The sequence below is a fragment of the Enterobacter sp. MGH 37 genome (genome assembly GCF_000534515.1).
GTDB lineage: Bacteria > Pseudomonadota > Gammaproteobacteria > Enterobacterales > Enterobacteriaceae > Enterobacter > Enterobacter kobei.
Genome location: NZ_KI973205.1, coordinates 1284144 through 1339258 on the forward strand (window position 1 = coordinate 1284144; position 55115 = coordinate 1339258).

At 56.2% G+C, this 55115-nt stretch carries 62 protein-coding genes and 1 pseudogene (1 of these 63 only partly in view); 40 read left to right on the plus strand and 23 right to left on the minus strand.

Annotated features, from left to right (window positions below; all coding sequences use genetic code 11):
* The first annotated feature begins 101 nt into the window (after positions 1-101).
* The 14 genes from paaA (at position 102) to L383_RS17470 (ending at position 12530) form a co-directional block, all read left to right on the plus strand.
* Positions 102-1031: a 1,2-phenylacetyl-CoA epoxidase subunit PaaA gene (gene paaA, locus L383_RS17535; RefSeq protein ID WP_014883698.1), complete on the plus strand. Its 930-nt coding sequence runs from the start codon at positions 102-104 to the stop codon at positions 1029-1031.
* 12 nt (positions 1032-1043) lie between these two features.
* On the plus strand, positions 1044-1331 hold the full coding sequence (gene paaB / locus L383_RS17530) for a 1,2-phenylacetyl-CoA epoxidase subunit PaaB (protein ID WP_006175064.1): 288 nt from the start codon (positions 1044-1046) through the stop codon (positions 1329-1331).
* Between the two features lie 8 nt (positions 1332-1339).
* Entirely contained in the window at positions 1340-2086 is a 747-nt protein-coding gene (gene paaC, locus L383_RS17525; RefSeq protein ID WP_023330320.1) for a 1,2-phenylacetyl-CoA epoxidase subunit PaaC, read from the plus strand.
* 11 nt (positions 2087-2097) lie between these two features.
* Positions 2098-2595, plus strand: a complete 498-nt coding sequence (gene paaD / locus L383_RS17520; RefSeq protein ID WP_014883700.1) for a 1,2-phenylacetyl-CoA epoxidase subunit PaaD — start codon at positions 2098-2100, stop codon at positions 2593-2595.
* Between the two features lie 7 nt (positions 2596-2602).
* Positions 2603-3673 carry a 1,2-phenylacetyl-CoA epoxidase subunit PaaE gene (paaE, locus tag L383_RS17515; protein WP_023330321.1) on the plus strand — a complete coding sequence of 357 codons (1071 nt, stop codon included), beginning with the start codon at positions 2603-2605 and terminating at the stop codon, positions 3671-3673.
* Positions 3670-4437: a 2,3-dehydroadipyl-CoA hydratase PaaF gene (paaF, locus tag L383_RS17510; RefSeq protein ID WP_014883702.1), complete on the plus strand. Its 768-nt coding sequence runs from the start codon at positions 3670-3672 to the stop codon at positions 4435-4437. The genes paaE and paaF overlap by 4 nt, the downstream gene beginning before the upstream one ends.
* Complete coding sequence (gene paaG, locus L383_RS17505) at positions 4437-5225, plus strand: 2-(1,2-epoxy-1,2-dihydrophenyl)acetyl-CoA isomerase PaaG (RefSeq protein ID WP_094166814.1); 789 nt, start codon at positions 4437-4439, stop codon at positions 5223-5225. Before paaF ends, paaG begins: the two co-directional genes overlap by 1 nt.
* Position 5226: 1 nt before the next feature.
* On the plus strand, positions 5227-6651 hold the full coding sequence (gene paaH, locus L383_RS17500; protein ID WP_023330323.1) for a 3-hydroxyacyl-CoA dehydrogenase PaaH: 1425 nt from the start codon (positions 5227-5229) through the stop codon (positions 6649-6651).
* Positions 6641-7063 carry a hydroxyphenylacetyl-CoA thioesterase PaaI gene (gene paaI, locus L383_RS17495; RefSeq protein ID WP_014883705.1) on the plus strand — a complete coding sequence of 141 codons (423 nt, stop codon included), beginning with the start codon at positions 6641-6643 and terminating at the stop codon, positions 7061-7063. The genes paaH and paaI overlap by 11 nt, the downstream gene beginning before the upstream one ends.
* A complete protein-coding gene (gene pcaF, locus L383_RS17490) occupies positions 7063-8268 on the plus strand; it encodes a 3-oxoadipyl-CoA thiolase (protein WP_014883706.1) in 1206 nt (401 codons plus the stop codon). The genes paaI and pcaF overlap by 1 nt, the downstream gene beginning before the upstream one ends.
* Positions 8269-8294: 26 nt before the next feature.
* Entirely contained in the window at positions 8295-9611 is a 1317-nt protein-coding gene (gene paaK / locus L383_RS17485) for a phenylacetate--CoA ligase PaaK (protein ID WP_014883707.1), read from the plus strand.
* Between the two features lie 501 nt (positions 9612-10112).
* Positions 10113-11048 (plus strand): phenylacetic acid degradation operon negative regulatory protein PaaX, encoded by a 936-nt coding sequence (gene paaX / locus L383_RS17480; protein WP_014883708.1) that lies wholly within the window; start codon positions 10113-10115, stop codon positions 11046-11048.
* Between the two features lie 9 nt (positions 11049-11057).
* The gene (gene paaY, locus L383_RS17475; RefSeq protein WP_023330325.1) at positions 11058-11654 is read left to right on the plus strand and encodes a phenylacetic acid degradation protein PaaY; all 597 of its coding nucleotides are present in this window, start codon (positions 11058-11060) and stop codon (positions 11652-11654) included.
* Between the two features lie 219 nt (positions 11655-11873).
* Entirely contained in the window at positions 11874-12530 is a 657-nt protein-coding gene (locus tag L383_RS17470) for an acrylate utilization transcriptional regulator AcuR (protein WP_023330326.1), read from the plus strand.
* Between the two features lie 68 nt (positions 12531-12598).
* On the opposite strand, the gene L383_RS17465 is transcribed toward L383_RS17470, so the two are convergent.
* The 5 genes from L383_RS17465 to L383_RS17445 all read right to left on the minus strand — a co-directional run bounded on the left by L383_RS17465 (position 12599) and on the right by L383_RS17445 (position 17287).
* Positions 12599-13582 carry an acrylyl-CoA reductase (NADPH) gene (locus L383_RS17465; RefSeq protein ID WP_032629228.1) on the minus strand — a complete coding sequence of 328 codons (984 nt, stop codon included), beginning with the start codon at positions 13580-13582 and terminating at the stop codon, positions 12599-12601.
* Positions 13583-13977: 395 nt separating this feature from the next.
* Entirely contained in the window at positions 13978-15072 is a 1095-nt protein-coding gene (locus L383_RS17460) for a flavin monoamine oxidase family protein (RefSeq protein WP_023330328.1), read from the minus strand.
* A complete protein-coding gene (locus tag L383_RS17455) occupies positions 15069-15752 on the minus strand; it encodes a cupin domain-containing protein (protein ID WP_080350636.1) in 684 nt (227 codons plus the stop codon). Before L383_RS17455 ends, L383_RS17460 begins: the two co-directional genes overlap by 4 nt.
* A gap of 39 nt (positions 15753-15791) precedes the next feature.
* Positions 15792-16136, minus strand: coding sequence for a carboxymuconolactone decarboxylase family protein (locus L383_RS17450; protein ID WP_023330330.1), 345 nt, complete (start codon positions 16134-16136; stop codon positions 15792-15794).
* A gap of 236 nt (positions 16137-16372) precedes the next feature.
* Positions 16373-17287, minus strand: a complete 915-nt coding sequence (locus L383_RS17445) for a LysR substrate-binding domain-containing protein (protein WP_023330331.1) — start codon at positions 17285-17287, stop codon at positions 16373-16375.
* Positions 17288-17463: 176 nt separating this feature from the next.
* On the opposite strand from L383_RS17445, the gene L383_RS17440 reads away from it, so the two are divergent.
* From L383_RS17440 to L383_RS17410, 8 genes and pseudogenes are all read left to right on the plus strand, one after another.
* Entirely contained in the window at positions 17464-18240 is a 777-nt protein-coding gene (locus L383_RS17440; RefSeq protein WP_014882906.1) for an SDR family NAD(P)-dependent oxidoreductase, read from the plus strand.
* Positions 18241-18285: 45 nt separating this feature from the next.
* Entirely contained in the window at positions 18286-18768 is a 483-nt protein-coding gene (locus tag L383_RS17435) for an OsmC family protein (RefSeq protein ID WP_023330332.1), read from the plus strand.
* A gap of 39 nt (positions 18769-18807) precedes the next feature.
* Positions 18808-18891, plus strand: a pseudogene (locus tag L383_RS26485) (carboxymuconolactone decarboxylase family protein); the annotation flags it as partial.
* Positions 18892-18919: 28 nt separating this feature from the next.
* Positions 18920-19948 (plus strand): alcohol dehydrogenase catalytic domain-containing protein, encoded by a 1029-nt coding sequence (locus L383_RS17430; protein WP_032628936.1) that lies wholly within the window; start codon positions 18920-18922, stop codon positions 19946-19948.
* Positions 19949-19952: 4 nt separating this feature from the next.
* On the plus strand, positions 19953-21158 hold the full coding sequence (locus L383_RS17425; protein WP_023330334.1) for an MFS transporter: 1206 nt from the start codon (positions 19953-19955) through the stop codon (positions 21156-21158).
* 223 nt (positions 21159-21381) lie between these two features.
* On the plus strand, positions 21382-21873 hold the full coding sequence (locus L383_RS17420; protein ID WP_023330335.1) for a DinB family protein: 492 nt from the start codon (positions 21382-21384) through the stop codon (positions 21871-21873).
* A 59-nt stretch (positions 21874-21932) separates the two neighbouring features.
* Positions 21933-22415 carry a glutathione peroxidase gene (locus L383_RS17415; RefSeq protein ID WP_023330336.1) on the plus strand — a complete coding sequence of 161 codons (483 nt, stop codon included), beginning with the start codon at positions 21933-21935 and terminating at the stop codon, positions 22413-22415.
* Between the two features lie 215 nt (positions 22416-22630).
* Positions 22631-23005, plus strand: a complete 375-nt coding sequence (locus tag L383_RS17410) for a cell envelope integrity TolA C-terminal domain-containing protein (protein ID WP_032628939.1) — start codon at positions 22631-22633, stop codon at positions 23003-23005.
* Between the two features lie 115 nt (positions 23006-23120).
* Here the strand turns inward: L383_RS17410 and L383_RS17405 are convergent, their stop codons facing one another.
* Complete coding sequence (locus tag L383_RS17405; protein WP_023330338.1) at positions 23121-23522, minus strand: RidA family protein; 402 nt, start codon at positions 23520-23522, stop codon at positions 23121-23123.
* 139 nt (positions 23523-23661) lie between these two features.
* Between L383_RS17405 and L383_RS17400 the strand changes: the two genes are divergently transcribed.
* Positions 23662-24276, plus strand: a complete 615-nt coding sequence (locus tag L383_RS17400) for a TetR/AcrR family transcriptional regulator (RefSeq protein WP_023330339.1) — start codon at positions 23662-23664, stop codon at positions 24274-24276.
* Here L383_RS17400 and L383_RS17395 read toward each other — a convergent pair.
* Positions 24251-24691 (minus strand): VOC family protein, encoded by a 441-nt coding sequence (locus L383_RS17395; RefSeq protein ID WP_023330340.1) that lies wholly within the window; start codon positions 24689-24691, stop codon positions 24251-24253. The two genes, L383_RS17400 and L383_RS17395, sit on opposite strands and share 26 nt — an antisense overlap.
* Before the next feature lie 465 nt (positions 24692-25156).
* On the opposite strand from L383_RS17395, the gene L383_RS17390 reads away from it, so the two are divergent.
* Positions 25157-25633, plus strand: a complete 477-nt coding sequence (locus L383_RS17390; RefSeq protein ID WP_023330341.1) for a WbuC family cupin fold metalloprotein — start codon at positions 25157-25159, stop codon at positions 25631-25633.
* On the opposite strand, the gene L383_RS17385 is transcribed toward L383_RS17390, so the two are convergent.
* The 6 genes from L383_RS17385 to L383_RS17360 form a co-directional block, all read right to left on the minus strand.
* Positions 25623-26228, minus strand: coding sequence for an NAD(P)H-dependent oxidoreductase (locus tag L383_RS17385; RefSeq protein WP_023330342.1), 606 nt, complete (start codon positions 26226-26228; stop codon positions 25623-25625). The two genes, L383_RS17390 and L383_RS17385, sit on opposite strands and share 11 nt — an antisense overlap.
* Before the next feature lie 73 nt (positions 26229-26301).
* The gene (locus L383_RS17380; RefSeq protein WP_023330343.1) at positions 26302-26895 is read right to left on the minus strand and encodes a TetR/AcrR family transcriptional regulator; all 594 of its coding nucleotides are present in this window, start codon (positions 26893-26895) and stop codon (positions 26302-26304) included.
* A gap of 34 nt (positions 26896-26929) precedes the next feature.
* The gene (locus L383_RS17375; protein WP_023330344.1) at positions 26930-30019 is read right to left on the minus strand and encodes an efflux RND transporter permease subunit; all 3090 of its coding nucleotides are present in this window, start codon (positions 30017-30019) and stop codon (positions 26930-26932) included.
* Positions 30016-31125, minus strand: a complete 1110-nt coding sequence (locus L383_RS17370) for an efflux RND transporter periplasmic adaptor subunit (RefSeq protein ID WP_014883732.1) — start codon at positions 31123-31125, stop codon at positions 30016-30018. Before L383_RS17370 ends, L383_RS17375 begins: the two co-directional genes overlap by 4 nt.
* 75 nt (positions 31126-31200) lie before the next feature.
* Complete coding sequence (locus L383_RS17365) at positions 31201-31815, minus strand: TetR/AcrR family transcriptional regulator (protein WP_032628942.1); 615 nt, start codon at positions 31813-31815, stop codon at positions 31201-31203.
* Between the two features lie 184 nt (positions 31816-31999).
* Complete coding sequence (locus L383_RS17360) at positions 32000-32911, minus strand: LysR family transcriptional regulator (RefSeq protein WP_023330346.1); 912 nt, start codon at positions 32909-32911, stop codon at positions 32000-32002.
* Positions 32912-33010: 99 nt separating this feature from the next.
* On the opposite strand from L383_RS17360, the gene L383_RS17355 reads away from it, so the two are divergent.
* On the plus strand, positions 33011-34114 hold the full coding sequence (locus L383_RS17355; RefSeq protein ID WP_023330347.1) for an alkene reductase: 1104 nt from the start codon (positions 33011-33013) through the stop codon (positions 34112-34114).
* Between the two features lie 20 nt (positions 34115-34134).
* Positions 34135-34674 (plus strand): ester cyclase, encoded by a 540-nt coding sequence (locus tag L383_RS17350; RefSeq protein WP_032628944.1) that lies wholly within the window; start codon positions 34135-34137, stop codon positions 34672-34674.
* A 40-nt stretch (positions 34675-34714) separates the two neighbouring features.
* Here L383_RS17350 and L383_RS17345 read toward each other — a convergent pair whose 3' ends face one another.
* Positions 34715-35182 carry a nuclear transport factor 2 family protein gene (locus tag L383_RS17345; protein WP_014883739.1) on the minus strand — a complete coding sequence of 156 codons (468 nt, stop codon included), beginning with the start codon at positions 35180-35182 and terminating at the stop codon, positions 34715-34717.
* Between the two features lie 104 nt (positions 35183-35286).
* On the opposite strand from L383_RS17345, the gene L383_RS17340 reads away from it, so the two are divergent.
* Positions 35287-35865 (plus strand): TetR/AcrR family transcriptional regulator, encoded by a 579-nt coding sequence (locus tag L383_RS17340; protein ID WP_023330349.1) that lies wholly within the window; start codon positions 35287-35289, stop codon positions 35863-35865.
* Here L383_RS17340 and L383_RS26315 read toward each other — a convergent pair.
* A complete protein-coding gene (locus L383_RS26315) occupies positions 35851-36168 on the minus strand; it encodes a hypothetical protein (RefSeq protein WP_226882690.1) in 318 nt (105 codons plus the stop codon). The genes L383_RS17340 and L383_RS26315 overlap by 15 nt on opposite strands.
* On the opposite strand from L383_RS26315, the gene L383_RS17335 reads away from it, so the two are divergent.
* Entirely contained in the window at positions 36159-36560 is a 402-nt protein-coding gene (locus tag L383_RS17335; protein ID WP_023330350.1) for a VOC family protein, read from the plus strand. The genes L383_RS26315 and L383_RS17335 overlap by 10 nt on opposite strands.
* An 18-nt stretch (positions 36561-36578) precedes the next feature.
* Here the strand turns inward: L383_RS17335 and L383_RS17330 are convergent, their stop codons facing one another.
* Entirely contained in the window at positions 36579-37337 is a 759-nt protein-coding gene (locus L383_RS17330; protein ID WP_023330351.1) for a hypothetical protein, read from the minus strand.
* Between the two features lies 1 nt (position 37338).
* Entirely contained in the window at positions 37339-37536 is a 198-nt protein-coding gene (locus tag L383_RS17325; RefSeq protein WP_014883742.1) for a hypothetical protein, read from the minus strand.
* Positions 37537-37795: 259 nt separating this feature from the next.
* Here L383_RS17325 and L383_RS17320 point away from each other — a divergent pair, with 259 nt between their 5' ends.
* Genes L383_RS17320 through L383_RS17285 form a run of 8 tightly spaced genes read left to right on the plus strand, consistent with a single transcriptional unit; the run spans position 37796 to position 43670 of the window.
* Entirely contained in the window at positions 37796-38230 is a 435-nt protein-coding gene (locus L383_RS17320; RefSeq protein WP_014883743.1) for a nuclear transport factor 2 family protein, read from the plus strand.
* On the plus strand, positions 38227-38946 hold the full coding sequence (locus L383_RS17315; protein ID WP_023330352.1) for an SDR family NAD(P)-dependent oxidoreductase: 720 nt from the start codon (positions 38227-38229) through the stop codon (positions 38944-38946). Before L383_RS17320 ends, L383_RS17315 begins: the two co-directional genes overlap by 4 nt.
* Complete coding sequence (locus L383_RS17310; RefSeq protein ID WP_023330353.1) at positions 38943-40202, plus strand: NAD(P)/FAD-dependent oxidoreductase; 1260 nt, start codon at positions 38943-38945, stop codon at positions 40200-40202. Before L383_RS17315 ends, L383_RS17310 begins: the two co-directional genes overlap by 4 nt.
* A gap of 1 nt (position 40203) precedes the next feature.
* Positions 40204-40926, plus strand: a complete 723-nt coding sequence (locus L383_RS17305) for a DUF1365 domain-containing protein (protein ID WP_023330354.1) — start codon at positions 40204-40206, stop codon at positions 40924-40926.
* A complete protein-coding gene (locus L383_RS17300) occupies positions 40923-42143 on the plus strand; it encodes an SAM-dependent methyltransferase (protein WP_023330355.1) in 1221 nt (406 codons plus the stop codon). The genes L383_RS17305 and L383_RS17300 overlap by 4 nt, the downstream gene beginning before the upstream one ends.
* Positions 42140-42625, plus strand: coding sequence for a DUF2878 domain-containing protein (locus L383_RS17295; protein WP_014883748.1), 486 nt, complete (start codon positions 42140-42142; stop codon positions 42623-42625). Before L383_RS17300 ends, L383_RS17295 begins: the two co-directional genes overlap by 4 nt.
* Positions 42622-43146 (plus strand): hypothetical protein, encoded by a 525-nt coding sequence (locus L383_RS17290; RefSeq protein ID WP_023330356.1) that lies wholly within the window; start codon positions 42622-42624, stop codon positions 43144-43146. Before L383_RS17295 ends, L383_RS17290 begins: the two co-directional genes overlap by 4 nt.
* Positions 43143-43670, plus strand: a complete 528-nt coding sequence (locus L383_RS17285) for a DUF3833 domain-containing protein (RefSeq protein WP_023330357.1) — start codon at positions 43143-43145, stop codon at positions 43668-43670. Before L383_RS17290 ends, L383_RS17285 begins: the two co-directional genes overlap by 4 nt.
* A 2-nt stretch (positions 43671-43672) precedes the next feature.
* On the opposite strand, the gene L383_RS17280 is transcribed toward L383_RS17285, so the two are convergent.
* Both L383_RS17280 and L383_RS17275 read right to left on the minus strand, forming a co-directional pair.
* The gene (locus tag L383_RS17280; RefSeq protein WP_023330358.1) at positions 43673-44131 is read right to left on the minus strand and encodes a DMT family transporter; all 459 of its coding nucleotides are present in this window, start codon (positions 44129-44131) and stop codon (positions 43673-43675) included.
* 3 nt (positions 44132-44134) lie between these two features.
* On the minus strand, positions 44135-44569 hold the full coding sequence (locus L383_RS17275; RefSeq protein WP_014883752.1) for a DMT family transporter: 435 nt from the start codon (positions 44567-44569) through the stop codon (positions 44135-44137).
* A gap of 95 nt (positions 44570-44664) precedes the next feature.
* On the opposite strand from L383_RS17275, the gene L383_RS17270 reads away from it, so the two are divergent.
* On the plus strand, positions 44665-45597 hold the full coding sequence (locus L383_RS17270; protein WP_023330359.1) for a LysR family transcriptional regulator: 933 nt from the start codon (positions 44665-44667) through the stop codon (positions 45595-45597).
* Between the two features lie 4 nt (positions 45598-45601).
* Here the strand turns inward: L383_RS17270 and L383_RS17265 are convergent, their stop codons facing one another.
* Positions 45602-46630, minus strand: a complete 1029-nt coding sequence (locus L383_RS17265) for a methionine synthase (protein ID WP_014883754.1) — start codon at positions 46628-46630, stop codon at positions 45602-45604.
* Between the two features lie 23 nt (positions 46631-46653).
* Complete coding sequence (locus L383_RS17260; protein ID WP_014883755.1) at positions 46654-47628, minus strand: DUF1852 domain-containing protein; 975 nt, start codon at positions 47626-47628, stop codon at positions 46654-46656.
* 244 nt (positions 47629-47872) lie between these two features.
* Between L383_RS17260 and L383_RS17255 the strand changes: the two genes are divergently transcribed.
* Positions 47873-49030 carry a DDE-type integrase/transposase/recombinase gene (locus L383_RS17255; RefSeq protein ID WP_023330360.1) on the plus strand — a complete coding sequence of 386 codons (1158 nt, stop codon included), beginning with the start codon at positions 47873-47875 and terminating at the stop codon, positions 49028-49030.
* 259 nt (positions 49031-49289) lie between these two features.
* Positions 49290-49829: a DUF2058 domain-containing protein gene (locus tag L383_RS17250; RefSeq protein WP_023330361.1), complete on the plus strand. Its 540-nt coding sequence runs from the start codon at positions 49290-49292 to the stop codon at positions 49827-49829.
* A gap of 7 nt (positions 49830-49836) precedes the next feature.
* Here the strand turns inward: L383_RS17250 and L383_RS17245 are convergent, their stop codons facing one another.
* Together L383_RS17245 and azoR are read right to left on the minus strand one after the other, a co-directional pair.
* Positions 49837-50523 (minus strand): RluA family pseudouridine synthase, encoded by a 687-nt coding sequence (locus tag L383_RS17245; RefSeq protein ID WP_023330362.1) that lies wholly within the window; start codon positions 50521-50523, stop codon positions 49837-49839.
* 89 nt (positions 50524-50612) lie between these two features.
* Positions 50613-51218 carry an FMN-dependent NADH-azoreductase gene (azoR, locus tag L383_RS17240; RefSeq protein ID WP_008502313.1) on the minus strand — a complete coding sequence of 202 codons (606 nt, stop codon included), beginning with the start codon at positions 51216-51218 and terminating at the stop codon, positions 50613-50615.
* A gap of 205 nt (positions 51219-51423) precedes the next feature.
* Here azoR and hrpA point away from each other — a divergent pair, with 205 nt between their 5' ends.
* A protein-coding gene (gene hrpA / locus L383_RS17235) for an ATP-dependent RNA helicase HrpA (RefSeq protein WP_023330363.1) crosses the window boundary here: on the plus strand, positions 51424-55115 show its 5' portion. The gene runs 211 nt beyond the window's last position; the window shows 3692 of its 3903 coding nt (coding positions 1-3692); the start codon lies at positions 51424-51426; its stop codon lies off the right edge, out of view.

Below are 55115 nucleotides of genomic sequence, written 5' to 3' on the forward strand. Positions count from 1 at the left end.
AACAATTCTTGGGGTTATATTTAACCTTTGTGTAACTTTTAAAAAAAGTGATTCATCATTTCGCTTTAATTTGCAAACTAACGAATCATAAAGGTGGTGACGTGACGCAAGAACAACGGTTTGAGCAGCGCATAGCGCAGGAGACGGCGATTGAGCCTCAGGACTGGATGCCTGACGCCTACCGTAAAACGTTGATCCGCCAGATTGGTCAGCATGCGCATTCCGAAATCGTCGGCATGCTGCCGGAAGGTAACTGGATCACCCGCGCACCCACGCTGCGCCGAAAAGCGATTCTGCTGGCGAAAGTACAGGATGAAGCCGGACACGGACTTTACCTCTACAGCGCGGCAGAAACGCTGGGCTGCGCACGGGAAGACATCTACCAGAAGATGCTCGACGGCAAGATGAAGTACTCCTCCATTTTTAACTATCCCACCCTGAGCTGGGCCGACATCGGTGTCATCGGCTGGCTGGTGGACGGGGCTGCCATCGTCAATCAGGTGGCGCTGTGCCGCACCTCTTACGGTCCGTATGCCCGGGCGATGGTGAAAATCTGCAAAGAAGAGAGCTTCCACCAGCGTCAGGGCTTTGAAGCCTGCATGGCGCTGGCCCAGGGAAGTGAGGCGCAGCGCCAGATGCTGCAGGACGCCATCAATCGCTTCTGGTGGCCTGCGCTGATGATGTTCGGGCCGAACGACGATAACTCGCCAAACAGCGCCCGCAGCCTGGCCTGGAAAATCAAACGCTTCGGAAACGACGAGCTGCGTCAGCGTTTTGTCGACAACACGGTGCCGCAGGTGGCGATGCTGGGGATGACGGTGCCGGATCCCGACCTGCGTTTTGATGAAGAGAGCGGTCACTACCGCTTCGGCGAAATCGACTGGCAGGAATTTGAAGAGGTGATTAACGGGCGCGGCATCTGCAACCACGAACGGCTGGCCGCGAAACGTAAAGCCTGGGAAGACGGGGCGTGGGTGCGGGAAGCCGCCCTGGCCCACGCAGAAAAACAACGCGCCCGTCAGGCCGCATAAGAGGAAATAATCATGAGCAATGTCTACTGGCCGCTGTACGAAGTGTTCGTACGCAGCAAACAAGGGTTGTCCCACCGTCACGTGGGCAGCCTGCATGCCGCCGACGATCGCATGGCGCTGGAAAATGCGCGCGATGCTTACACCCGTCGCAGTGAAGGATGTTCTATCTGGGTGGTGAAGGCGAGCGAGATTATTGCCTCCCAGCCGGAAGAGAGCGGCGAATTTTTCGATCCGGCTGAAAGCAAGGTTTACCGCCATCCGACGTTCTACACCATCCCCGATGGCATCGAGCACATGTGAGGCGAAGGATGAAAACAGTCACAGCCTATGCCCTGCGTCTGGGCGACAACGGTCTGGTGCTCTCCCAGCGTCTGGGTGCCTGGTGCGGCCACGCGCCGGAGCTGGAGATCGATCTCGCGCTGGCCAATATCGGTCTTGATCTGCTGGGCCAGGCGCGCAATTTCCTGGCCTACGCCGCTGAATGTGAAGGTGAGGGCGACGAAGATACCCTGGCGTTTGGGCGCGACGAGCGCCAGTTCCGCAATGTCCTGCTGGTGGAGCAACCCAACGGCAATTTCGCCGACACGATTGCCCGTCAGTACCTGATGGATGCGTGGAACGTGGCGCTGTATGAGCGCCTGACCCGCAGCACTGACGGCCAGCTTGCCGCCGTCGCCGCCAAAGCGATCAAAGAGGCGCGCTACCACCTGCGCTTTAGCCGCGGCTGGCTGGTACGCCTGGGCGACGGGACCGAAACGTCCGCACAAAAAATGCAGCAGGCCATCGATAACCTGTGGCGCTTTACGGCAGAGCTGTTTGACGCCGATGACGTTGAGCTGGCGCTGATGGATTCCGGCGTGGCGGTGGACCCGCGCACCCTGCGCCAGCCGTGGGAAAGCGAAGTGTATGCCGGTCTTAAAGAAGCCAGCCTGAGCATACCCGACGAGGTGGCGTACCGCACCGGGGGTAAGAAGGGGCTGCATACCGAACATCTGGGGCCGATGCTGGCAGAAATGCAGTATCTCCAGCGCGCGTATCCCGGTCAGCAGTGGTAAAGGAGAACGCTATGCAACGTCTCGTCGACATCGCACCGGCGCAAATCCCGCAGATCTGGTCGCTGTTAAGCCAGATTCCGGACCCGGAAGTGCCGGTATTAACCATCACCGACTTAGGCATGGTGCGCAGCGTGAAGGCACAGGGGGAAGGCTGGGTGATTGGCTTCACGCCAACCTATTCGGGCTGCCCGGCAACGGAACACCTGCTGGGGGCGATCCGCGACGTGATGACCGCGCATGGCTTTACCCCGGTGCACATTGTGCTCCAGCTTGACCCTGCCTGGACCACCGACTGGATGACCGCCGACGCGCGCGAACGCCTGCGGGCTTACGGCATCAGCCCGCCCGTGGGGCATAGCTGCCACGCGCACGCACCTTTGGAGGTGAGCTGCCCGCGCTGCGCCAGCACCGACACCGCGCTAATCAGTGAATTTGGTTCGACGGCCTGCAAAGCGCTTTACCGCTGCAACACCTGCCGCGAACCCTTCGACTATTTCAAATGCATTTGAGGCTGCCATGACAACGTTTCATTCATTAACAGTGGCAAAAGTGGAACCCGAAACCCGCGACGCGGTGACCATCACGTTTGCGGTGCCGCAGGCGCTGCAGGAAGCCTACCGCTTTCGCCCCGGACAGCACCTGACGCTGAAAACGAAGCTGGGCGGGGACGAGCTGCGCCGCTGTTACTCCATCTGCCGGAGTACCGCGCCGGGTGAGATCAGCGTGGCGGTCAAAGCCATCGAAGGCGGGCGTTTTTCCCGCTATGCCCGGGATGAGATCAAAGCAGGCATGGCACTGGAGGTGATGGTTCCGCAGGGGCAATTTGGCTATCAGCCGCAGGCCGAACGTGAAGGCCACTACCTGGCGATAGCCGCAGGCTCCGGCATCACCCCGATGCTGGCGATCCTCTCCGCCACGCTGGCCACCGAACCGAACAGCCATTTCACTCTGATTTACGGCAACCGCAGCAGCCAGAGCATGATGTTCCGCCAGGCGCTGGCGGACCTGAAAGATAAATATCCGCAGCGGCTGCAGCTGGTCTCCATCTTCAGCCAGGAGCGGCTGGACAGCGATCTGCTGTATGGCCGCATCGACGGGGAAAAGCTGCAGGCGCTGGCGAAAACCCTGATCAACTTCCGTCAGTACGACGACGCGTTTATCTGCGGCCCGTCATCGATGATGGACGAGGCCGAAGCCGCGCTGCAGGCGCTGGGGATGTCGGAAAAATCCATTCACCTTGAACGCTTTAATACGCCGGGGACCGCCGTGAAACGCACGGTAAACGTGCAGGCGGAAGGGCAGAAAGTGACCGTGCGACAGGACGGGCGCGACCGCGAAATTACCCTGACGGCAGACGACGAAAGCATCCTCGATGCTGCCCTGCGTCAGGGGGCGGACCTGCCTTATGCCTGTAAAGGCGGCGTGTGCGCGACCTGTAAATGCAAAGTGCTGCGCGGGAAGGTGGACATGGCGACCAACTACAGTCTGGAGCCGGACGAGCTGGCCGCCGGGTATGTGCTGAGCTGTCAGTCACTGCCGCTCACCGCCGACGTGATCGTCGACTTTGACGCAAAGGGGATGGCATGAGCGAACTGACTGTTACCCGTCATGGCCGCGTGCTGCAGCTGACGCTGAACCGTCCGGCGGCGCGTAATGCCCTGAATAACGCCCTGTTGACGCAATTAGCCGACGCGCTGGAAAGCGCTGCGGTTGATGCCGACATCTCGGCCTGTGTGATCTACGGCAACGAACGCTGCTTTGCCGCCGGGGCCGATCTCAACGAAATGGCAGAGAAAGACCTGCCCGCCACCCTGAACGATATCCGCCCGCAACTGTGGGCGCGCATTAACGCGTTTAACAAACCGCTGATCGCCGCCGTCAACGGTTTCGCGCTGGGCGCCGGATGTGAACTTGCGCTGCTGTGCGACGTGGTGATTGCCGGGGATAACGCACGATTTGGCCTGCCGGAAATCACCCTCGGCATTATGCCGGGGGCGGGCGGTACCCAGCGACTGATCCGCAGCGTCGGTAAATCCCTTGCCAGCAAAATGGTGCTGACCGGAGAGAGCATTACTGCGCAGCAGGCGATGAGCGCCGGGCTGGTCAGCGATGTCTTCCCGGCATCCCTGACGCTGGAGTATGCCCTGAAGCAGGCGGCAGTGATGGCGCGCCATTCCCCGCTGGCGCTGCAGGCGGCGAAACAGGCGCTTCGTCAGTCTCAGGAGGTGCCACTGCAGGCTGGCCTGATGCAGGAGCGTCAGCTTTTTACGCTGCTCTCTGCCACCGAAGACCGCCGGGAAGGTATCGACGCTTTCTTGCAAAAACGCACCCCCGACTTTAAAGGACGCTAATTGTGGAATGTATTCTCAGTCAAGTAGAACAGGGCGTAATGACCATTACGCTGAACCGTCCGGAGCGTCTGAATAGCTTTAATGACGTGATGCATCAGCAGCTTGCAGAATGCCTGAAACAGGCCGAGCGCGATGACACCATCCGCTGCCTGCTGATCACCGGCGCAGGGCGCGGTTTTTGCGCCGGGCAGGATTTGAACGACCGCAACGTCGACCCCATCGGCCCGGCACCGGACCTGGGGATGTCGGTTGAAACCTTCTATAACCCCCTGGTACGCCGCCTGGCAAAACTGCCGAAGCCGGTCATTTGTGCAGTCAACGGCGTAGCGGCCGGCGCGGGCGCCACGCTGGCGCTCGGCTGCGACATGGTGATTGCCGCCCGTTCCGCCAACTTTGTGATGGCCTTCAGCAAGCTCGGCTTAGTGCCGGACTGCGGCGGCACCTGGCTGCTGCCACGCGTGGCCGGACGTGCCCGCGCCATGGGACTGGCGCTGCTCGGCGATAAACTCAGCGCCGAACAGGCGCAGGCGTGGGGAATGATCTGGCAGGTGGTGGATGACGACCAGCTCTCCACTACCGCGCAGCAGATGGCGCTGCACTTTGCGTCTCAGCCAACCTTTGGGCTGGGGCTGATCAAGCAGGCGATTAACGCCGCGGAAACTAACACCCTGGATGCCCAGCTTGACCTGGAGCGCGACTATCAACGTCTGGCCGGTCGCAGCGACGACTACCGCGAAGGCGTCAGCGCTTTCCTGGCGAAGCGCACGCCGAACTTTACGGGGAAATAAGATGCTGAACATACGCACGGTCGCCGTGATTGGCAGCGGCACGATGGGCGCGGGCATTGCCGAAGTTGCCGCCAGCCACGGCCATCAGGTTCTGCTATACGACATCGCCGGCGATGCGATTTCACGCGCCATCGACGGGATTCGCCAGCGTCTGGCCTCCCGGGTAACGCGCGGAAAGCTCTCCGCCGATGCCAGCGCCCAGATCCTGGCCCGACTGCTTCCGGTGACGGATATCACCGCGCTTTCTGGGGCCGAACTGGTGATTGAAGCGGCCTCCGAACGGCTGGAGGTGAAAAAGGCGTTGTTTGCGCAGCTGGCGGAGATCTGTCCGCCCCAGACGCTGCTGACCAGCAACACATCGTCCATTTCCGTCACGGCGATTGCGGCAGACGTGAATCATCCGGAGCGCGTGGCGGGGCTGCACTTCTTTAACCCCGCGCCGGTGATGAAGCTGGTGGAGGTGGTCAGCGGGCTGGCGACCTCTGCGGAAGTGGCAGACGCGCTGTGTGAACTGGCGCTGAACTGGGGTAAACAACCCGTTCGCTGCCAGTCAACGCCTGGGTTCATCGTCAACCGCGTCGCGCGCCCGTTTTATTCCGAAGCCTGGCGTGCGCTTGAAGAGCAGGTCGCCCCACCGGAGGTGATTGACGCTGCGCTGCGCGAGGGCGGCGGTTTTCCGATGGGGCCGCTGGAGCTGACCGACCTGATTGGTCAGGACGTGAACTTTGCGGTGACCTGCTCGGTGTTTAACGCCTTCTGGCAGGAGCGTCGTTTCCTGCCTTCGCTGGTGCAGCAGGAGCTGGTGCTGGCCGGAAGGCTGGGTAAAAAGAGCGGAAAAGGGGTTTACGAGTGGCAGGGGGAGAAACCCGTCGTGCAGTGGGTTGAGACCGTAAATGACAGCTACAGCCCGATGCGCGTGGAAAAAAGACGTGACGGTGTCACAGAAATTGATGATGGGTATCTGGTTGAAACGCAGGGGGAAACCGCTCAGGCACTGGCGCTGCGCCTCAACGGCCCGGTAGTGGTGGTGGACCGTATTGAGCGTGACGTGGCGGTGATTGCGGCGGCCGCCAGCAACCCGCACACCGCGACGCAAAAAGCCATCCGCTACCTGCAACAGCAGGGTCTCCGGGTGGTGCAAATTGCCGATTATCCCGGTCTGCTGGTCTGGCGCACGCTGGCAATGATTGCTAACGAAGCGCTGGATGCCCTGCAAAAGGGGGTCGCCAGCGAGAAGGACATCGACACCGCCATGCGTCTGGGCGTGAACTACCCGAGCGGCCCGATCGCGTGGGGCGAGCGTCTGGGCTGGCAGCGCCTGCTGACCCTGCTGGAGAACCTGCAACGACATTACGGCGAAGAACGTTATCGCCCCTGTTCACTGCTGCGCCAGCGGGCGCTTCTGGAGAGTAGCTATGAGTCATAACGCCTGGCATAACGCCCGCACGATGTACGAAAAGGACGCCTGCGCGCAGGCGATGGGGATGGACATTGTCGATATGGACGAGGGCTACGCGGTGGTGACGATGACCATCACCCCGCAGATGCTCAACGGCCACAAAACCTGTCACGGCGGCCAACTTTTTTCGCTGGCAGACACCGCCTTTGCCTACGCCTGCAACAGCCAGGGGCTGGCGGCGGTGGCCTCCGGCTGCTCGATCGATTTTCTGCGTCCGGGCTTTGCCGGAGATAAGCTCACCGCCACCGCGCGGGTGATGCATCAGGGCAAACTGACCGGCGTGTACGACATTGAAATTCAGAACCAGCAACAGAAAACCGTCGCCCTGTTCCGCGGAAAATCACACCGCATCGGCGGCACTGTCACAGGAGAGGCCTGATGCGTGACGCATTTATTTGTGATGGCGTTCGAACGCCAGTGGGGCGCTACGGCGGCGCGCTTTCTGCCGTGCGAACGGACGATCTCGGTGCCGTACCGCTGCGTGCGCTGCTGGACCGCTACCCGCAGCTCGACCTGGAACGGATTGATGATGTGATTTTCGGGTGCGCCAACCAGGCGGGGGAAGATAACCGCAACGTGGCGCGAATGTCGGCGCTGCTTGCCGGTCTGCCGCAGACGGTATCCGGAACCACCGTTAACCGCCTGTGCGGCTCGGGTCTGGACGCAATAGGCTTCGCTGCTCGCGCTATTAAAGCAGGTGATGGCGACCTGCTGATGGCGGGCGGCGTCGAGTCCATGTCGCGCGCACCGTTTGTGATGGGGAAAGCCACCGCCGCGTTTCAGCGCCAGGCGGAGATCTTTGATACCACCATCGGCTGGCGATTTGTGAATCCGCTCATGCATCAGCAATTCGGAACTGACAGTATGCCGGAAACGGCAGAGAATGTAGCTGAATTGTTAAATATCAGCCGTGCCGATCAGGACGCGTTCGCGCTGCGCAGCCAGCAACGAACCGCTCTGGCGCAACAGAACGGCATTCTGGCGCAGGAAATCGTGCCGGTACGGGTACCGGGTAAAAAAGGGACGGTCACCGAATTCAGCGTGGATGAACATCCGCGCGCAGAGACCACGCTCGAACAGCTTTCCGGGCTGAAAACGCCGTTCCGTAAGAACGGGGTGGTGACGGCGGGGAATGCGTCCGGCGTCAACGACGGTGCAGCGGCGTTAATCATCGCCAGCGAGAAAATGGCGCTGGCGCAGGGATTAATCCCCCGCACGCGGATCGTGGCGATGGCAACGGCAGGCGTGGAGCCACGTTTAATGGGGCTCGGACCGGTGCCTGCCACCCGCCGGGTGCTGGAGCGTGCCGGTCTCAGCATCAACGATATGGACGTCATCGAACTCAACGAAGCCTTCGCCGCGCAGGCGCTGGGCGTCCTGCGTCAGCTGGGTTTGCCGGATGATGCCGCGCACGTTAACCCGAACGGCGGCGCGATTGCGCTGGGCCATCCGCTGGGAATGAGCGGGGCCAGACTGGCGCTGGCCGCGAGTAATGAATTGCATCGACGCAACGGGCGCTACGCGCTCTGTACGATGTGCATCGGTGTGGGTCAGGGCATTGCCATGATCCTTGAGCGTGTTTGATCAAATTTCACTGTGAGCACCCTACAATGACAAATACAACAAAGCTTGATCCGATTGAAACAGCCTCCCTTGACGAGTTACAGGCGCTGCAGACTGAGCGTCTGAAATGGACGCTGCATCACGCCTACAACAACGTGCCGATGTACAAACGCAAGTTTGACGCCGCGGGCGTTCACCCTGACGATTTCAACGAGCTGGCGGATATCCGCAAATTCCCGTGCACCACCAAGCAGGACCTGCGGGATAACTATCCGTTTGATACGTTTGCCGTGCCGATGGAGCAGGTGGTGCGCATTCACGCATCGTCCGGTACCACCGGTAAACCGACCGTTGTCGGCTACACGCAGGGCGACATTGACAACTGGGCCAACCTGGTGGCCCGCTCCCTGCGCGCCGCGGGCGGTAGCGCGAAGGACAAAATTCACGTGGCGTATGGCTATGGTCTGTTTACCGGCGGGCTGGGCGCACATTACGGTGCCGAGCGCTTAGGGGCGACGGTGATCCCGATGTCCGGCGGCCAGACGGAGAAACAGGCGCAGCTGATCCGTGATTTCCAGCCGGACATGATCATGGTGACGCCATCCTATTGTCTCAACCTGATTGAGGAGCTGGAACGTCAGATGGGCGGCGATGCCAGCACCTGTTCCCTGCGCGTGGGGGTATTCGGCGCCGAGCCGTGGACACAGGCCATGCGCCGTGAAATCGAAAAACGCCTGGGGATTACGGCGCTGGACATTTACGGCCTCTCCGAAGTGATGGGGCCGGGCGTGGCGATGGAGTGCATTGAAACCGCCGACGGTCCGACCATCTGGGAAGATCATTTCTATCCGGAGATCGTCAACCCGAACGACGGCACGCCGCTGAACGACGGCGAGCAGGGCGAACTGCTGTTCACCACGCTCACTAAAGAGGCGCTGCCGGTGATCCGCTACCGCACCCGCGACCTGACGCGTCTGCTGCCCGGCACCGCCCGTACCATGCGCCGCATGGACCGGATCAGCGGTCGCAGCGACGATATGCTGATCATCCGCGGCGTCAACGTCTTCCCGTCACAGCTGGAAGAGGAGATTGTGAAGTTTGAACATCTCTCACCCCACTACCAGCTGGAGGTGAACCGTCGCGGACATCTTGATTCACTTTCCGTGAAGGTGGAGCTGAAAGAGAGCAGCTTAACGCTGACCCACGAGCAGCGTTGCCAGGTGTGCCACCAGCTGCGTCATCGCATTAAATCGATGGTGGGGATTTCCACCGATGTGATGATAGTCAACTGCGGCAGCATCCCGCGTTCAGAGGGCAAGGCCTGTCGGGTGTTTGATTTGCGTAAAGTTGCGGCCAACGGTTGAGTTTTTTCCCTTGCCCCTCATCCTAACCTTCTCCCCAGAGGGGAGAAGGGACTTTTTCTTCCTCTCCCTTTGGGCTGAGGGATCCCCAGTAATTTTTTAACTTGAAGCGATATATGTGCCATCAGGATTATGAATGACTTACAGCGATGTCCCGGTCCGGCTGTAAATCGCCGAAGCGTTTCCGTAAGGCCACGGCGAGGCGCAGGGATGCGCCGAGAGGGCGTGGCCTGCAGGGATGCAGGCTCATGCCCGACCCGATAGCCTGAAGGAATAAGCTGAGGGCACCGCGAAGCGGCGATTTACCGCCGGGAGCCCGGGTCGCCAGGGTGGTGGCGATTGAGCCACCCTGGCACGTTCACCGGTCGTGCCGTCACAGAGTAGCAAGGAACATGAAGTGAACGGAATGACCACTATAGCCGTATGTTTCCCCTCACCCCAGGCCTCTTCCTCAAGGGAGAGGGGAATATGCTATGATTCATCCAGACCAAAAATAACAACAGAATGAATCACATGAATAAACTCGATGCCTTTATCCAGCACGCGGTTAGCTCGGTTCCCGTTAGCGGAACGTCGCTTATCTCCTCATTATACGGTGACGCGCTTTCACATCGCGGCGGCGAGATTTGGCTTGGCAGCCTTGCCGCCTTACTGGAAGGCATGGGGTTTGGCGAGCGCTTCGTGCGCACCGCGCTGTTTCGCCTCAACAAAGAGGGCTGGCTGGACGTCTCGCGCATCGGGCGTCGCAGCTTTTACCGCCTGAGCGATAAAGGGCTGCGCCTGACCCGTCGAGCGGAGAATAAGATTTACCGCGCCGAACTGCCCGCCTGGGACGGAAAATGGCTGTTGCTGCTCTCCGAAGGGCTGGACAAAACCACCCTTGCCGACGTCAAAAAGCAGCTGATTTGGCAGGGGTTTGGCACGCTGGCGCCGAGCCTGATGGCCTCGCCGTCGCAGCATCTGGCGGATGTACAATCTCTGCTTCACGATGCTGGCGTGGCGGAGAACGTCATTTTCTTTGAAGCCCACTCGCCGCTGGCGCTCTCCCGCGCGGCGCTGCGTTCACGTGTAGAAGAGTGCTGGCAGTTAACCGAGCAAAATGCGATGTATGAGTCGTTTATTACTTCGTTCCGGCCGCTTCTGCCGCTGTTAAAAGAGGCCGCACCGGAGGAGCTTACGCCGGAACGGTGCTTCCAGATCCAGCTGCTGCTGATTCACTTTTATCGTCGTGTGGTGCTGAAAGACCCGCTGCTGCCGGAGGAGTTACTGCCTGCGCACTGGGCGGGACAAAGCGCCCGACAGCTCTGCATCAATATCTATCAGCGTGTCGCACCGGGGGCGCTGGCGTTTGTCAGCGAGAAGGGGGAAACCTCCGTCGGCGAACTGCCCGTGCCCGGCACGCTCTACTATCAACGCTTTGGTGGTCTTTCAAGCGCATAAGGAGTGAAGATGCCTGTTTATCAAATTGACGGTCTGACGCCGGTGGTGCCTGACGAGAGCTACGTCCACCCAACGGCGGTGCTGATTGGGGACGTGATTCTGGGTAAAGGCGTTTATGTCGGCCCTAACGCCAGCCTGCGCGGTGATTTTGGCCGCATTGTGGTGAAAGATGGCGCCAACATTCAGGATAACTGCGTCATGCACGGCTTCCCGGAGCAGGACACGGTGGTGGAGGAGGACGGGCATATCGGCCACAGTGCCATTCTCCACGGCTGCGTGATCCGCCGTAACGCGCTGGTGGGCATGAACGCGGTGGTAATGGATGGGGCGGTCATCGGTGAAAACAGCATCGTCGGCGCGGCGGCGTTCGTGAAGGCGAAAGCGGAGATGCCCGCTAATCATTTGATTATCGGCAGTCCGGCCAAAGCGATCCGCGAGCTGAGCGAGCAGGAACTGGCCTGGAAGCAGCAGGGCACGCGGGAGTATCAGGTGCTGGTGGAGCGCTGCAAGCTGACGATGCACCAGGTCGAGCCGCTGCGCGAGGTTGAGTCTGACCGGAAGCGACTGACGTTTGATGAGAATTTAAGGCCGAAGTCGGCGGTGTAGGGGGGAGGTCCGCTTTGTGCCAGAAGCGGACGTTTGCAATTCGCCATTGTTCTCGATAAGCAAGTCCATGAACAAAGCCTTCAATGTCGTTATAGCGACAGGCTATGTCATTGTCTATTCGGCAGAAGCGACCACTTCGTCACCAGCGGGGATAAACTGATTGAAGCTGTCGTGCAAAATCACTTATTCTTTCTATTAATAAGATGCAGAGGATAAGTCATGACCGGTGAAATTCGCGGAAGGGGAAGACCACGAAAAACAGAAAGTACCTATGCAGATACTCGTAATGACCTGATCCGCAGTGGACTTGAACTGCTAACGCAGAATGGTTTTCTTTCGACGGGAGTCGATGCCATTGTCAAAAATGCCAGTGTTCCTAAAGGCTCATTTTATTACTATTTTAAGAGTAAAGAAGAATATGCTCAGACCGTTCTGAATGCCTATGACAGTTTCTTTGAACATAAACTCAAGAAACATCTTCATGAATCATCCTGTGCACCGATGGTACGTCTGGAAAATTTCATAGATGATGCCTGCGATGGGATTAAAAAGTACAACTTCACTCGTGGCTGCCTGGTTGGCAATATGATGCAGGAGAGTCCGGGGCTTCCGCCATCCTTTATTAATCAACTACAGAGTATTATTGAGAGCTGGCAAGCACTTGTTGCGGCCTGTTTGTCCGATGCGTTATCTTCAGGCGAAATATGTTCCGATATGAATGATAAGCAACTTGCGGCCATTTTCTGGAGTGGCTGGGAAGGAGCAGTCATGCGCGCCAAACTTTATTGTTCAACCCAACCTGTGTACGATTTCTGGAACTATTTCAAAACTTCTGTACGCTATCAACCGTCGCCGGAAGTGACGGCTGAAAAGTAAAAGAGGAGCCTAAACCGGCCCCTTAATAAATCAGCATCAATTCCAGGCAGGACCCGGCATCTATCCAATTAGCTACATTGAATCACTGCTCGACCACGAATTCCGCCATTTAGAAGTTTTTCGGCTACATAGATGGCCTCACTGAGTGGATAAACGGTCGTCAGGCTATCTAGTCTGGACTCAGGTAAATACTGTACCGCCTGCTGCCAGATCGCCGCTCTTTTTTCTTTCGCGAACATCACACTATCAATCCCTTTCAGCGTGACGCCACGCAGGATAAACGGAGCCACATTCCCCATCAGTTCCATACCCTGTGCCATGCCGCAGGCTGCAATAATACTGCCGTACCTCACGCCGGCGCAGGCGTTGCAGAGCGTGTGGCTGCCGACTGTATCAATGGCGGCAGCCCAGCGTTCTTTCTGTAAAGGTTTTCCGGGTGATGAAAGCTCGGAACGATTAATGATCTCGTCTACACCGACCGTTTTATAAAGCCAGGCAGCTTCTTCCGGGCGACCAGTAGACGCGGTAACGCGGTAACCCATCGACGCCAGGATCATGGCCGCAATACTCCCGACACCTCCGCTGGCACCGGTAACAAGTACCGGACCATCTTCAGGCTTAATACCATGATTCAGGAGTGCGTCGACACACAGCATCGCGGTAAAGCCAGCTGTACCGATTGCCATCACGTGTTTGCTGTTTGCGCCCGTAGGGAGCGGCGTCAGCCAGTCTCCATTTACCCGCGCTTTTTCGGACAGCCCGCCCCAGTGTTTTTCCCCAACACCCCAGCCGGTAAGAAGAACCTTATCCCCTGCCTGAAATTCCGGATGTGAACTGGCGGACACCGTACCGGCAAAATCAATGCCTGGCACCATTGGAAAGTGCCGGACTATTGGGCCGCGGCCCGTAATGGCCAGCGCGTCTTTGTAATTGATGGATGAATAGTCAATATTGACCTCCACATCCCCCTGCGGCAGCTCACTTTCAGCGATTTCAGCAAGTTGTGTACTGTAGCGATCATCTGTTTTGTTGATTAACAAAGATTTAAACACTTTCACCTCGTCTTCCTGGTCGTTTACAGGTCAGTTATTAAGTCGTTTATGAATATTATTGACCGATCGTCTAATAATCAATGCTACTATCCCATTGTTTTGTCAGCATTCAAGAATTATTATTTTTTTTCATTAGCTTAAAGCTGTTTTTTTTGATCAGTATCAATCTGAATTCGGGTTTATCTCGCGAAGAGAGGAAATGGCGGAAACCCATGGAGGATGCACAGTTAATGCTTCAGGACGCGGCTGCTAATGCTGCAGTAGGCTGCTTAGTGCCAGAAGCGGAAGTTTTAGAAGCCAGCTGTTTCCAATAACAGACGTATTATCGAACCGGAAACTCATGTTTTTTAATAACCCCTCTCCGGTTCGAAAGGCAACAAACCATTTTCACGGGGTTATTTCTGTTGTAGCCAGCGCTGAACGCCCGTTAATGCAGAGTCAATTGCGCCTGCCAGATAGCCCGAGAACTGCGGTGACCATTCACTGGCGACACCTGTTATCTCGCCGGACCATTCTACCCAGGCGGGAAGTTGCTCAGGCATTGCGTGCCCGACCTCCTGCAGGAGATCAAATTCCGTCGCAGTAAACGGATCGGCCGCCCAGTCTTTTATATACTCAGCTTCGGGTTCTGCCGCGTCCTGCCCAAATAAGCGTACGAGCTGCTCCCGGCAAAGGCTTTTGAGAACAGCTTCGCTGACTGTCCATCTCGATTTTGCCGGTACGCCAATAAAACCAAAAATCGCCGTTTTGCCCGAATCTGGCTCGGATACGTCATGGATCTCTACCATTGGCCCCACGCGGCTTCCTGCATTCCCTGAAAGCTGCCGCTCATGCAATATGTCTGTTTTATATACAGCGACATATTTTGCATGGGGAGCCATCCATGTCGGGATTTTCCGCCAGTTTGACAGTACCTGTTCCGGCATCGCCGGTCTGAAATCTATTTTAGCTGCCAGGGCAGGAGGCAAAGCGAGGAAGACATGCTCACCGGAAAATACGGCTTTTTTACTGCCTTCGGACCGGGTATGGACCTGCACTTCCTTGCCAGCCCGGGAAACCGCCACCACCTGATGGCCGGTTTTAATCTTCTCAGCCGGGATCTGACTTTTAAGTGCCGCCGTCAGCGCCTGCATTCCTCCCTTCAGCCTGAAAGACGCCGGGGAGCTCTCCCATGACGGATAGCGTTCGGGGGGCGAATCCAGTTGGCGCTCGTAGAGCATGTCGCCCGGGCGACCGTGCGCGATTACCGGAAGATTAAGCCGCTCGATCAGTTGCGCGAAGTCCGGTTGAATATCAGGCCAGAACCACGCTGCCCCCATATCGACATGAATGCCAGCGGAGGTGCCCGCCAGTTCCAGGCCAGACAGCACGCGCCCGCCCGTTCTGTCACGAGCCTCAAGGATCACATAATCAACACCCGCTTTTTCAAGCAGCGTGGCGGCATAAAGGCCGCTTATGCCCGCACCGATGATAACAGCGCTCTGCTTCATAATGTCGCTCCGGTCAGGGTTGTCGGGCTGAGATGTCCCGTTTTCAGATAAAAAAGTGCGCCAGAGGCGGTGGCTATCAGAGCTGGCATATCACCCGGCGGAAACCGCAGCCAGCTTCCTGACTCATAGCGACCTTCCGGCGCACGGATCTCCCCCTGTAAAAGAATGAGCTCTGCTCCGCCAACAAGCGGTGCACAGAAGATCCGCTCGCCCGGAGCAAGCTTCTGAAGCTGAACGATTTCTGAAGCACCGGAGAATAAAGGGCAGACTTGTCTTTGCGGCTGACCGTGCCAGTTAGCTGCCTCCTGCGTATTTATCCTGACCGGCTGGCGCTCATCGGCAGACATCTGGCGCAGCTTGACGAAAATGGTTGTGCCGTCGCGACTTGAGGGCTGGTGAGAAGAACCGTCCGGGCTGCGCAGATACCAGCCGGCAGGATAGTCGACCCCGTTTTCGGTAAAAATACCGTCGAGCACCAGAATCTCTTCTCCGCCGGGATGGCTGTGTGCGGGAAATTTGGATCCGGGCGCATACCGGACAAGGCTGGTTGCGCGGGCCTGCTCGCGACCAATCCGGTCAAGCATCAAGCGCTCAACGCCGGGCTGGGGAGAAGGTATCCACTGATAATCATCCGGGGTGACGATCGCACGCTGCGAAAAATCAGAATTCAGTAACATCATAGTCAGTGATTAGACGGCCCACAGGGGGCCGTCTAAGGCCTATTTGTTCGGCAGATTATCGTAAACATCCAGAGCTCGCGCGGTATACGTCAGCGCTGCGCCAGTGTTCAGGTTAATGGCAACGGCCAGCGCTTCGGCGATCTCTTCACGCGTGGCACCGTGCTTAACCGCAGCGTCCACATGAACAGCCAGGCAACCGTCACAGCGGGTGGTGACGGCCACGGCAAGTGCAATCAGTTCATGGGTTTTGGGATCGAGGTGCTTGTTTTCTGACGCCCCCTTATCCATTTGCTGAAAGCCTTTCATAAACTCTGGCTTCAGTTTGGCAAATTTGCCGATGGTGGCAAGCAGGTCACTGCGATATTCATTCCAGTTCAAGAACATTGAAAACTCCGGTTGTTGTTTGTTTCAGAAAAGTCATTTCATGACGTCGAAAATACGCACGTCAGGCGCGCTGTGTATTACCTTTCGTTGAGGGCGATTATCAGAAAGCCAGACAGCTTCAACAAATCAGATAATCTTGCGGAGCAGCGAAGAAATTCTATGTCGTGGTTTGGCAGGGAATAAGCATTACGCGCCCGGCGTGATTGCAGGAGCAGCGTAATGCCTGAGTGGGCAGTTTATGAACGATCCGAGACGACATCCTGAAGAAGCCAGTCGTGGAAAACTTTCACATCATCACGCATGACTTTTTGCTGCGGGGTCACCACATAATAAGACCACTTGAGCGGCCACCGATGGTCAGGATGCAGCTGGACCAGCTGTCCGGTTTCGATAAGCTTTTTCACCAGCGCGTATCGCACGATAGCCACGCCCCTGCCACTCAGCGCCGCCAGAATCACAGCTGAAGTGGAATTAATATGTAGCCCGCTTTCCAGCGCTTCGGGGGCACCGACCGTTCTCAGTACATCATCCCATGATGGAAAATCCGCGCCTGGATGCGGCGTGTCATCGTGAATGAGTTTTTGCGTGGCGAGCCATTCACTGCAGGCCATTTTCCCGGGTGGCACCAGGTGCGGGCTGCAGATCAGCACGGCTTCCTCATCCATCAGCCAGGTTTTATTCACGCCGGGCCAGTCGCCCTGTCCACAGCGAATACCGATATCCGCCTCGCCGTGCGACACGTCCATCAGTTTTTCCGTCACGTTAAGCCGCAAATCGATATTCTCATGCGATTCCGCAAACCGGTTCAGGCGGTCCATCAGCCAGTTCATCATCAGTACCTGAGAAGCCGTCACCACCACCACCGAGCGCGACCGGCGGCCGCGAAGCTTATTTAATCCGGTTTCCAGTTTGTCGAGCCCCTGCGTGATGTCCTGGAGTGCCTCCTGCGCTTCGTCGACCAGCGTCAGCCGCTCTTTTCCTGAGCGGGTGCGGTGAAGAAGCGGGTGCCCGACCCAGTCTTCCAGCGAGCGTACCAGCTGACCTACTGCGGCGGGCGTAACGCCAAGTTCCTGTGCCGCGCCGGTAAAGCTGCCATGCCTGGCGGTGGCTTCAAAAGCGTGCAGCCATTTAAGTCGGTTTAGCGATCGCATTGTGGTCATCCTGATTCATAATTTTCCTCAGTATACGCCAGCGAGAAAGATTTTCTTTCCTGAGTCGCAATTTCTTCTCAGTCGTCAATCAGGGGCCCGGGTGGCATTCTGATTTCACACGATGAGGAGCGCAGCTTTTCATCAATGACAACCATATGAATTTAAAGAGGTTAGCGATGAACGCATCTTTTGCCGGTAAAAAACTGTTAGTGGTCGGTGGTACAAGCGGTATGGGCTTCGAAACGGCGAAGCTGGTTCTGAAAAATGGCGGCAGCGTTGTGCTGGTTGGCAATCGCCAGGACAAAGCCGAGCAGGCCCGCCAGGCGCTGGCTGCAGATGGTCAGGTTTCCATCATCGTTGCCGACCTGATGAAAGAAGAAGGTATGCAGCACGTGGTGAACACCATTAACGCCGAACACAAAGATATCAGCCTGCTGGTCAATGCGGCTGGCGTATTTTTCCCGAAACCGTTCACCGAGCATGAAGCGTCAGACTATGACATGTATATGAGCATTAACCGCGCGACATTCTTTATTACCCGTGACGTGGTGCGCAATATGATCGAGGCCGGCATTAAAGGCTCCATCGTTAATATCGGCTCCATGTGGGCACAGCAGGCCATCGGCGCCACGCCGTCTTCAGCTTACTCAATGGCGAAAGCGGGTCTGCACGCGCTGACCAAAAACCTGGCCATTGAGCTGGGTGAAAAAGGGATCCGCGTGAATGCGGTGTCTCCGGCCGTTGTTCACACGCCGATTTACGAAGGCTTCATTCCAAAAGACGACGTGAAGGACGTAATGAACAGCTTTGACAGCTTCCACCCGATCGGCCGCGTGGGTACCCCGGTCGATATCGCGGAAACCGTTGCTTTCCTGCTTTCTGACAAGACTGGCTGGGTCACCGGCGCTATCTGGGATATCGATGGCGGCGTAATGGCTGGCCGTAACGCCTGATGGCCATGCCGCACGCGCTGACCCGCGTGCGGCACTGGAGTAATTATGCAAATCCAGACCGCGCATTATGACCTTGTCACCTCGTGGCAGGGGGGTATGGCCAGCCGGACGCTCTGCCAGTCCTTTTCCGAAGACAACGCTTTGCCTGCCCTGCAAAGTCATGTTATCGATTCCGATGAACCGGTTTCGCTGGGTGGCGAAGGGCTGGCTCCCGACCCTCAGGAACTGATTCTCGCCGCGTTTAATGCCTGTATGATGGCCGCCTTTATTCAGGAAGCGAGAAATGAAGGTCTCGCCCTTACGCATCTTGAAATACATACTGACGGGCACCTTCCAAAGGGTATACCGGCCTCCGGGGACAAGCGTGCAGATGATGCTTCCGGCACGCTTCAGTATGTCATCCATGTAAGCGGTGACGGCACGGTGCATCAATTTGATGGGGTTCATCAGCGGGTGATTAACGCCTCTCTGAACCGGTGGTTACTGGCCCAGAATATGCTGATCGAAGGTGACTTAATACTGTGCTGACGCGGCTGGATTATTCTGCTCAACAGGATGAAATGGTTAGGTGAAAAAGAGACCGTGGAAGCCGTTGCAACCGTCGCCGCCTATAACATGGTGTCTCGTTTTCTCGTCGCCCTTGCCATCTGATAATCCTCATTTTTTACCTGTGCAATTTATGAATAAAAAATATCGTGCTATGCAGGTCGTTGCCCCCGGTGTACTGGAAATGACAGAGCGGCCAATACCCGCTCCCGGCCCGGATGAGGTGCTCGTTAGAATTGAAGCATGCGGCGTATGCGGTGCCGATCTCCGGGACGCGGAAAAAGCACCGCTGGCGGGCCAGTCCGGCCGTATCCCGGGACATGAAATCGTCGGGTTTATTACCCGGAAGGGGAACCAGGTGCCCGATATCTGGCAAACCGGTCAGCGGGTAGGGATTGGGCGACTGGGTGGGTACTGTCAGCATTGTACCCCCTGCCGGAGCGGGCTTTTTCATCTCTGTGAAAACCAACTGACGCCCGGTCTCAGCTGCGATGGCGGCTACGCAGAGTACATTGTCATGCGTCATACCGCGCTCATAGCCATTCCCTCCGCGCTCTCTGCCGTGCATGCCGCTCCGATCCTTTGCGCCGGTACCGCTACCTTCAATGCGCTGCGTAATTCAGGCGCAAGGGCGGGCGACAGAGTGGCGGTTCTCGGATTGGGGGGCCTTGGCCACATGGCCGTTCAGTACGCCCGTAAGATGGGTTTTGAGGTGACTGTGATTGCGCGGGGTAGTGAAAAAGAGCAGGCTGCTTTTGAGCTGGGTGCGCATCACTACATCAATATCCTTGATGAAAACGCATCAGAACGCCTGAAAAATGACGGCGGTGTGGATTTTATTGTGGCAACGGCGCCGGCTTCAGAAATGGTTTCAGCCCTCATGTCCGCGCTGGCTCCACGGGGAAAAGCGATCCTGCTGGGTACCGGAAAAACGCCGCTGCTGGTCACACCGGGTATGATGATCGGCGCTGAACGTACCCTGATAGGATCCTTTGTCAGCACACCGGTGCAAACCGAGCGCGCGCTTCAGTTCAGCCACCTCTTTCAGGCTTTGCCTGTTACAGAGCGACTGCCATTTGAAAGGGCAAATGAGGCGCTCAGCAGACTGAAACAGGGTCTGGCGCGATACCGGATAGTGCTCACCATGAATCAGGATAATTAATCACATGTCCGCAGAACATTTCCTGCCCGTAGCAGATCAGAAAAACAATATCATCCGACTGTCGGCCGCACAGGCTCTCGCCGGTGCTAACTCCGTCGTCTTTTATGCGACAGGCGCGATTGTTGGTAACGCACTGGCTCCCAGCAGTTCGCTGGCCACTCTTCCCATCACCATGTTTGTTCTGGGGATGGCGGCCTGTATCTTGCCGTTAGGTTCACTGGCGCGGACAAATGGTCGTAAGGCCGCCTTTATGGTCGGCACCGGGGCAGGCGTCATTACCGGACTGACGGCTGCTCTGGCCGTCTTCATCGGCTCATTCCTGCTGTTCTGCATTGCTGCATTTATGGGCGGTGCCTATGCGGCGGTCGCGCTAAGCTTTCGTTTTGCCGCAACGGATGGCGTTACGCCCGAACGCCGGGCCCGGGCCCTGTCGCTGGTTATGGGGGGAGGAGTGATAGCTGGCGTGGTTGGTCCTATGCTGGTTTCCGGAACGATGCACCTCTGGCCGCCTCATACCTTTGCCGTCACGTTCATCGCCCAGGCGCTCGTGGCCGTTATATCAGCGTTCATTCTTAAAGGCATGAAAACGATAGATTCCGTCAGCACGGTTGGAACAGGTGGACGACCTCTGAGCGTAATAGTCCGACAGCCGGGGTTTGCCAGAACCGTATTCAGCGGTGCGGTAACCTATATGGTGATGAACTTCCTGATGACGGCAGCACCACTCTCGATGCACATGCACGGCATTTCTCAGCAGGCGTCAAATCTCGGTATCCAGTGGCATGTTATTGCCATGTACGGTCCCGGTTTTTTCACCGGTAAATTAATTAACCGCTTTGGGGCTATGCGTATCGCCGCTGCGGGTCTGCTTATCACGGCATGCTCTGTGCTGGCCGGACTCGGTGGAACCGATATTTTCCACTACTGGCTGTCGTTAATATTGCTGGGTCTTGGCTGGAATTTTGGCTTTACCGGCGCATCGGCAAAAATCATTGAATATCACCGTCCCGAAGAGAAAACCCAGGTTCAGTCCCTGAACGATTTTGTCGTGTTTGGGGTGATGATTGTAGGATCATTTTCTTCTGGTGCTCTGCTTAGTCTCTACGGCTGGAACGCCGTCCTGTGGGGATCTCTTGTTCCCGTCGGGCTTGCATTTTTAGGTATTGTTAACGAGTTGCGTGCAAAAAAGGACCATAAATTAAGCTCCTGACACGGTTTTATCTGCTGCCTGTAAGTGGATTATGTTTATGTGAAAAGTATTTAAAGCCCAAAATTAACGAGCATCATTTTGGGCATACTTGCCGATGCTTACTGGTTCCATGCTCTCATTAACGTCCGCTTTTCGCTCACAGCGGATCTTTTCTGGTCAGTCCCCGGTACCGGCTTGACAATGTTGCTGATATGATAATTTTTTGTTGATTCGGAGGGGGAAAATGAACACAAACACGATAGTCACGCTATTAAAGTTCAAGCGCTGGGCAGATCCAGAAACATTACAAGCGATAAAGAAGGTAGATACGTTAGCGAATGCTGATAAGCATCATCTGATGCTCAGGCTTATGAACCATGTTTATGTCGTTGATATGATTTTCAGAGCCAACATTACTGGCCAAAAGCACCAATACACCGCGTTAAATACGCCAGAAACCCCGACTGCAGACGAGCTTCTGACAAAGATGTTTGAATGCACTGAATGGTATATTCAACAAGTCGGTACAATGAACATGGCTGATCTTTCTGAAATCGTTAAATTTCGTTTCGTCGATGGTGGGTATGGTGAAATGAAGGCAGGAGATATGCTCAATCATGTCCTTTTTCACGGTACATATCATCGCGGCGCGGTGGGCTGGATGCTTTCAGAAACGGGAATAACCCCTCCTAAGGATGTGTTAACCGTTTTCCTGAGGGATCATCATCACGAGTGATTCAACCTGAGGGTTAACCAGATTTCACGCTGAACCGTTTCTCTTTTAAGGATGCCAGTATGACCAATTTTCATCAACTTACCGCCACCAGCCTGGATGGCCGTCTTATCTCAATGGACGACTATGCGGGTAAGGTGGTTTTGGTCGTGAATACTGCCAGCCAGTGTGGCTTCACGCCGCAATACGCGGGCCTTGAAGCGCTATACACGAAATACGCCGGTCAAGGGTTAGTGGTGCTTGGCTTTCCCTGTAACCAGTTTGGTAAGCAGGAGCCCGGCGGCGCCGATGAAATCTCGAACACTTGTTACATTAACTACGGCGTAAGTTTCCCCATGTTCGAGAAAGTAGAGGTAAACGGTGGCGCAGCGCACCCGGTGTTTCGTTTTCTGAAAAAGGAATTGCCTGGCGTGCTGGGAGGACGGATCAAATGGAATTTCACGAAGTTCCTGATCGGACGCGATGGGATACCCCTCAAACGTTTTGCACCGATGACGACGCCCGAGAAAATGGAGGATGCAATTCTTGAGGCACTGGGGAGGTGAGCGCTTTGGTAGTGATTTAGCGTGCATGATGAACGACGACATCGCAGGTTATTATCCTTGCGCCATAAAAAGGTTCATTGGAAGCATCGGGTTGTGTGAAAAATTGGTAGTTGAAACATGACCAGTCAATACAGAAAAATAGATCACTATTTCTGAGGCTTAAATGGACTGAGAGGCAAGAAGTGATCGTGTCTGAAACAATAAAGAAAATTGTTATGATGGCATTAGTGGCGAACATGGTCGCAGGATGTGCGCCGTTACATCCTTCTGGATGCCATAAGACCACGGCAACGGGCAGTTGCAGCTCAGGACGCTGGGACGATCAGGATGAGTGGGGCGCGCAAGCGCGGGCAATCAGGGCGGCAATAAATGCCAAACTGGATGAGCCGCAAAACTGGAAAGGGAAAAAATGCAGGCTGCATATTGAATTTGCTCAGGATGGCACGCCTTTAAACATATCCACCAGCAACGGCAATAAAGCCTATTGTGAAGCGATAAAATCAGCAGCCCAAAAAGCCAAATTCCCGGCATTCAACAACCCGGAAGTCTACAGAGATTTTCAAAAATCCGGTTTCGATATGCGCGGGTAACATGCTAACCGCCCTTTGTAAGGTAGCGTCACTCTGAGCTAACACTCACTATGTCGGCCCCGGTTCCACTTTTACACACAGATACCGGTTCTTCTGATACCTGTGTGCAACGTGTTCATTCCTGATGTTCAGGGATCCGGGCGATAACCTTTATCTCAAAATCAAATCCCGCCAGCCAGGTAACGCCCACGGCTGTCCAGTTCGGATACGGTGGCTTAGGGAAAAGCGTTTGTTTCACCTGCATAATGGCTGGAAATTGATTCTCCGGATCGGTATGAAAGGTTGTCACATCAACAAGATCGGCAAACGTACATCCTGCAGCGTCAAGCGTGGCCTTGAGATTATCGAAGGCACGCTCTACCTGCATTGCAAAGTCGGGTTCGGGTGTACCGTCTTCCCGGCTACCCACCTGTCCGGAAACAAACAGTAAATCACCAGAGCGGATCGCTGCAGAATAACCGTGCTGCTCATACAGCGCGTGGCGATTTGCAGGGAAAACGGGTTTCGGTTGGTTCATAACGGATCCTTTCTTTGGACAGGGACAGTGGATGCGCGGCATAAATAAATGAATTAAGATACGCGGCGTATGTCAACTTAATAACACATACGCCGCGTATGTCAAACGACTTGCGTGGTGTAGATTGCAAGGAGCTCGTATGGCAGCCAAACGCCGCGCCGAAACGATGGAAGAAACCCGCACTAAATTGATTGCGGCTGCACGTAAAGCCTTTGCCGAAAAAGGGTTTGCCGCAGCCTCGATGGATGATTTTACCGCCAGCGTGGGCCTGACGCGCGGGGCCCTGTATCATAATTTTGGCGATAAAAAAGGGTTACTTGCCGCTGTCGTTACCCAGATTGATTCTGAAATGGCGCAAAGCGCCAAAAGTGCGGCGGCACATGTGAAGGATGACCAGCAAAAGCTTCTGGCAGAAGGGATAGCCTATATCGAGATGGCGCTGGATGAAGAAGTCCGTCGCATCGTTCTGCTTGATGGTCCGGCTTTTCTTGGGGACCCGGGAAAATGGCCGAGCCAGAATAACTGCCTCGACGCTACGCGTAAGAGCCTTTCCGACCTGATTGAACGCGGCTTAATCGAACCGGTAGATGTTGATGCCACCGCCTGGCTGTTAAACGGTGCCGCACTGAATGCCGCCCAGTGGGTGGCCGCCAGCGAAGATCCGCAGCAGGCATTACCAAAAGCGATTCAGGTTTTTACCCTGCTGGTAAATGGCCTGGTGAAGGGCGTCATACCTCCCGAAGCCACGGCGTAATCGTTAATCCCGTAAGCAAGCCCTCCGGGCTGAGCAGACGGGTGACGGTTTGCCCCCACGGTTCTGTGCGGTTTGCCACCAGCAACCGATAGCCTTTTTCAGTCAAAATACGGGTAGCCGAGTCCAGGTCCTGAACCTCGTACTCAACCCATCCTTGCGGTATCGGGTGCTCAGCGGGCCATTGTTCTTCTCCAAAGCAGGACATTGCCGCCTGTGTAAGCGGCCAGACGGCGAAATGCTTCACGCCTTTCAACTGGCCCACTTCTGCGAGCAGATAATCACTGTTCCCCTCCATCGGCTTAAGCGGAAGGCCGAGTGTATGGATATAAAACGCGGCGCTGGACGCTGTGTCCCGTGAAATAGGCCCGAACCCAGCGACAAATAAAACATCAATTCCCGGTAAAGCTTGCGGCATATCCCCTCCTGTATGACGTAACACTTACGCTGAATTTATCTTACGACCAGTTGAAATACGACTCTCAATTCTGGCATCGCTTTCACCGAGTCTACACGTTCCCGACGGGTTTAAATTTCAGTGCGATGACGTGCGTTTCAACGTGAGTTTTACTCAACCTCAGTTTTGGACTCATCACACTATACTTACGACCTGAAACCGAAGGGGGGGCATGAGGATGGTATGCCTGGCGAGAACTTATCCAGATCCCGCATGGATTCACACCCACGGCTGGTCTGAGTCAGCGCTTGAAAAATCCCTGTCTCTCTTAAAATTACCTGTCCGCGCGGAGCGGCAGATGCGATGTTTTCAACACGCTGGCAGCGTTTTGTTTCATAAATACCGTGGCTTATCGGCTTTTCAGAATGGTATAACGTCCTGCGGCAATCGGGTTGCCGCCAGCTGACCACATTCACAAAGGTGTATATGAAACAAATTACGTTCAGTGACCTGCAGCAGCAAAGCGAGCAGGCTGCCAATTCTCCTCGCTTACGCGCGCACCGCAATTTACATCCCGAACTGAGCGACCCGGTACAACGCCTGGCTATCGCGATGGAGCCAGGTACCTATGTTCGCCCTCATCGCCACCCGCACACGTTTGAACTGCTGACGGCTCTGAGCGGTCGCTTTCTGGTGTTGAATTTTGATGACAGCGGTAACGTGACCCAGCGCGTGGTGTTAGGTGAAGACTGCAAAGTGCTGGAGATGGATGCCGGTACCTGGCATGCCGTGCTGTCGCTGGATAAAGGCGGCGTCATTTTCGAGGTCAAACACGGCGGCTATCAGCCTGTTCCGGAGCACGATACCGCTCCATGGTCACCGGCTGAAAACGCGCCCGGTACCGCAGAGCTGATGAAATGGTACGCGCAGGCGCAGGTGGGTGACGGCGGTTTTACCCTGTAATTGTGCTCTCAAGCCCCAGCAGGAATTCCTCAACCTGAGCAGGCATCGCCGTGTCTGCCTGGTAAAGAATATCGAGTTTGACGTTCTTCAAACCGCAGAAGCCGAAAATGCCCTCTACTATTTGAGTCTGAATCGCCGTCGAATAACCATGTTTATCGAAACCGTTAAGATCGCTGCCAGCAGTCGCAATAAGGCGAACGGGAACGTCGCGCAAATTGCCCACAATCCGGCCGTCTTCTGCCACTTTATACGCCCAGTTCAGCGTCAGAACGCGATCAAACCAGCCTTTCAACAGGCCGGGAACGGACCACCAGTACACCGGGAAAACGAATACCAGCATATCCGCCCGCTCGACCCGCTGCTGCTCGCGCAGAATAGCGTCAGGAAGGGCGCTCGGATCGCCGTGGTACAAATCAAGATCGGCGCGGGACATGGCCGGGTTAAACCCTTCGCCATGCAGATCGGCCATCTCCACCTGCGTACCCTGTTCACGCAGTTTCCCGGCAATGCGGGCGGCCAGCGAATGGGATAACGAATTGTCGACAGGGTGAGCCGTCACGATCAGTGCATTATTAATGGCATGTGTAGCAGACATAGCGACCTCGAATGGGTGAGAAGTGACGTTTATATTACTATTGGTAACTTAGCTGTCAATCCGCACCAAACGATCATTTTGTGCTATTCACGTAGGTCTCCAGCACCCCGGTGATGGCGCCGCTGAGGGTATCTTCCGCAACATTTCGGGCGAGCACGCCGTTACCCGCGGCGGTGCTGAGCGCGTCCGCCGCACCAATGATGGCCGTCAGTACCGCTTCTCCCTGAACGCCTTTCAGGACGACAAAGGGGGAAAGCGCGGTACGCAGGCAGTCGGCGCATTCGGCAACGCACGCCTCACGAAACGACTGCAACGCGCGAGAGCCGGACAGCGCCGCGGCGATGGGCCCGGTTTCGGGCCCGGCGGTCATGGCGCAATCAATATAGGCGGCGCTGAAAAAGCGGATCGTCTTGTCCAGCGTTTTGCTGTCTACCGCCAGCGTCTCACGGAATTTCGCCAACTGCCGATCGCTATAATCCTGATACAAGGCCATCAGCAACCCTTCACGATCGCCAAAATGGTCGTAGGGGATAGGCTTGGTCACGTTGGCCCGCTCCGCCAGGTAACCCAACGTCAGTGCCTCCGTGCCTTGCTGGCGGACAATTCCGCGCGCCACTTCCAGCAGCTGTACGCGGCGATCCTCTTTTCTTAAGCGCTTAACAACCATGCTTACCTCGGAACAGTTATCTACTTAGGGTAGTTTACACGTTTTCTGCCGGGGACTGCACGCGCTGTTCCGCAGGGCGGATCCGGAACCAGATCGCATACATCGCAGGCAGGAACACCAGCGTAATGGCCGTACCGCCTAAGGTTCCGCCAATCAACGTGTAAGCCAGGGTTCCCCAGAATACCGAATGCGTCAGAGGAATAAACGCCAGCACGGCGGCAAGTGCCGTCAGCAGTACGGGCCGGGCTCGCTGAACCGTCGCCTCGACCACCGCGTGGAACGGATCGAGACCGTCCTTCTGGTTATGATCGATTTGCCCAATCAGGATCAGCGTATTGCGCATAAGAATGCCTGAAAGGGCGATCAACCCCACCAGCGCGTTGATGCCAAACGGCTGATTGAAAATCAACAGGGTCGGCACCACGCCAATCAGCCCCAGCGGCGCGGTAAGGAACACCATCACCATCGCCGAGAGCGAACGCACCTGCAGAATGATGATCAGCAGCGTCAGCGCAATCATGATCGGGAACAGCGGAATCATTGCCTGCGTGGCTTTGCCCGATTCCTCAATCGAACCGGCCATCTCAATGCGGTATCCGGCCGGCAATGTATCTACAATCGGCTGGAGCTGTTTCATGATGGCGACCGATACATCCGGTGGCTGAAGATTGTCGGCGATATCACCCCGCACGGTAATGGTCGGAGTGCGGTCGCGGCGGCGCAAAATCGGGTCTTCCATACCGATCTCAATCTTGCCAATTTGAGACAGCGGAACGCGCTGCCCCGCATTGCCGACGAGGGTAAAACCCTCAATTTTTGCCGGGTCGAGACGGATATCCCCCGCGGCGCGCCCCATGACCTCTACCGAGCGAATATCTTCTCGCACGGCGGTAATTGGCACGCCTGAGAGCAAGAACTGAAGCTGCTCAGCCACGGCACTGGACGTTAATCCGGTGGCCTGCAGACGGTTTTGATCGAGGGTGAAATGCAATACCGGAACGCGTGATCCCCAGTCGGTATTGACGGTACGCATCATTGGGCTTGCCTGTAGGACGCCTTTCACCTTGTCTGCGATATCGCGTAAGGTACCGACATCCGGCCCCGAAACGCGCCAGGCAACCGGGAAGGGCGAGTACGGGCCAAAGACCAGCTGCGTCACCCGCACGCGGGCCTCAGGCGCCAGGCCGCTGGCGACAGCCTCCCTGAGCCTGAACTTGAGCGCTTCGCGTGACGTCTCGCTGTCCGTCAGGATCACGATTTTTGCAAAAGACGGGTCAGGTAATTCGGGGGCCATCGCCAGGTAAAAGCGGGGCGATCCCTGGCCAATATAGGCCGTCACGATGTTGGCCTCAGGCTGCTGGCTCAACCATGCTTCTATTTTTGCGGTTGCGGCACGGGTCTGTTCGATTGAGGTGCCATAGGGCATCTGCACTTCAACCAGCACTTCCGGGCGATCGGATGTCGGGAAAAATTGTTTTTTTACCAGTCCCATGCCGAATATGGCGAGGATGAAAATAGCGACCACGGCACCGGCCACCCGCCATTTTCCGGCGATAACGCGGCTCAGTATCCGGCGAAAACGGTTATAACGCGGCGTGTCATAGATGGCGGCATGGCCTCCTTCCACTTTGGGAATGGCCGGGAGGATCTTCACCCCAAGATAGGGGGTAAACACCACGGCGACAAACCACGATGCAATCAGGGCGAGGCCGACAATCCAGAACATATTGCTGGTGTATTCCCCGGCGGTTGACTGGGCAAAACCGTTTGGCATAAAGCCAATTGCCGTCACCAGCGTACCCGCCAGCATTGGCGCGGCGGTATGGCTCCAGGCGTAGGCGGAGGCTTTGACCTGGTCGTAACCTTCCTCCATTTTGACCACCATCATTTCGATGGCGATAATGGCATCGTCAACCAGTAAGCCGAGGGCAAGGATCAGGGAGCCCAGCGTGACGCGGTCAAAGTTTATCCCCGCGGCTTCCATCACCACGAAGACCACCGCCAGCGTCAACGGTACCGCCGCTGCAACCACCACCCCCACGCGCCAGCCCATGCTGACAAAACAGACCACCATGACCACCAGCAGGGCGACGAAGAATTTGATCATAAACTCATCCACCGCCGAGCTGATGTTCACTGACTGGTCGGTGACTTTGCTCAGGGTCATGCCCAGCGGCAGACTCGCGTTTATTTTTGCCGTTTCGGCATCCAGCGCTTTACCCAGCGCCAGACCATTCCAGCCCTCACGCATGACGATACCCAGCAGAAGGGCGGGTTCATGCTGGTTACGTATCAGCATCGTAGGGGGATCTTCATAGCCCCGTTCAACCGTCGCTACATCGGACAGCCTGAGCGTTTTGCCCTGAGCCACAACGGGTGTATCGCGGATCTTCTGCAACTCATCAAACGCGCCGTCGAGGCGGATAAATATCTGGGCGCCCCGGGACTCAATAGAGCCCGCTGCTTTTAACGCGTTCTGATTGTTCAGGGCGTTGAAAATATCCTGCGGCGAGAGACCCATCGTGGCCAGTCGGTCATGAGAGAAAGCGATGTATATCCGCTCCGCCTGTTCACCAATAATGTTCACTTTCTTCACGCCGGGTACGTGCAAAAGTTGCTGGCGCATGGCTTCGGCATCACGTACCAGCTGCCGCTGGGGTTCACCTTTCGCTTTCAGGGCAAAAAGGGCAAAGGTGACATCGGCAAATTCGTCATTGATCATCGGGCCGATCGTCCCGGCAGGGAGATTCAGGGATTCGTCTCCCAGCTTTTTCCGCGCCTGATAGAACTCCTCTTGCACCTCTGCGGGGGGCGTTTTGTCTTGCAACGATAAGGTGATAAACGCCATGCCGGGGCGGGTATAGGTTTCCGTCCGGTCATACCATTTGAGCTCCTGCAGGCGTTTTTCCAGCGGTTCGGCGACCTGATCCTGCATCTCCTGCGCGGTTGCGCCGGGCCAGACGGATATCACCGTCATTTGCTTCACCGTAAAAGGGGGATCTTCCGCGCGGCCAAGCCCAAAAAAGGCGTAGATACCGGCAATCGTCACAAGGACGATCAGAAACAGGGTGATGGAGCGCTCGCGCACGGCAAGCGCTGACAGGTTGAAGCGACTTCCGCTCATGGCGTGTTCTCCGCCAGCGCGGCATTGCGTTGTTCTGCAAGCCTGACGATTTCACCCTCGTGCAAAAGGTGTGCGCCCAGCGCCACAATCTTCTCGCCTGGCTTCACGCTGCCCGTGACCTGCGCGGCATCTTCACCCACGCTCAGCACCTTCACCGGCGTCCAGGTAACCTTTGCCGGCCTGGCGGAAATGCGCCAGACACCGGGGCCTTTGCCAGCATCGTAGAGTGAGGCGAGCGGAACCTGCATGACCTGACGTTCCGCTTTTGGGTCCTGAACGTTCAGCGTGACGGTTGCCCCCAGCGGCGCGTTTGCCAGGTCACCATTCAGCACGTAGCGGGCTTCATAGGTGCGGGTTGTGGCATCGGCTGAATCAGACAGCAGGCGAAGCGTTGCGCTGACCGGGTGTTTTTCATTGCCATAAAGTGTGGCCAGTGCAGGGCTGCCAACGGCAGGGCGCAGGGTCTCGGGGAACTGCACGAGCGCTTCACGTTGTCCCGCCCTGGCGAGTCGGATCACCACTTGCCCGGCACTCACCACCTGACCTGGCTCGGCGAGGGTTTCCATCACTACCCCGTCTGAATCCGCCAGCAGTACGGCATAGCCCGTTGCGTTTTGCGCCACGTTGGCCTGCGCCCGGGCTGCGCTGAGTTCCGCTCTGGCGGAATCGGCGGCGGCTTTGATCTGATCATACTCCGAGGCGGACACGGCGCCGGACGCCACAAGACCGCGATAACGCGCCTCATCGCTGGACGCTTTTCTCGCACGCGCCTGGGCAGCATCCACCGTGCGCTGCTGTGCCTGGGCCTGTAATTTCAGGTCAACCGGATCGAGGCGCAGTAAAGGCTGACCCTGTCTGACGGTTTGCCCGGTATCGACAAGTCGCTCAAGGATTTTCCCCTGAACCCTGAAACCCAAATCACTTTGCGTTCTCGCCACCACCACGCCGGTAAAGGCGTGAGCAGTATTGTTCGCAAGCTCGATGGCGGCGGATCTGACAAGCGGTGGCTTTGTGCGCGGATCGTCACTCGCGGAATTATCGCCGCACGCCACGAGGACAAACGGCAGAAGGCTAACGGCAAGGCGGGCTGTATTGAGCCTGAGCATGGGAAACCCTTATAGAAGTAACAGGACAGTTTCCGCATTCTCAGACTGGTGACTAATAAAGTCAATGGTCACTAATCAGGGGGCCAGGCTTCTTAATACCAGCGAAGAGAGAAGCACCGCCGCAGTGGGGGCCGTTTCGAGGTTATATTGCAGCTGTATGGGATTGATATAAGGGCACATCACCATGTGGATAGCCTGCGTGACCTCATCCAGCGGCGTTTTTCTTTCGAATTCACCCGCCTGCCTGCCTTCAATAATGATGCTCTCAATCAGCTTCATCAGGCCGTCTGTATACCTTTCAGTAGACGGCCATTTGTCCCGTGCGGCGACGGCGGCAATGTCGTAAAGCTTCCGATCGTGGAAAAACAGCTCGCTTCCGGCCTCGGTAAGCGCTTTGAAAAGACGGCGTAATTTTTCGCTGGCTGACGGCGCATCCTCGATGGCAGAAAGCACCGCCGCCATGATCAGCTCCAGGCGGTTAGCGCAGATCACTTCGCCAATAGCCTGTTTGGAATCGAAAAACTTATAAATGTAGGACTTAGAAAAACCGATGGATTTCGCCAGTTCGGCGACGGTGGTTTTTTCATAGCCGTAATGCCCGAAGTGCTCAAAAGCCGCTTCGACGATTTGCTCTCTGACAGAATGGTCAAGTGGACCACGCATTGATGGGGCGTTCATATTTTTAGTCATTATTTAAGCTTAGCGTGACAGGCCAGGATTGACAACGAGTGACCATTTCGTCATTTGGTTACTGTTGTTTCCTCATGCGTTCAAACGGGAAGACCCACCCGGTGGGGTAAGTGTATCACTGTTTTTCGCGCATTAAGGCAGCATTGTGTCGATGAATTTTAAGCGGGTTTAATCAACATTCACGCTACCGTTTTTTTAGCCAGTCGAGAAAAAACTGGCTAAACGCCGTGACCTGAAGCGGCTGCAGTTTACGCTGCGGGTAAACAAACTGTAGCCCGACATCTTTGCGGTCGTATCGGCTAAAACCGGTAAAACTGTCAGCAAACAGGACGGTGAGTCTTCCGGCCTCAACATCGTCCTTCACATCCCACCAGGATTTCCCCGCAATGCCAGCGCCGCTGAGCGCCCACTGACGAAGCAATGCCCCGTCGTCGCACACCATGGCTGGCTCTACGCGAACGACACTTTCCTCGCCATCTTTTTCAAAGCGCCATTCGTTCATCACCACGCCCTGAGACTCAAGTGCCAGGCACTGGTGATGGGCTAACTCCGCAAATGTGGCGGGGACGCCGCGGTTGCTAAGATACGCCGCAGAGGCCACCAGCACCCGATGATTTGGGCGGATGTTTCTGACGACCAGGCTGCTGTCCGGCAGGTTACCGAAACGCACGCTCATATCCAGCCGGTTAGCGACCAGATCTTCAACATGTTCTCTTAACACGATGAAAAATTTCACGTCAGGATGGTGTCGGGAAAATTCCACCACGGCGGGGCTAAGATACTGTCTGCCAAAATCCGAGGGGGCAGAAAGGCGAATATTGCCGCTGAGGACGCCCTCTTTTTGCGTCAGGAGCGACTCGGCATGGCGCATCTCTTCCAGCACGCGCAGCGCGGCATGATAAAACTCTTCTCCGGCACGGGTCAGCGTGATGGATCGCGTTGAACGATGAAACAGGCGAGTCTGGTAACGTTCTTCAATCGCCTTCAGTCTGGCCGTCATGGTCGCAGGAGAGAGCGACAGCCGACGTCCGGCGGCGGAAAGCCCCCCGGCCTCGGCCACTTCAACCAGCAATGCCATATCTTCAAGCTTGCCCATTATTCATATTTTCCGAAAAGTGCATCAGTTTTCAGTGTAATTATCAAAATGCAATACCGCCTGTAAAGTGATTTCATCCAAACCATAAGGGATGAAAACATGAACCGTTCCTCACTTTTTGACCGTTACCGGTTGGGTCAGCAGGACCTGAAAAATCGTATCGTTATGGCGCCAATGACCCGCGCGCGTTCCCTTCAGCCAGGCAATATTCCCTCGTCGCTGATGGCGGAATACTACCGGCAGCGGGCCAGCGCGGGATTAATCATCACCGAAGCCACCCAGATCTCCCCGCAGGGCCAGGGATACTCCTGGACTCCAGGCATCCATTCGCCGCAGCAGGTTTCAGGATGGCAACTCACGACGGGGGCCGTGCATCAGGCGGGCGGGGTGATTTTTTCTCAGCTCTGGCACGTCGGGCGAATGTCGCACGCCAGTTTTCATCAGGATGGTCAGCCCGTGGCCCCGTCAGCGCTGGCGCCGGACGCGAAAGTGTGGGTGGTGAACGAAAAGGGCGAAGGCCAAATGGTTGACTGCCCGCAGCCAAGAACGCTGACGCGCAAAGACATTCACGGCATCATCGCGGACTATCGCCAGGCGGCACTGAATGCCGTCCAGGCCGGCTTTGATGGCGTGGAAGTTCACGGCGGAAACGGCTATTTGATTGACCAGTTCCTGCGTCAAACCTCCAATAAACGCTCGGACGAGTATGGCGGCACGCTTGCTAACCGGATCCGCTTTGCCCAGGAGGTCTTGTACGCGATTGCGGAGGCCATTGGCCCCGAGCGAACGGGCATCCGCCTTTCGCCGTTTATTACCCAGCGGGGGATGAATGACCCGCAGGTGATCGACGCCATCCTCGCTCTGGCGGCCTGGTGCGAACAACACGGGATAGCATTCATCCACCTGGCGGAAGCCGACTGGGACGACGCGCCGCAGGTACCCGACACTTTCCGTCAATCCCTGCGCGAGACGTTTAGCGGAACGCTTATCGTCGCGGGCAACTATGACCTTAACAAAGCCGAACAAATACTTACGGCTGGCTATGCCGATTTGATTGCCTTCGGACGGCCATTTATTGCCAACCCGGATTTACCCCACCGGCTGGCGCACAAGTTGCCGCTGGCCCAGGTGCGCGATCCCGCCACGCTGTTTGGTGGCAGTGCGACGGGATATACCGATTATCCCACCTTGCCGTTATCCTGATAAATGATTGAGAGAAAATGATGAACTATTCAACCTCTTTTCGTTCTGTTTTATTGCCGCTTATTATTATCGGTCTGTCGGGCGCCGCTTATTCGGCGCAGGAGGAGTGGGTGAAACCACAGCAGCTGATTGTCGATAAAAGCCTGCCGCAGGCGCAATTAGCCGCGAATGAGGCTGCAGCCAGAAAATATGCAACGTTCTGGAATACGGGGACGCCGTCTCTGGCGCGTGAAGCGCTTGCGGTTAACTTTATTGATAAAACGCCGCCGGAAGGGCGTAAACAGGGACCCGAGGGCGCTATTTTAGCCTCCCGGGCATTTCGTACTGCCGTACCTGATTTACGCTGTGACGTTGAGCAGATGATTATTTCCGGTAATCGTGTGGTCTCCCATTTACATTTTCACGGCACGTTTACCGGAACATTCGGCGAGCTGAAAGGAAAGGGGCAGAAAATAGATTTTATCGCCACGGATATCTATGAAATTAATGACGGTAAAATTGTGGCTAACTGGCATATTGAGGACAACCTGACGCTGATGAAACAGCTGGGCGCACTGTAAATTCATCACTCCGGGGGTGCCCCGGAGTGATGCGAAAATCCTATAACCCCAGATCGCTCAGCGAGGGGTGATCGTCCGGGCGTCTGCCCTGCGGCCAGTGGAACAGTCGCTCAGATTCTTTTATTGGCATATCGTTCACGCAGGCAAAACGACGCTTCATCAACCCGTCCGCTTCAAACTCCCAGTTTTCATTGCCGTAGGAACGGTACCAGTTGCCGGAATCATCATGCCATTCATAAGCATAGCGCACCGCGATCCGGTTATCCGTAAATGCCCAGAGCTCCTTAATCAGGCGGTAACCCAGCTCTTTTTTCCACTTCCGTTCCAGAAACGCCTGCGCTTCTTCACGGTTGGTGGCGAATTCTGCGCGGTTGCGCCATTGGGTATCCAGCGAATAGGCCAGTGCGACTTTTGCCGGGTCGCGACTGTTCCAGCCGTCTTCGGCGAGTCTGACTTTTTCGATGGCGCTTTCACGCGTGAAGGGCGGTAAAGGAGGGCGTGTATTCATGGCGATTACCTCAGTGTGATATTATGTAGACAGATCTGTCTACTTGCGTTAATCTATGCCTGAAAAATAACGTTGTCAACATCCCTTTTTGAGGCTGCCGAAAAATGAAAACAGAACCCGCAAGCAACGAGACAAAAATCAGCGTCAGGGATAAAATATTACATACCGCTCACGATCTCTTTTATTCCACGGGCTTCAAGGCAACGGGCGTGGATACGTTGATTAAAGAGGCGAAAGTGACCAAGGTAACTTTCTATCGCCACTTTCCGAGTAAGAGTTTATTGATTCTCGCCTATTTGCACTATCGGCATGAAATATGGATGAACTGGTTTGAGGCCTCATTGCGGCGTAATCTCAACGCCGGTCAGACATCGTCAGAGGCATTATCTGCCGCGCTTTACGAATGGTTTGTTTCACCCGAGTTTCACGGCTGTGCGTTTATTAACGCCAGTGCAGAGGCGAAGTCTGAAGATATTGAAAGTGAAATAAAGGCGATATGCCGTGACCATAAACTCGAAACAAAGAAAATGATTACGTCGCTGACGAAGATCGCTGATGAGCGCGTGATCAACGAAATCATGTTGCTTATTGACGGCGCCATTATTCATGCGCAAATGGGCGTGGAGACGGATGCTGTCCTCCACTCGTTATCACGCGGTCTGGAACAGTTAATGGAAAAATAAGCTTTTCCGGGGGGGGTAACGGCTGTAAACACCCGCACCCCAGTAACCGGTACGGGGGCGGGTCTGTTCTTTCCAGCCAGATGCGAGCAGTTCTTTCGCAATATACCGGTTGATAATTCCGTGTCCCATCAGCAGGACGGGTGCGTCGGCATCCTTCGCTGCCTTCATCAGGATCCCCGCCGCCTTAGCGGCACGGATTTTTGCGACGCTAACCGATCTATAAAATATTTTTATGCGCGCGTATTCTGTGGGAATGCGCTGGGCATAACCATTCAGGGTAAAGGAAACGGAAAATGAGAACACAGAAGCGATGTCTGGGGTGCGTGGCTATTGTGGTTGATGACTACGATCGTGCAATTGAATACTACACCGACAAGCTGGGTTTTACCCTTGTCGAGGACACGCCGCAGCAGGATAAACGCTGGGTCGTCGTCACGCCAAATCCGGAAAGCGACTGCAATATTCTGCTGGCACGGGCTTCTAATGAGAGGCAGGAAGCCTTTATCGGCAATCAATGCGGTGGCCGTGTTTTCCTGTTCCTTCAGACAGATGATTTTTGGCGCGATTACCATGCCATGAAAGAAAAAGGCGTTCATTTCTGTGAAGCACCTCGTGAGGAAGAGTACGGTACGGTGGTGGTGTTTGAAGATCTCTACGGCAACCGCTGGGACCTTTTTCAAAAGGCCCAGGGCTGAATCGCACCAGAATATTGGTCACTCCCGCTGCGCCAGAGACAGCGCGCTGGCGCTGGCGGGATCGAACAGTGACAGGCTCTCTATCTGATTGAGTAAAATCACCTTTCGGAATGACATAGCGCTGCGGGGTTCGGAGTCGAGCGTGATGTCATGCTCCGCATACCACTTGCTGTAATTATTCTCGATGCGCAAATTCATTGTCTTCTCGTCTCTGTACCCGCTTAACATCGGTATCAGCACAATATTGGCCGTGTTTTCGTATTCCAGCGTCGCGGTGTGGATCATGCCGATATATATCCGCCGCGACCGAAGCGTCACCTGCGCCAGCTCGCCTTGCTCCATACACTGATAGAGCAGTTGTTCAATACCGCTCGACTGGGCAAGCCGTTTGTAGAGCTTTTTCCGGCTTTCACCGTCCAGCCTGGCGCTGCCTGCCCAGTTGGAGCGATAGAGGCAAAACAGGATGGCAAACGCCAGCATCACGACCACAGGCGCCTGAATGCCTAAAAAACTCCAGTTCATAAAGTCGATTTGCCAGTCGGTATATTTCGGTGAGGCAAAGTGAAAGGCGTTATTGGCGGCAGAAAGGGCGAGAAGCAAGAGCCAAAGTAGTCCCGTGGCAACCACGCCCTGCAGCACGAAAATACAGCCATAAAGCGCAACAAGGAAATAGACGTCCCAGCCGAAAGAGCGCTTGATTTTAAAGCGCGTCGACAGATCGCGACTGGTGTACCAGTACCCGCACACCATCAGCACCATAAATATCGCCGTTCCCATATCAGGCCCTCTTCAGCGCGTTGACGTGACGCAGAAAATCCTGCCGTACCTCATTGCTTTTGTAGTTCACCGATGCATTCCCGTCCTGGTCGATGATGATGCGGTCACCATCCTCCACGGCTTCGATGATCTCCTGCTGACTCATCACCTGCAGCAAGGATTCAGGGCTTGAGAAAAGAGAAAGAAAGACGCGTTTCATGTCGGGCATCCTGATGAATTTAAAAGGATAAGCCTGGAAGAGGATGGGGGAATTTGCCTTAAGGTTAAACTGAAAAAACAAAGCCGGGTGGCGGCTACGCCTTACCCGGCCTACAAAAGACAGTTTTTGGTCTGACATTAACTTATTGATATATTTCAAATATTAAAAATAGATATGCACAAACTTGGACAAATAACATTAATTGTGTAAGTTTTAATTATGCGATTACGCCACGTTGTTTACAGCCAGGATGTGACCCATGAGCACTTTGCCCTCTGTCGTGAGTCGGTTTGTTGAGTACTACAGCGCACTGGATAGCCAGCCGCCCTCCGCACTGGTCGGGCTTTATCATTCGGATGCCACGCTAATCGATCCGTTCGGCGAGCACGACGGTATCTTTGCGCTTCAGCGCTATTTCACCCATCTGCTGGCGAATGTCGAAAACTGCCGTTTTACCATCGATCCACCGCTGTGCAGTGAAAACCGCTTTGTTGTGACCTGGGTGATGCACTGGTCGCACCCGCGCATCGCCGGAGGGGACCCGCTCGAACTGCCGGGCTGTTCGGTGGTGGACACGGAAAAGGGTCTTATCACGCGTCAGCGCGACTACTACGATGCGGGAGAGATGATCTACGAACATCTTCCGCTGCTGGGCTGGGCGGTACGCGGCGTGAAGCGGAGGGTGAAATCATGAAAACGGTACTGATCACCGGCGCAAGCTCGGGTATTGGCGCCGGGCTGGCGACCTCCTTCGCCGCGGAGGGCTACCACGTGATTGCCTGTGGGCGGGATCCTGCGCGCCTTGAAGCCTTGCATCAGACCTGCCCCAATCTCACAGTTCGCCTGTTCGATATGACAGACAGGGACGCCTGTCGCCAGGCGCTGAGCGGCGTTTACGCCGATCTGGTTATTCTCTGCGCCGGTACCTGCGAGTACCTCGATCGGGGCGTAGTGGACGCGGCGCTGGTGGAGCGGGTTATGAACACCAATTTCCTCGGCCCGGTGAACTGTCTTGCCGCGTTGCAGCCGCAGCTGGTTGCCGGCAACCGCGTGGTGCTGGTGAGTTCGATGGCCCACTGGCTTCCGTTCCCGCGGGCAGAAGCCTACGGCGCGTCTAAAGCCGCGCTGAGCTGGTTTGCGGACAGTCTGCGCCTGGACTGGGAGCCCAAAGGGATTGCCGTCACGGTGATCTCCCCAGGCTTTGTCGATACCCCCCTGACGCGCAAAAACGATTTCGCCATGCCGGGCAGGGTGAGCGTTGACGAGGCGGTCAAGGCGATCCGTTCCGGACTGGCGAAAGGGAAAATGCACATCGTGTTTCCCACCCGGTTCGGCTTCATTTTGCGGCTGCTCTCCAGGCTACCCGCGTTTTTGCAGCGCACACTGCTGCGCAGGATGGTACGTTCATGAAGATTGCGATTATCGGCAGCGGAATTGCCGGGCTGACCTGCGCCTGGCGGCTGGCCGGTCACCATCAGGTGACCCTGTTTGAAGCGGGCGCCACGCCTGGCGGCCATACCGCAACGGTAGATGTCTCGACGCCACAGGGCACCTGGGCGATTGATACCGGCTTTATCGTCTACAACGACCGGACCTATCCGCGCTTTATGGGCCTGCTCAGCGAGCTCGGCATCAGCGGGCAAAAAACGCAGATGGGCTTTTCGGTGCACAACCCCCAGACGGGGCTGGAGTACAACGGACACACCCTGACATCGCTGTTTGCCCAGCGCCGAAATCTGGTGAATCCGGCATTCTGGCGTCTGCTCGGAGAGATCGTCCGCTTTAATCGGCTGGCAAAACAGGCGCTGGAAGGGGACGTGGATCCGCACGCCACGCTGGAGACGTTTCTGCAACAGCATGGCTTCACGCCGTTTTTTGCGCGCCACTACATTCTGCCGATGGGCGCCGCCATCTGGTCGTCGTCGTTGCAGGAGATGAAGCGTTTCCCGCTGCCGCTCTTCCTGCGCTTTTTTAATCATCATGGTCTGCTGGATATTACCCATCGTCCGCAGTGGTACGTGGTACCGGGCGGCTCGCGGGAGTACATCCGCGCAATGCTGGAAAAGCTGGGCGACCGCCTGACGTTACGCCTGAACGCGCCGGTGCAGCGTGTCAGCCGCCACAAAGACGGGGTCACGCTTCAGCTCGAAAACGCCAGCCATACCTTCGATCAGGTGATTTTTGCCTGCCACTCCGCCGAGGCGCTGGCCATGCTTGAGGCGCCGACGCCAGCAGAGCGCGAGGTGCTGGGGGATATCGGCTGGCAGCGCAACGAGGTAATTTTGCACAGCGATCCGCGCTGGCTGCCGGTACGCAAGCGCGCGTGGGCCAGCTGGAACTACCGCCTGAGCGAGCATGAGCAGGCCAGCGCCTGCGTCACCTACAACATGAACATTCTGCAAGGGCTGCCAGAGGGGAGCCCGCTGTTCTGCGTCACCCTGAACCCGGAAACGCCGGTGGATGAACGCTTCGTGTTACAGCGCTTTGTTTATGAACATCCGCTATTTAACCCGCAAAGCTGGCGGGCGCAGGCGCGTCGCGGTGAGATCAACGGTCACCAGCGAAGCTGGTTCTGCGGGGCTTACTGGTACAACGGTTTTCACGAGGATGGCGTGCGCAGCGCGCTGGACGTGGTCAACGCGATCGCGGCCGGAGAGGGGAACTAAGATGAACAGCTGCCTCTATCACGGCGTATTACGCCACCGCCGCCTCCAGCCGAAAACCCACGAATTTCGCTACAGCGTCTTTATGGCCTGGCTGGATCTGGATGAACTGCCGCTGCTGGCTGACGTCGGCGTACGGCGCAATCGCTTCGCCGCCGCCGCGTTTTATGACAGGGACTATCCGCTGGGTACGCCGCTCAAAGAGAACGTCCTGAACACGCTGGAGGGGCTCACCGGAGAACGTCCCGGCGGACGAGTCATGCTCCTGACGCAGCTGCGCTATTTCGGGTTTCATTTCAATCCGGTCAACTTCTACTACTGCTATGACGAGAAGGGGGAGCTGGGCTGGGTGCTGGCGGAGGTCCGCAACACGCCGTGGAACGAGCGGCATTACTATGCCGTCAACGGTCAGGACGCGCAGCCGACGGAAAAAGCGTTTCACGTTTCCCCCTTCAACCCAATGGACATGATCTACCACTGGCGCTTCAACAACCCGGATAACACGTTGCATATGCACATTGAAAACCATCAGGACGCGAAGGTGTTTGACGCCACGCTGGCGCTACGCCGGGAGCCTCTGACGCGTCCGGCACTGCGTGCGTTACTGCTGCGCATTCCACTGATGACCCTGAAAACCGTTTTCGCTATTTACTGGCAGGCGCTGAGGCTGTGGCTCAAGCGCGTGCCGCTGCATAACCATCCCGTCAGCAGGAGTGAACGCTCATGACCGATCCCGTCTTTGCGCTAGAACCCGATATCCCGCGCAACGTCCGCATTGCGCGTTGGCTACTTTTCCGTCTGTTAAGCGGTCTTCGTGGCGGCTCGCTCACGCTGCGTGAAGGGGCACAGACATTCCATTTTGGCGAGACATCCTCCGCGCTGCACGCCGACATTCAGATCCTCGCGCCCGGCGTCTACTGGCGCGTCTTAACGGGCGGGAGCCTTGCCGCCGCAGAAGCCTGGATGGATGGCGAATGGGAAACCACGCAACTCACGCCGCTTCTGGAAATCCTGGCCCTTAATGGCGAGGTGCTTGGCCGTCTGGAGAAAGGGTTCCGGCTGCTCGGTAGACCGCTGGAGCGGCTGCGCCACTGGACGCGGCGAAATTCCCGGGCCCAGGCGCGTGAAAATATTGCCGCGCATTACGACCTGGGCAACACCTTTTATTCACATTTTCTGGATAAGGAGCTGCTTTACTCCAGCGCGCTGTTTACTGCGGATGAGCAGGATCTCACGGCGGCGCAGCAGGCCAAAATGGCGCGTCTGTGCGAACAGCTGGCGCTGTGTGAGTCCGATCACCTGCTGGAGATCGGTACCGGCTGGGGGGCGATGGCGGAATACGCGGCACGTCACTACGGCTGTCGGGTGACCACCACCACGCTGTCGCAGGAGCAGTATATCTGGGCAACCGAGCGGATCGCCCGCGCCGGGTTGCAGGATCGCGTTGAGGTTCTGCTTTGTGATTATCGCGACCTCACCGGGCAGTACGACAAGCTGGTCTCGATAGAGATGATTGAAGCCGTCGGGCAACGCTATCTGCCCGTGTTCTTCCGAACCTGTCAGGCGCGGCTGCGCCCGGGTGGCCGGATGGCGATTCAGGCCATTACCATTCAGGACCAGCGCTACCGCGACTACAGCAAAAGCGTCGATTTTATCCAGCGCTACATTTTCCCCGGCGGCTTCCTGCCGAGCATCACAGCGATGAATGAGCTGATGACGCGCCATACCGATTTTGTGGTCCGTAACCTCTTTGACATGGGGCCAGACTATGCCCGCACGCTGGCCCACTGGCGGCAGCGCTTTGTTCATGCCTGGCAGGAGATTGAAAAGCTCGGCTTCGACGAACGGTTCCGCCGTATGTGGCTGTACTACTTTGGCTACTGCGAAGCCGGGTTTAACGCCCGCACCATCAGCGTGGTGCAACTGACCGCCGAACGCGTATGAGACGTTATCTTCAGGTCTTTCTGCTGGCCGTCGGGTTCGATCTTTACTGGGCGCTGGTGGTGATCTTTCGTGAGCAGGGCCTGATTATCTGGCTTGCGCTGGCGGTGCTCGCCTGCCTGTTTTTGCCGCCGGTATACCGCCTTTACGCCATCGGTCTGGCTGCAGCGGGCAGCGTACTGGATGCGCTCTGGGCGTTGACGGGGCTGATTGCCTTCACCGGCGAGTCCCTGATGCCGCTATGGATGGTGGCATTGTGGCTGATGTTCGCCACCGTCTGGACACAGCTTGCGCGCACGACCACGTTACCCGGCTGGCTGCTGACGCTGCTGGCCGCCGTGGGAGGGCCAGTGGCGTACCTGATTGGCGAGCGGCTGGGTGCTATCACCTTTCAGGAGCCGACCTTTATCGTCGTCAGCTGGATGGTGCCGGGCTGGCTGGTATTAATGTTGTTTTTCCACCTGCTGATGGGGAGACAAAAATGAGAGCAGCGGTTTTCCTCCTTTGGCTGACGATGGTGATCCCTGCGGCCCACGCCGCCGACTGGCTGGCCTGGCGTAAGGTGGGTGACGCCACGCTCACCTGGGGCCCGTTTACGGTTTATACCTCCCAGCTGCGCACGCCGGACGGTCGCTACCGCGCGGCGGATCAGGATCAGGCGTTGATTATCACCTACGCGCGCGACATTGAACGTGATGAACTGGTGGAGGCCACGCGCGATCAGTGGCAGGCGCAGGGGATTTTGCAGCGGGAGCCGCAAAGCGAAGGCTGGTTAGAGATGCTTCGTTCGCTGTGGCCGGATGTCCGGCCGGGCTCACAGCTGGCGTTTGTCCTCGATGATAAGCAGGGACAGTTCTGGTACCGCGCGTCAGCAACGCAGAAAAGCTTTATTCCACTTGGCCCGCGCCAGTCAGAAGCATTCAGCACGCGCTTTCTGGCCATCTGGCTCGATCCCCGCACGCAATATCCTGAACTGCGTCAGCAGTTACTTGGAGGACAAAAATGAAACGTTTCCTGATGATGGTGCTGGCATTGACCATGCTGCTGGCAGGCTGTAGCACAGAGGTGACCGAGTATCGCCAGCAGCAGCCACGGCTTGATATCTTCGACTACTTCCAGGGGAAAACCGAAGCGTGGGGCATGGTGCAGGATCGCAGCGGTAAACAGATCCGCCGCTTTCACGTGGAGATTGCCGGGGATGTTATCGGCGATACGCTGACGCTCAATGAGCACTTCGTGTATGACGATGGCGAGAAGCAACAGCGGGTATGGCACATCCGCAGGCTGGGGAACGATCGCTACGAGGGAACGGCGGGGGATATCGAAGGGGTCGCTACGGGGCAGGCGGCAGGTAACGCCTTTAACTGGCATTACAGCATGAAAGTCAAAGCCAACGGCAGTAGCTGGCTACTGAAGTTTGACGACTGGATGTACCTGCAGGATGAGACCCATCTGTTTAATAAAACCGAGATGAAGAAATTTGGCGTCACCGTCGCCACGGTGACGCTGTTCTTTACCCGGAAGACGTGAGTCTAGTCGCGGGCGCTGTAGATTTTGCTGCTCGAGTAGATGAAATACAGCGCAATCCCCAGGCAGATAACCGCGCCCAGACGGCTCGGCGAAAAGGGAATAGCGGGATTACCCAACCAGCCAAAGTTATCTATCAACATGCTCATGGTGAGCTGGCCGAATATCACCGCCACCGTGGCGACGGCGGTGCCGATGCGCTGTACGGCAAGCACCATAATCACGATATAGGGCACGCCAAACATCGCGCCGAGGAGCTGCCATTTGGGTACGTCCAGCAGCGTGACCGCATGCTTAGGCTCAAAGAAAAATATGAGCAGGGCGGTCACCAGTGCGCCGACGGAAAAGGTCAGAAACGCGCTTTTGAATACCCCCACGCTGCTGCCGAGCTGTCCGTTAATCGCGGCCTGAATGCTCAGCGTAGCGCCGCCGCAAACGGCGAGAAGAATCATAATCAGTGTCATATGTTACCCCTGTGCGACCAGAACCAGTGCCGCAATGATGAACCCCAGTGCAATAATGCGCTTCGCATTTATCTTTCTGTGCGGCGAGCCCAGCAGACCGTAGTGGTCAATGATCAGGCTTTTAAAGACCTGACCGGCCAAAATCCCAATCATGGTCATTGCGATGCCGATGGCGGGTGTCGCAACGGTCAGGATGACCACGTACACCGGGCCGAGCACGCCGCCGAGCAACTGCCAGCCGGGCTGGGCAAAAAACGAGGGGCTGTTACGCGGGCTAAAAAACAGCATCAGTAAAAACGTCAGTGCGGCACCGACCCCAAAAATGCTGAACGTGGCCCATAAGTCGCCCACTTCGCCCCCCAGTGGCCCCAGTAATCCCGCCTCAATGGAGAGACCCATCCCTCCGGCTATCACCAGTAAAATCAACACAAACTGCATAACGCTTCCTCCGTTTTAAGGCGAAGAAGATTACGTCGGTCGTCCAGTGAGAAAAATGCCATAATGCAGGAAACACCTTTGCAGGAAATGCATTAATGTTCGATGCCAGTAATATCAACGTCCGCGCGCTGCTGATCTTTATTGAGGTCTATGAAGCGCAGAATTTCTCCGTCGTCGCGCGGCGGCAGGGGATATCAGCCTCACAGATATCGCGCGTTATTCACCAGCTTGAGGATGCCCTCGGTCAGCAGCTGTTCTACCGCAATACGCGCGCGGTGATCCCCACAGAAAGTGGTCATCTGTTTATCCGCTATGCCCGGGCGATGGTCGAAAACGTCGAAGAGGCGCGGCGTGAGCTGGATGAACGTTCGTCGGAACCATCCGGCACAATCCGCATTAATGGGCCGGTATTTTTTGGGCAGAGGCATGTTGCGCCAGGCCTGGCGGAGCTGACCGAGCGTTATCCGCGGTTAAACATTGAGCTCACGCTGACCGATGACTTTATCGACCCGCACCGGGATGCGGCCGATCTTATCTTTCGCATTGGCATGTTGACGGACTCGACGTTCCACGCCCGCATTTTTGGTCAGCAGCGTTACCATCTTGCCGCGTCGCCCGCGTATCTGCGCAAACACGGTGTGCCGGACGATCCGGCCACGCTGAGCGATCATCAATGTCTGGTCTATCGCGGTTCGTCCGGGCCTAACCGCTGGCTGGTGCGTCGCGAGGGGGAGAACTGGATACACTATCCGGTGGTGGCGCGGATGACATCCAATAATGCGGAGTCGTTGCTCACTGCCGCGCTGGGCGGGATGGGGATCGTCCTGTTTCCGGACTGGCTGATTGGCGACAGGCTCCAGCGGGGAGAGCTTGTCGCACTTCTGCCGGAAATGGCGTGTGCGATCAACACGGAGCCGCTGAACATTGCGGCGATCTATCCACATGCACGTCATCCGCCCCTGAACGTCAGGGCGGTGATTGATTATTACGTCGAACGCTTTGGTACGCCGCCGTACTGGCAAACGTAAAGGATTACGCGCCGAGCTCTTTGCGGATAATCTCTGCGCCTGCGCTGAGGGCTCTCAGCTTACCGTTTGCGACGTGACGGGAAAGGGGGGCCATACCGCAGTTGGTCGAAGGGTAAAGCTTGTCGGCATCGACAAACTGCAGCGCTTTACGCAGGGTATCGGCGACTTCCTCCGGCGTTTCAACGGTGTTCGTTGCCACATCAATCGCGCCAACCATCACTTTTTTACCGCGGATCAGCGCCAGCAGATCCATCGGCACGCGGGAGTTGTGGCACTCCAGAGAGATAATGTCGATGTTCGAGGTCTGCAGCTTAGGGAAAGCCTCTTCGTACTGGCGCCACTCAGAGCCGAGCGTTTTTTTCCAGTCGGTATTGGCTTTGATGCCGTAGCCATAGCAGATATGGACCGCAGTTTCGCACTTCAGCCCTTCAATGGCGCGTTCCAGCGCGGCGATGCCCCAGTCGTTGACCTCGTCAAAAAAGACGTTAAATGCCGGTTCGTCGAACTGGATAATATCCACGCCTGCAGCCTCTAGCTCCCGCGCTTCCTGATTGAGGATTTTGGCGAATTCCCAGGCCAGCTTTTCGCGGCTTTTATAGTGCGCGTCGTAAAGGGTGTCGATCATGGTCATCGGTCCGGGGAGGGCCCATTTGATCGGCTTATCCGTGAGCTGGCGCAGGTACTTTGCATCGTCGACGAATACCGGTTTCTGACGTGCCACAGCAGAAACCACGGTCGGCACGCTGGCGTCATAACGATTACGAATGCGTACCGTCTGGCGGTTTTCAAAATCCACGCCGCTCAGGTGTTCGATAAAGGTGGTGACGAAGTGCTGGCGGGTCTGTTCGCCGTCGCTGACAATGTCGATTCCCGCACGGATCTGCTCATCCAGTGACAAACGCAGCGCATCCTGTTTTCCTGCCAGTAATTCCTGATCCTCTAATTTCCACGGAGACCACAGCGTTTCAGGTTGTGCAAGCCAGGTCGGCTTAGGCAGGCTGCCAGCCGTAGACGTCGGGAGCAATGTTTTCATAATAAAAGACCTATTTTGATGAATTAAAGCGTGTAGTTATCAGACCACTGCTCAAGAATGTGTTTATAAGGCTTAATAAAGTATTCTTCGGTGAATCGACCCTGTTCAATCGCCAGACGGCTTCGTTCTTCACGGTCATAAACAATTTTGGTGAATGAGTGATCCTGCTGGTTCAGATCCGGTCGGAAGCACAGTCCCGCCGACGAGTTGGCGTTATAAATTTCCGGGCGATAGATTTTCTGAAACGTTTCCATCGTGCTGATGGTGGCGATCAGTTCAAGATTGCTGTAATCGTTCAGCAAATCACCGGTATAAAAGAACGCAAAGGGTGCCACGCTGTTTTCTGGCATGAAATAGCGCACCTTCAGGCCCATTTTGGCAAAGTACAGTTCCGTTAATGACTCGCCATCCGGCTGATACTCAATGCCAAGAACAGGATGCTGGTTGCCGGTGCGGCGGTAGGTGTCTTTGCTGGAAACGCTGAGGCAGATCACCGGTCCTTTTCTGAAGTTCTCTTTGTATTCCGGCGAACTCACAAAATGGCGGAATATGTTGCCGTGCAATTCACCAAACTTTTCCGGAACGCTGAAGTGCTGTTGGTTCTTGTTATGTTCAAGCAGCAGAACGCTGAAATCATAATCCCGCACGTAGGACGAAAAGTTATTGCCGACAATCCCCGGGATACGCAGGTTATTTTTCTTGTCGACGATGGTGGTTTGCAATATCTCAATGGCCGGGAACGGCTTATCCGCACCAATGTTCAGATCGACGGAGATAATTTCAAGCTCAACCGCGTAGCGATCGGCGTTGGGGTTATCCCAGCGCGCCAGTGCGTTGAAGCGGTTATTGATCATCACCAGGGTATTGCGCAGGTTTTCCTGACGCTTTTCTCCGCGCGCCAGGTTGGCAAAGTTGGTGGTGGTACGCGTATTTTCTGACGGGTTGTAATTTTCATCGAAGCAACTGCGCTTAAGGGTATAGGTGAAAGCTTTGCTCATTGTCGTTATGCATCCTAAGTTCATGTTGCTAAGAAGTTACCGATGCATAATTTATGCCTGACCCCGCGGCGCAGGGGAAGTGACTTAATTTCACTGCAACATGAGCGAAGTTCATGAAGCGTGATACTCGCGTGTCGCTGCCTTCTTGCCGGGTGGCGCTGCGGTATGAACCGGAAACATGGGTAACACTTTAGACCGGATACATGGGTAACAGTTATAACTGGCATAGAAGAGGAGACTCGCTATGCCCTGGACTGAGACCCGACCTATGCAACGCCTTGATTTTATCCGTGCCTGCCATGCAGGTACGGACTCCTTCTCCGCGCTTTGCCGTCTTTTTGGCATCAGCCGTAAAACCGGCTATAAATGGCTTCAGCGTTTTGACCCTTCTGACCTGTCATCTCTCTCGGACCGGTCGCGTGCGCCACGCTCCCACTCCCGGACGGTTCCTGATGATATCGCCGGACACCTGACTGCCCTGCGTCAAAAACACCCTGACTGGGGGCCAAAAAAACTGCGGATGTGGCTGCTCAATCATCACGTCGATTTTAACGTGCCTGCCGCCAGCACTATCGGCGATATCCTCAAGCGCGAAGGCCTGGTTCCGGATAAAAAACGAAAACGCAGAACACCAGGCAATCGCCAGCCCCTGACCATCATCAGTGAGAACAATCAGGTCTGGAGCGCTGATTTTAAAGGCAAATTCAGGCTGCTCAGCAGAGAGTACTGCCATCCTTTCACCCTGACCGATAATCACAGCCGGTATCTGCTCAGCTGCCGGGGAACACACCGTGAGAGTGAACCCTTTGTCAGAGAGTGCCTGACGGATGCGTTCCTGGAATATGGTCTGCCGGAAGTGCTCAGAACCGATAACGGCCAGCCCTTCGCGGGAACAGGAATAGCCGGATTAAGTCGTCTTGCCGTCTGGCTAATCAAGCTGGGCATCAGGCCGGAGCGTATCAGAAAGGGGCATCCGGAAGAAAATGGCCGCCATGAGCGAATGCACCGCTCCCTGAAAAGTGCGGTGAAACAGGGCAACACCTTCATGACGATGGAAGAACAACAGCGGTGGTTCAGTGACTACCGGAAAGAATTTAACTACGAAAGGCCGCATGAAGCACTGGCGGGTGCAACGCCCGGAACGGTATGGCAACCCTCAAACCGACACTGGGATGGCCGTGTTCCTGAATATGCTTATCCGGAAGGAGGTACAGTCTACAGGGTGAAATCGAGGGGGACCCTCTATATGGGAAAAAAGGGTACGGTGTTCCTGAGTGAAGCACTGACTGGGGAGTACATCATGCTGGAAGAACAAGATGATGGCCTTGAGGCCATCATCTTTAATGGAATAACACTTGCGTACTACGACCGAAAAACCCAGAGTGTGCTCCGGATAGACTAAAAGTGTTACCTATGTTCCCGGTCTGATCTGTCACCTATGTATCCGGTCATACACTGCGCTTACCCGGCCTACGGTTCAGCGTCGTTTGTAGGCCCGTGCAAGCGCAGCGCCGCCGGGCGAAGCTCGCAATATGTCTGCAATATGTCTGCAATATGTGCTTTGCCGTCACCGTTAACCCGCTGTAGAGGATTGGCATTTTTTTATTTCTCTTCAATTCCCGCTATAATCCCCAAAATTTCCAACCGGTTTAGAAACGATCATGACAAAACTCACCTTACAAGAGCAGATGCTGAAAGCGGGCCTCGTTAGCAGCAAGAAAGCGGCGAAAGTGCAGCGTACGGCAAAGAAATCACGCGTTCAGGCTCGTGAGGCGCGCGAAGCAGTAGAAGAGAATAAAAAAGCGCAGATCGAGCGTGACAAGCAGCTCAGCGAACAGCAGAAGCAGGCCGTGCTGGCAAAAGAGTTTAAAGCACAGGTGAAGCAGCTGATTGAAATGAACCGCATCACCGTGGCGAAAGGCAATATCACCTTTAACTTCACTGACGGTAATCTGATCAAAAAACTCGACGTCGACAAGCAAACCCAGACTCAGCTGATCAACGGCCGTCTGGCGATTGCCCGTCTGGTGATTAACGTCAGCGGCGACTGTGAATACGCGATTATCCCGGCAGTCGTGGCCGATAAAATTGCCCAGCGTGATGCCGACTGCATTGTGTTAAACAGCGCGCTCAGTCAGGAAGAGCAGGATGAAGACGATCCCTACGCGGACTTCAAAATCCCTGACGATTTGATGTGGTAAACCGCCGTCAGAACGGGGCGGTGTGACGGGCAGTAACCGGCTCGCCGCTCACCGGATGAATAAAATTCAGCTCGCAGGCATGCAGCATCAGCCGGGGCGTGATTTCCGCCCCCGGCGCGTCAAGACCGCCATACAGATCGCAGCCCAGAATCGGGTGCCCCAGCTGCTGGCAGTGAATACGCAGCTGATGGGTTCGCCCGGTTTCCGGGGTAAGCGTCACCCGCGTTAACGGCACTCCCGTTCCCTGATAAAAACGTTCCACCACCCGATAGCGGGAGCGGGCGGGTTTACCGTTAATGGCGCAGATTGACATCAGCGGGAACAGCGCCGGATCTTTGGCAATCGGGGCATCTATCACGCCCTCATCGTTTTCCAGATGTCCGCAAAGCAGGGCGCTGTAAACTTTCTCCACGCTGCGCTGGCTGAACTGCTGGCAGAGCGCCGCATTGATCGCTTTATTACGCGCAATCACCATCAGCCCGGACGTGCCGAAATCGAGACGATGTACCAGCGTGCAGCCCGGGAACGTCTGAACCAGACGATAATGGACAGAATCAAGGTTTTGCGGATTTTTCCCCGAGAGGCTGAGCAGACCGGAAGGCTTATTGATCAGCAGCAGATGTTCATCCTGCCAGAGGATCTCGATGTCGTCATGACACGGTGGGGCAATAAAAGAATCAATAATCGCAGACATCAGGCCGCCCGGCTGGAGAGTGGGAGCGGATGATAACGAAATGTGGAGAAAAGAAAAACCCTCCCACCGGGCGGTGAGAGGGGGAAATCTTAGGCGGCAACCAGGCTGTCAATCGCGGCTTTCGCGTCGGTCTGCGCTTTCGTTGCCACTTCAGGACCGTAAGCGATGCCTTCCGCGAACACGAAGTTCACGTCAGTGATGCCGATGAAGCCCAGGAACAGGCTCAGGTACGGCGCAACCAGGTCGGTTGGGGTGTCTTTATGGATACCGCCGCGGCTGGTCAGTACGATCGCACGCTTGCCTTTCACCAGACCTTCAGGGCCGTTTTCAGTGTAACGGAAGGTTACGCCAGCACGCGCCACCAGGTCGAAGTAGTTCTTCAGCTGAGTAGGGATGTTGAAGTTGTACATTGGGGCGTTAATCACGATAACGTCGTGCGCCTGCAGCTCAGCAATCAGTTCGTCGGACAGGGCCAGGGCTTCCTGCTGACGCGGGCTCAGCGGAGCATCGCTCGGACGCAGCGCGCCAACCAGTTCACCGTCCAGCACAGGAATAGGGTTTGCCGCCAGGTCGCGCACGGTGATTTCGTCAGCGGAATGCTGTTCACGCCACTGTTCAACGAAATAATCAGACAGCTGACCAGACTGAGAGTACCCTGCCAGAATACTGGATTTCAACACTAATACTTTGCTCATGGGTGATTCCTGTTTTTGCATTTGATTGAAGGGGGTTGCCCCGTTGCTTGTTGACACTCTATTCACAATCCTGCCACAGAGATAGCGCAATATATCGAAGTCTATGTTCGAATTTTTTGAATAAGGCGCAGAAAGCGTCAATGTGGTACTCTATAGCAATCATTAAAAAGAGATTTTACCCGGCAGAGCACTGCCCATTAACGCTATGACAGAACACCAAAAAATCACCTTCCCGATGCTCCTGCAAAGGCTTGATGCCCTGATGCTGCGCGATAAACAGCGGTTTGCGCGTCGTCTGCACGGTGTGAAGAAGGTTAAAAATCCTGATGCACAACAGGCCATTTATCAGGAGATGGCGAAAGAGATTGAACAGGCAGCAGGGAAAGTTGTGCTGCGCGAAGCTGCACGTCCGGCAATTACCTACCCGGAAAACCTGCCTGTCAGTCAGAAAAAACAGGACATCCTGGAAGCCGTGCGCGACCACCAGGTGGTAATTGTCGCAGGGGAAACCGGTTCGGGGAAAACCACTCAGCTGCCGAAAATCTGCATGGAGCTGGGACGCGGGGTGAAAGGTCTGATTGGCCACACCCAGCCGCGTCGTCTGGCGGCGCGTACCGTGGCGAACCGTATTGCCGAAGAGCTGCAAACCGAGCCGGGCGGCTGCATCGGTTACAAGGTGCGATTCAGCGACCACGTCAGCGATAACACCATGGTCAAGCTGATGACTGACGGTATCCTGCTGGCGGAAATCCAGCAGGATCGCCTGCTGATGCAATACGACACCATCATCATCGACGAAGCGCACGAGCGCAGCCTGAACATTGACTTCCTGCTCGGTTACCTGAAAGAACTGCTGCCGCGTCGTCCGGATCTGAAAATCATCATCACCTCCGCGACCATCGACCCGGAGCGCTTCTCGAAGCATTTCAACAATGCGCCGATAATTGAAGTGTCAGGACGCACGTACCCGGTGGAAGTGCGCTATCGCCCGATTGTCGAAGAGGCGGATGATACCGAGCGCGACCAGCTCCAGGCCATCTTCGACGCTGTCGACGAACTGGGCAACGAAAGTGCGGGCGACATTCTGATCTTTATGAGCGGCGAGCGCGAAATTCGCGACACCGCCGATGCGCTCAGCAAGCGCGATCTGCGTCATACGGAGATCCTGCCCCTGTACGCGCGCCTGTCGAACAGCGAGCAGAACCGCGTGTTCCAGCCGCACGGCGGACGCCGCATTGTGCTGGCGACCAACGTGGCGGAAACCTCGCTGACCGTACCGGGGATCAAATACGTGATCGACCCGGGCACGGCGCGTATCAGCCGCTACAGCTACCGCACCAAGGTGCAACGCCTGCCAATAGAGCCGGTTTCTCAGGCGTCGGCCAACCAGCGTAAAGGCCGCTGCGGTCGTGTGTCGGAAGGGATCTGTATTCGTCTCTATTCCGAAGACGATTTCCTGTCGCGCCCGGAGTTTACCGACCCGGAAATTCTGCGCACCAACCTGGCGTCCGTTATCCTGCAGATGACCGCCCTGGGGCTGGGCGACATCGCGGCGTTCCCGTTCGTGGAAGCGCCGGACAAACGCAACATTCAGGATGGTGTCCGCCTGCTGGAAGAGTTGGGGGCCATTACCACCGACGAACAGGCTACGGTCTATAAACTGACGCCGTTGGGTCGTCAGCTCAGCCAGTTGCCGGTCGACCCGCGTCTGGCACGCATGGTGCTGGAAGCCCAGAAGCACGGCTGCGTGCGCGAGGCGATGATTATCACCTCTGCGCTCTCCATTCAGGATCCGCGCGAGCGTCCGATGGATAAACAGCAGGCGTCAGATGAAAAACACCGTCGCTTCCACGACAAAGAGTCCGATTTCCTCGCCTTCGTGAACCTGTGGAACTATCTCGGCGAGCAGCAGAAAGCGCTCTCCTCGAACCAGTTCCGCCGCCAGTGCCGCGTGGATTTCCTCAACTACCTGCGCGTGCGCGAGTGGCAGGATATCTACACTCAGCTGCGCCAGGTGGTGAAAGAGCTGGGCATTCCGGTGAACAGCGAGCCGGCGGAGTACCGTGAAATTCATATCGCGCTGCTGACCGGCCTGCTGTCCCACATTGGGATGAAGGACGCAGAGAAGCAGGAGTATACCGGCGCGCGCAATGCCCGTTTCTCCATCTTCCCCGGTTCCGGCTTATTCAAGAAGCCGCCGAAGTGGACCATGGTGGCCGAGCTGGTGGAAACCAGCCGCCTGTGGGGACGCATTGCCGCGCGGATCGACCCGGAATGGGTTGAGCCAGTCGCGCAGCATCTGCTGAAACGCTCATACAGTGAACCACACTGGGAGCGTGCGCAGGGGGCAGTGATGGCGACCGAGAAGGTGACCGTTTATGGCCTGCCGGTGGTGGCCGCGCGTAAGGTCAACTACAGCCAGATTGACCCGGCGCTCAGCCGCGAGCTGTTTATCCGCCACGCGCTGGTGGAGGGCGACTGGCAGACGCGCCATGCGTTCTTCCGCGAAAACCTGAAGCTGCGCGCCGAAGTGGAAGAGCTTGAGCATAAATCCCGCCGTCGCGACATCCTGGTAGACGACGAGGCGCTGTTCGAGTTTTACGATCAGCGCATCAGTCACGATGTGATTTCCGCCCGCCACTTTGACAGCTGGTGGAAGAAGGCCAGTAAAGAGACGCCGGACCTGCTCAATTTTGAAAAGAGCATGTTGATTAAAGAGGGGGCGGAGTCGGTCAGCAAGCTCGACTACCCGAACTTCTGGCATCAGGGCAATCTCAAGCTGCGTCTGACCTATCAGTTTGAACCGGGGGCCGATGCGGACGGCGTGACCGTCCACATTCCGCTGCCGCTGTTAAACCAGGTCGACGAGAGCGGGTTTGAATGGCAGATCCCCGGCCTGCGCCGCGAGCTGGTCATTGCGCTGATTAAATCGCTGCCGAAACCGGTGCGGCGTAATTTTGTGCCTGCGCCGAACTACGCGGAAGCGTTTTTGGGCCGCGTCACGCCGCTGGAGCTGCCGCTGCTGGACGCGCTGGAGCGAGAATTCCGCCGCATGACAGGCACCACCATTGACCGCGAAGACTGGAACTGGGAACAGGTACCCGATCACCTGAAAATCAGCTTCCGCGTGGTGGATGATAAAAACAAAAAGCTGCTGGAAGGGCGTTCCCTGAGCGAGCTAAAAGAGGCGCTGAAAGGGAAAGTCCAGGAGACGCTCTCTGCGGTGGCGGACGACGGTATCGAGCAGAGCGGACTGCATATCTGGAGTTTTGGTCAGCTTCCGGAAAGCTACGAGCAAAAACGCGGTAACTATAAGGTGAAAGCCTGGCCAGCGCTGGTGGACGAGCGCGACAGCGTGGCGATCAAGCTGTTTGATAATCCGCAGGAACAGCAGCAGATGATGTGGCGCGGGCTGCGTCGCCTGCTGCTGCTGAACATTCCGTCGCCGATTAAATATCTGCACGAGAAGTTGCCGAACAAGGCCAAGCTGGGTCTGTACTTTAACCCGTACGGCAAAGTGCTGGATCTGATTGACGACTGCATCTCCTGCGGCGTGGACAAACTGATCCACGAGGCGGGCGGTCCGGTCTGGACGGAAGAGGGCTTTGCTCAGCTTCATGAAAAGGTCCGCGCGGAGCTCAACGACACCGTGGTGGAGATTGCCAAACAGGTCGAGCAGATCCTCACCGCCGTGTTCAACATCAACAAGCGCCTGAAGGGGCGCGTGGATATGACCATGGCGCTGGGGCTGTCGGACGTGAAAGCGCAGATGGCGGGGCTGGTGTATCGTGGCTTTGTCACCGGCAACGGCTTCAACCGTCTCGGCGATACGCTGCGCTATCTGCAGGCAATTGAAAAACGTCTGGAGAAAATGGCCATCGACCCGCACCGCGATCG

Coding starts and splice junctions, on each gene's coding strand:
- paaB (WP_006175064.1), top strand. CDS start 1,044: ATGAGCAATGTCTACTGGCCGCTGTACGAAGTGTTCGTACGCAGCAAA.
- paaC (WP_023330320.1), top strand. CDS start 1,340: ATGAAAACAGTCACAGCCTATGCCCTGCGTCTGGGCGACAACGGTCTG.
- paaD (WP_014883700.1), top strand. CDS start 2,098: ATGCAACGTCTCGTCGACATCGCACCGGCGCAAATCCCGCAGATCTGG.
- paaE (WP_023330321.1), top strand. CDS start 2,603: ATGACAACGTTTCATTCATTAACAGTGGCAAAAGTGGAACCCGAAACC.
- paaF (WP_014883702.1), top strand. CDS start 3,670: ATGAGCGAACTGACTGTTACCCGTCATGGCCGCGTGCTGCAGCTGACG.
- paaH (WP_023330323.1), top strand. CDS start 5,227: ATGCTGAACATACGCACGGTCGCCGTGATTGGCAGCGGCACGATGGGC.
- paaI (WP_014883705.1), top strand. CDS start 6,641: ATGAGTCATAACGCCTGGCATAACGCCCGCACGATGTACGAAAAGGAC.
- pcaF (WP_014883706.1), top strand. CDS start 7,063: ATGCGTGACGCATTTATTTGTGATGGCGTTCGAACGCCAGTGGGGCGC.
- paaK (WP_014883707.1), top strand. CDS start 8,295: ATGACAAATACAACAAAGCTTGATCCGATTGAAACAGCCTCCCTTGAC.
- paaX (WP_014883708.1), top strand. CDS start 10,113: ATGAATCACATGAATAAACTCGATGCCTTTATCCAGCACGCGGTTAGC.
- paaY (WP_023330325.1), top strand. CDS start 11,058: ATGCCTGTTTATCAAATTGACGGTCTGACGCCGGTGGTGCCTGACGAG.
- L383_RS17470 (WP_023330326.1), top strand. CDS start 11,874: ATGACCGGTGAAATTCGCGGAAGGGGAAGACCACGAAAAACAGAAAGT.
- L383_RS17460 (WP_023330328.1), bottom strand. CDS start 15,072: ATGAAGCAGAGCGCTGTTATCATCGGTGCGGGCATAAGCGGCCTTTAT.
- L383_RS17455 (WP_080350636.1), bottom strand. CDS start 15,752: ATGATGTTACTGAATTCTGATTTTTCGCAGCGTGCGATCGTCACCCCG.
- L383_RS17450 (WP_023330330.1), bottom strand. CDS start 16,136: ATGTTCTTGAACTGGAATGAATATCGCAGTGACCTGCTTGCCACCATC.
- L383_RS17445 (WP_023330331.1), bottom strand. CDS start 17,287: ATGCGATCGCTAAACCGACTTAAATGGCTGCACGCTTTTGAAGCCACC.
- L383_RS17440 (WP_014882906.1), top strand. CDS start 17,464: ATGAACGCATCTTTTGCCGGTAAAAAACTGTTAGTGGTCGGTGGTACA.
- L383_RS17435 (WP_023330332.1), top strand. CDS start 18,286: ATGCAAATCCAGACCGCGCATTATGACCTTGTCACCTCGTGGCAGGGG.
- L383_RS17430 (WP_032628936.1), top strand. CDS start 18,920: ATGAATAAAAAATATCGTGCTATGCAGGTCGTTGCCCCCGGTGTACTG.
- L383_RS17425 (WP_023330334.1), top strand. CDS start 19,953: ATGTCCGCAGAACATTTCCTGCCCGTAGCAGATCAGAAAAACAATATC.
- L383_RS17420 (WP_023330335.1), top strand. CDS start 21,382: ATGAACACAAACACGATAGTCACGCTATTAAAGTTCAAGCGCTGGGCA.
- L383_RS17415 (WP_023330336.1), top strand. CDS start 21,933: ATGACCAATTTTCATCAACTTACCGCCACCAGCCTGGATGGCCGTCTT.
- L383_RS17410 (WP_032628939.1), top strand. CDS start 22,631: ATGATGGCATTAGTGGCGAACATGGTCGCAGGATGTGCGCCGTTACAT.
- L383_RS17405 (WP_023330338.1), bottom strand. CDS start 23,522: ATGAACCAACCGAAACCCGTTTTCCCTGCAAATCGCCACGCGCTGTAT.
- L383_RS17400 (WP_023330339.1), top strand. CDS start 23,662: ATGGCAGCCAAACGCCGCGCCGAAACGATGGAAGAAACCCGCACTAAA.
- L383_RS17395 (WP_023330340.1), bottom strand. CDS start 24,691: ATGCCGCAAGCTTTACCGGGAATTGATGTTTTATTTGTCGCTGGGTTC.
- L383_RS17390 (WP_023330341.1), top strand. CDS start 25,157: ATGAAACAAATTACGTTCAGTGACCTGCAGCAGCAAAGCGAGCAGGCT.
- L383_RS17385 (WP_023330342.1), bottom strand. CDS start 26,228: ATGTCTGCTACACATGCCATTAATAATGCACTGATCGTGACGGCTCAC.
- L383_RS17380 (WP_023330343.1), bottom strand. CDS start 26,895: ATGGTTGTTAAGCGCTTAAGAAAAGAGGATCGCCGCGTACAGCTGCTG.
- L383_RS17375 (WP_023330344.1), bottom strand. CDS start 30,019: ATGAGCGGAAGTCGCTTCAACCTGTCAGCGCTTGCCGTGCGCGAGCGC.
- L383_RS17370 (WP_014883732.1), bottom strand. CDS start 31,125: ATGCTCAGGCTCAATACAGCCCGCCTTGCCGTTAGCCTTCTGCCGTTT.
- L383_RS17365 (WP_032628942.1), bottom strand. CDS start 31,815: ATGACTAAAAATATGAACGCCCCATCAATGCGTGGTCCACTTGACCAT.
- L383_RS17360 (WP_023330346.1), bottom strand. CDS start 32,911: ATGGGCAAGCTTGAAGATATGGCATTGCTGGTTGAAGTGGCCGAGGCC.
- L383_RS17355 (WP_023330347.1), top strand. CDS start 33,011: ATGAACCGTTCCTCACTTTTTGACCGTTACCGGTTGGGTCAGCAGGAC.
- L383_RS17350 (WP_032628944.1), top strand. CDS start 34,135: ATGAACTATTCAACCTCTTTTCGTTCTGTTTTATTGCCGCTTATTATT.
- L383_RS17345 (WP_014883739.1), bottom strand. CDS start 35,182: ATGAATACACGCCCTCCTTTACCGCCCTTCACGCGTGAAAGCGCCATC.
- L383_RS17340 (WP_023330349.1), top strand. CDS start 35,287: ATGAAAACAGAACCCGCAAGCAACGAGACAAAAATCAGCGTCAGGGAT.
- L383_RS17335 (WP_023330350.1), top strand. CDS start 36,159: ATGAGAACACAGAAGCGATGTCTGGGGTGCGTGGCTATTGTGGTTGAT.
- L383_RS17330 (WP_023330351.1), bottom strand. CDS start 37,337: ATGGGAACGGCGATATTTATGGTGCTGATGGTGTGCGGGTACTGGTAC.
- L383_RS17325 (WP_014883742.1), bottom strand. CDS start 37,536: ATGAAACGCGTCTTTCTTTCTCTTTTCTCAAGCCCTGAATCCTTGCTG.
- L383_RS17320 (WP_014883743.1), top strand. CDS start 37,796: ATGAGCACTTTGCCCTCTGTCGTGAGTCGGTTTGTTGAGTACTACAGC.
- L383_RS17315 (WP_023330352.1), top strand. CDS start 38,227: ATGAAAACGGTACTGATCACCGGCGCAAGCTCGGGTATTGGCGCCGGG.
- L383_RS17310 (WP_023330353.1), top strand. CDS start 38,943: ATGAAGATTGCGATTATCGGCAGCGGAATTGCCGGGCTGACCTGCGCC.
- L383_RS17305 (WP_023330354.1), top strand. CDS start 40,204: ATGAACAGCTGCCTCTATCACGGCGTATTACGCCACCGCCGCCTCCAG.
- L383_RS17300 (WP_023330355.1), top strand. CDS start 40,923: ATGACCGATCCCGTCTTTGCGCTAGAACCCGATATCCCGCGCAACGTC.
- L383_RS17295 (WP_014883748.1), top strand. CDS start 42,140: ATGAGACGTTATCTTCAGGTCTTTCTGCTGGCCGTCGGGTTCGATCTT.
- L383_RS17290 (WP_023330356.1), top strand. CDS start 42,622: ATGAGAGCAGCGGTTTTCCTCCTTTGGCTGACGATGGTGATCCCTGCG.
- L383_RS17285 (WP_023330357.1), top strand. CDS start 43,143: ATGAAACGTTTCCTGATGATGGTGCTGGCATTGACCATGCTGCTGGCA.
- L383_RS17280 (WP_023330358.1), bottom strand. CDS start 44,131: ATGACACTGATTATGATTCTTCTCGCCGTTTGCGGCGGCGCTACGCTG.
- L383_RS17275 (WP_014883752.1), bottom strand. CDS start 44,569: ATGCAGTTTGTGTTGATTTTACTGGTGATAGCCGGAGGGATGGGTCTC.
- L383_RS17270 (WP_023330359.1), top strand. CDS start 44,665: ATGTTCGATGCCAGTAATATCAACGTCCGCGCGCTGCTGATCTTTATT.
- L383_RS17265 (WP_014883754.1), bottom strand. CDS start 46,630: ATGAAAACATTGCTCCCGACGTCTACGGCTGGCAGCCTGCCTAAGCCG.
- L383_RS17260 (WP_014883755.1), bottom strand. CDS start 47,628: ATGAGCAAAGCTTTCACCTATACCCTTAAGCGCAGTTGCTTCGATGAA.
- L383_RS17255 (WP_023330360.1), top strand. CDS start 47,873: ATGCCCTGGACTGAGACCCGACCTATGCAACGCCTTGATTTTATCCGT.
- L383_RS17250 (WP_023330361.1), top strand. CDS start 49,290: ATGACAAAACTCACCTTACAAGAGCAGATGCTGAAAGCGGGCCTCGTT.
- L383_RS17245 (WP_023330362.1), bottom strand. CDS start 50,523: ATGTCTGCGATTATTGATTCTTTTATTGCCCCACCGTGTCATGACGAC.
- azoR (WP_008502313.1), bottom strand. CDS start 51,218: ATGAGCAAAGTATTAGTGTTGAAATCCAGTATTCTGGCAGGGTACTCT.